Raw genomic sequence first — 56,209 nt, forward strand, 5'->3', positions numbered from 1 at the left:
AGTTCTCAAGGAACGGACGCTTCCTTCGTACTCGCCCTCGCGGGCTTTCCTCCGGGCGCTTCCCTTCGGTCCTGCGTTTCCGACTCTATCAGATCTTTCCGATCCGATTTCCTCGGGGTTTTCCGCCTTGACAGGTTCCTGCTTTTTGCGTTTCCCTTTCCGGCGGCTCCGACTCTATCAGATCTTTTTCTTCGATCTGACCCCCGGTCAGCGGGGTTTGTCTTTCCGGCCGTTGGGCCGTTCCGACGAGTGAGACTCTAGCGGATTCCCTGCTCCCGAGCTAATCGGGGGCCTGCGCCCTTTCGAACGCGGATTCCTCATTTCGCGAATACGCACACCAATGCCATGACGGCAGACAGAGGACTGCCGTCGGGCTGGTGCGGTACGTACGGAATGGCTGTCCGGGGCCGACCGGAGTCGGTACTCACGTCGGACAACTCGGAGAACAGTACGGTTGGCGCCGGGGTGTGTCAACTCTCTGCCGTAATCGCCGCCCGGTCCCCCTCTTCAGGGCGTAGCCTGGCCCGCATGACGACTGCGCGTACGTACAACCAGCTCTGGTGGGCCGCCTGACAGCGGCCGTCCGTACGTATGCGCTCAACGGCCGCCGCTCCGGTGGCCGTTTTCGTTTCTCCCTCCAGGGCTTCGGCCCTCAGGACTCCGGGGGCGGCCGGCCGGGGCGGCGGGCACGACCAGGAGACGGAGACAGGAAGCGATGACACGGGTCTTCAGTGGGATCAAACCGACCGGGCATCTGACGCTGGGCAACTATCTGGGGGCCATGCGGCGGTGGGCCGCGGTCGACCAGCACCGGGCTGACGCGTTGTTCTGCGTCGTCGATCTGCACGCGCTGACCGTGGACCACGATCCCGCACGGGTGCGCAGACTGAGCCGGCAGGCGGCGACGCTGCTGCTGGCCACCGGGGTGGATCCGAAGCTGTGCACCGTGTTCGTGCAGAGTCATGTGGACGAACACGCCCGTCTGTCGTACGTGCTGGAGTGCGTGGCGACCGACGGTGAGATGCGGCGGATGATCCAGTACAAGGAGAAGGCCGCGCGGGAGCAGCAGCGGGGCGGGAGTGTGCGGCTGTCGCTGCTGACGTATCCCGTGCTGATGGCGGCGGACATCCTGGCGTACGGAACGGACGAGGTGCCGGTGGGGGACGACCAGGCGCCGCACGTGGAACTCACACGGGATCTGGCCGTGCGGTTCAACCAGCGGTACGGGCACACCTTCGTGGTGCCCCGGGCCACGCATCCGGCCGTGGCGGCGCGGGTGATGAATCTGCAGGACCCCCTGTCGAAGATGGGGAAGAGCGACGACGTCGGACCGGGGATCGTCTACCTGCTGGACGAGCCTGACGTGGTGCGGAAGAAGGTCATGCGGGCGGTGACCGACAGCGGACGCGACGTCGTGTACGACAGGGAGGAGCGGCCCGGGGTGGCGAATCTGCTGGAGATTCTCGCGGCGTGCTCGGGCGGGGACCCGGAGACGCTGGGCGAGGCGTACGAGTCGTACGGGGCTTTGAAGAAGGACACCGCGGAGGCCGTGATCGAGGTGCTGAAGCCATTGCGGGAAAGGCACAAGGAGGTGTGCGCGGATCCCGGTTATGTGGAGGGGGTCCTGCGGGACGGGGCGGAAAGGGCTCGCGCTATGGCACGGCCGGTCGTGGATGCCGCCTATCGGGCCATCGGCCTGCTCCCCGCGTCCGGAGCCGGGGCAGGCGCCGGGGGGTAGTGCCGGTGCCGGTCCCCCTCTCCGTGCGGGTCCCCCTCTCCGTGCCGGTCCCGGTGTCCGTGCCGGGCGGCCGGCTCGCTTGGCAGTAAGTCGTCGGTCGTTGACCTCCGTACCTCTGGGAGCTGAGGTACGGAGGCGGCACGATCAGGGTCATGGACATTGCGGAGAACGCGGCGCTGGTGGTCGTCGACGTGCAGCAGGGTTTCGAGGACCTCGGTTTCTGGGGACGGCGGAACCATCCCGGGGCGGACGGGAACATCGCCGGGCTGATCGATGCGTGGCAGGCATCGGGGCGGCCGGTGGTGTTCGTGCGGCACGACTCGGTCGAGCCGGCGTCGCCCCTGCGTCCGGGGCAACCGGGCAACGGGTTCAAGGAGTACGTGGAGCAACGGCGCGGGAAGGGAGGCGGGGGCGCCGAGCTGCTGGTGACGAAGAGCGTGAACTCGGCGTTCCACGGCACCCCGGATCTCGGCGCCTGGCTGAAGGACGCGGGGATCTCCCAGGTGGTGCTGGCCGGGATCCAGACCAACATGTGTGTGGAGACGACGGCCCGGGTGGGCGGGAACCTCGGGTACGACGTGGTGGTCGTGTTCGACGCGACGTACACCTTCGACGTGGAGGGGCCGTTCGGCTGGCGGCACGGCGCGGACGAGGCGGCGCAGGCGTCGGCGGTGACGTTGCACGGGGGCGGGTTCGCGCGCGTGGTGATGTCGGCCGACGTGCTCGCCGGGGCGACGTGAGTGACGGGCCCCGCCCAGGGCGCCCGGTCGTGGGCACCCCGGGCGGGGCCCGTCCTCGGTCTCAGTCCTTGGTGCCGGAGGCCAGTTCGCGGCTGCGGTCGCGGGCGGCTTCGAGGGCGGCGATGAGGGCGGCCCGTACGCCGTGGTTCTCGAGTTCGCGGATGGCGTTGATGGTGGTGCCGGCGGGGGAGGTGACGTTCTCGCGGAGCCGTACGGGGTGCTCGCCGCTGTCGCGGAGCATGATCGCGGCGCCGATCGCGGACTGGACGATCAGGTCGTGGGCCTTGTCGCGGGGCAGGCCGAGCAGGATGCCGGCGTCCGTCATGGCTTCGACCAGGTAGAAGAAGTACGCCGGGCCGGAGCCGGACAGGGCGGTGCAGGCGTCCTGCTGCGACTCCGGGACGCGGAGCGTCTTGCCGACGGCGCCGAAGATCTCCTCGGTGTGGGCGAGGTGTTCCGGGGTGGCGTGACTGCCGGCGGAGATGACCGACATGGCCTCGTCGACCAGGGCGGGGGTGTTCGTCATGACGCGGACGACCGGGGTGCCGGCGGCGAGGCGGTCCTCGTAGAAGGAGGTGGGGATGCCTGCGGCGCCGCTGATGACCAGGCGGTCGACGGGGATGTGCGGGGCCAGCTCGTCGAGGAGGGTGCCCATGTCCTGCGGTTTGACCGTGAGGATCAGGATGTCGGCGATCTTGGCGGCTTCGAGGTTCGAGACCGGGGTGACTCCGTGGCGGGCGCGGAGTTCGTCGGCCCGCTCCTGGCGGCGGGTGGTGACCAGGAGGTCGGCGGGGTCCCAGCCGGCACGGATCATTCCGCTGAGCAGGGCTTCACCGATCTTGCCGGTGCCGAGGACTGCGACTTTCTGAGCCATGACTGGGGATGTCCTCCGGAGTGGGCGCGTCGTCCTGGTTCATCCTCGCATTCGGGGGGCGCGGGGGCGGGGTGGTGTCCGGTGGGCGGACGAGGGGTGGACGGTGGCGGACACCGGCGCCGAGGGCTCCGGAAGGGGCGGATCAGGCTGTCCTGCGGCGCAGGGTGGCCGCGCCGAGGGCGAGCACCAGCAGCGCGCAGCCGGCGACGATCAGGATGTCGCGTACGAAGGGGGCGGTCATGTCCGTGTGCCTGAGGACCTCGTTCATGCCGTCGACGGCGTAGGACATGGGCAGGACGTCGGAGATGCCCTCCAGGACGGGATGCATGTTCTCGCGCGCGGTGAAGAGTCCGCACAGGAGGAGCTGGGGGAAGATCACCGCCGGCATGAACTGGACCGCCTGGAATTCCGAGGCCGCGAAGGCCGAGACGAAGAGACCGAGGGCTGTGCCGAGCAGGGCGTCGAGCAAGGCCACCAGGAGCAGCAGCCACGGACTGCCGACGACGTCGAGCCCCAGGAACCAGACCGCCAGGGCGGTGGCCAGGGCGGACTGGACGATCGCGATCGCACCGAAGGCGAGGGCGTAGCCGGCGATCAGGTCGCCCTTGCCGAGCGGCATGGCGAGGAGGCGTTCCAGGGTGCCGGAAGTGCGCTCGCGCAGGGTGGCGATCGAGGTGACCAGGAACATCGTGATCAGCGGGAAGATCCCGAGGAGCGAGGCGCCGATGTTGTCGAAGGTGCGCGGGCTGCCGTCGAAGACGTAGCGGAGCAGGAGCAGCATCAGGCACGGGACGAGCAGCATCAGCGCGATCGTGCGCGGGTCGTGGCGGAGTTGACGCAGGACCCGGGCCGCGGTGGCGAGGGTGCGCGAGGCGTTCAGGGCGCCCGTCGGGACGGAGGGCCGTGTCGTCGTACGGGGGGTGCTCATCGCGAGGTCTCCTTCGTGCGGCTTGCCGCGACGGCCGCGTCCACCAGGTGCAGGAAGGCCGCCTCGACGGTGTCGGATCCGGTGCCGGTGCGCAGGGCGTCGGGGGTGTCGTCGGCGAGGATCTCGCCCGCGCGCATGAGCAGGAGGCGGTGACAGCGCTCGGCCTCGTCCATGACGTGGGAGGAGATCAGCAGGCTGGCGCCGCGTTCGGCGGCGATGGCGTGGAAGAGCTGCCAGAGGTCGCGGCGCAGGACGGGGTCGAGGCCGACCGTGGGCTCGTCGAGGACCAGCAGCTCGGGGGTGCCGAGGAGGGCGACGGCGAGGGAGACCCGGTTGCGCTGGCCGCCGGAGAGGTTGCCGGCGAGGGCGTCGGCGTGGGTGGTGAGGTCGACGTCGGTGATGGCCCGGGTGACGTTGTCCCGGCGGCGGTCGGTGGCCGCGCGTCCGGGGTCGAGGACCGAGGCGAAGTAGTCGAGGTTCTGCCGGACCGTGAGGTCGTCGTAGACCGAGGGGGCCTGGGTGACGTAGCCGATGCGGGTGCGCAGGGTGGGGTGGCCGGCGGGGAGACCGAGCACGTCCAGCGTGCCGGTGACCTTGGCCTGGGTGCCCACGATGGCTCGCATCAGGGTCGACTTGCCGCAGCCGGAAGGACCGAGGAGACCGGTGACCTGCCCGCGCGGGACGGTGAAGTCGAGGCCGCGCAGGACGGTGCGGGGACCCCGGACGACGGTGAGGTCCTGGGCCCGGACGGCGGGGGTTTCTCCCTCGCCGGTGTCCGGATGCGGAGCGCCGGAGGAGTAATTCATCATGTGATGAATAATCCTCTCGGGGGCAGGACACGTCAAGCGGTGGCGGGACGGTTCGCGCCGGGGCGGGAGGCGGCCATGCCGGGGCAGGGGCCGGCCGTGCGGGGGCAGGGGCCGGCCATGTGGGGCGAGCGGGCATGCCGAAGGAGACGCGGCGCGAGGCGCGGCGGGGGTGCGAGGCGGGAGGCACGGCGCGAGGCGCGGCGGAAAGCGCCTGCGAAGGGCGTCTCACGGAGGGGGAACAAGCGCGCGAACGGCAGCCCGAGGCGGACGGCGGGCCGAGGTGGACGGCGGGCCGAGGTGGACGGCGGGCCGAGGTGGACGGCGGGCCGAGGTGGACGGCGGGCCGAGGTGGACGGCGGGTCGGCGCGACGAATGCGGGGAAGCACCCGGTGGCGGAGGGAGGGAACCGTTCGGTGCAGGCCGGCGGTTCCCCTGCGGCGGTCAGGAGCGGCGGCGCTTCTTGGGGTTGCCGGAGCGGCGGGACGTCCGCTTCGCGTACTGGGTGCGGGCCGTTTCGTACTCCTCGCGGTGGAGCTTCTCTCCGGGGGCCTCGGCGAGGGAGCGGAAGAAGTAGGCGAGGAGGGAGCCGACGAAGCCGACGGTGAGCAGACCGCGGAGGGACCGCTGACGGTCGGGATCGGGGCGGCGCTTGAACGCCTCCCAGGTGTGCCCGAACGCGAGGGCACTGCAGACCGCGAACATCACGACCATGAGGAGCGTGACGAAACCGCCGACCTCGGCGATCCGGAGGCCCTGGTAGGCGATGCGCAGAACGAAACAGGCGGCGGCCGCGGCGGCGAGCGAGCCGACGGCGACGCCGGCACGGCGGACCGCGTAGCCGCTGTCGTGGTCGACCCAGGTCGTGCCGAAGAAGCGGATGGGCTCGGGGCGGGGACCGACGGGGGTCCCCGGGGAGCCCGCGGGATGGTCGTCCGGGGTGCCGTTCTCTGCGCTCACGCTTCGATTATGGCTCCGGCGCCCCCGCGGGCTCCGAGCGGGACCGGCCTCGGTCACCCGGGACCGGGCGGGATCAGCTGCAGCGCGGGGCCACGTAGCCGTCGCTGCCGGTCTTCACGTAGGTGTCCGAGACGTACTGGCCGCCGGCGATGTTGCACCAGATGTTCGACGTGCCGTACGGGCCGGTGACGGTCGTGCCCGGACTCTGGCAGAAGATCGGCACCTCCGCGCCCAGGGGCAGGGTGCGGACGATCGCGTAGTTCGTGCCCGGACCGCTGCGGACGTTGAGCCGGTAGCCCGGCGCGACCGGGTAGTACCGCACGACCGCCTCGACGGCCGCGGCGGCCGCGACGGCCGACTCCGCCGCACCGACGCCCTCTGCTTCTCCGACTTGTTCAACTGCCATGGAAAACCTCCCCCGTTGTGACCCCATGTCCGTCATGGGGCCCCGTTCATACCCCGAGATCCCGCCACGCACACATGTACGTTGTTTAAACACCAGTACCAGCATGCCTCCTCGGTCCCGTACGTCTCATCGACTAGGGTCTGTGCGGCGCGCACGTGGACGAACAGCACGGGGGTGGTCCCATGGCGCCACAACGGAACGCCGGAGCAGGTGCCGAAGCGGAACTTCCCGAGTACGCCGGTCACTACCGTCTCGAGTCATGCCTCGGCTCCGGCGGAATGGGCGTGGTGCATCTGGCCCGGAGTACGTCCGGGCTGAAGCTCGCGGTGAAGGTCGTGCACGCCGAGTTCGCGCGGGACCGCGAGTTCAGGGGACGTTTCCGGCAGGAGGTCGCGGCGGCGCGACGGGTGAGCGGTGCCTTCACCGCGCCGGTCGTCGACGCCGACCCGGAGGCCGAACGCCCCTGGATGGCCACGCTGTTCATTCCCGGACCGACACTCGCCCAGCATGTGAAGCGGAACGGGCCCATGCCGCCGCCTCAGTTGCGCAGGCTGATGGCCGGACTGGCGGAGGGGCTGCGGGACATCCACCGGGTCGGGGTCGTGCACCGCGACCTGAAGCCCAGCAACGTACTGCTCGCCGAGGACGGGCCGAAGGTCATCGATTTCGGCATTTCCCGGCCAAAGGACAGCGAACTACGGACCGAGACCGGCAAATTGATCGGCACCCCGCCCTTCATGGCGCCCGAGCAGTTCCGGCGTCCCCGTGAAGTGGGGCCCTCCGCCGACATCTTCGCGCTCGGCTCACTCCTGGTGCACGCCGCCACCGGGCGGGGGCCGTTCGACTCCGACAGCCCGTACGTCGTCGCCTACCAGGTGGTGCACGACGAGCCCGACCTGACCGGTGTACCGGACGGGCTCGCCCCGCTGGTGCTGAGCTGCCTGGCCAAGGAACCCGAGGACCGGCCCTCCCCCGACGAGCTGATGCGGGAACTGCGGTCCGTCTCGGCCTCGTACGACACCCAGTCCTTTATGTCGCAGGCCTTCCTTTCCCAGACCTTCATACCGGCACAGCGGACGGAGCCGGAGGCGGACCCGGCCTCGGACCTGGAGGCGGGAGCGAAGGCGGAGACGGACCCGGTTCCGGAGGTGGGAGCGGGAACGGACTCCGCAGGCCCCATACCCGGCCACCAGGGGACGCCCGACGCGGAGGGCGGGGCCGGCGCCGAATCCGGTCCCGGCCCCGAATCCGAACCCGGTCCCGGGCACCGCGCCGGTCCGACGGCGGCTCGGCGTTCCGCTCGGCCGCCTCTCAGCAAGCGGGCGCTGCTCGGGGGCGGGGCGCTCGCCCTCGCCGTGTTCGGCACGCTCTTCTCCGTCCAGTTGTTCGGCCACGAGCCCCCGACGCGGCAGGCCCCCGCCGGTACACGGACCACGCCGGACGCGTTCCGGGCGTGGGAGGCGGCGCCGTCGGGCAAGCCGGGCAGCCCGCAGTGCTCGTACGGGGCCGATCTGCTGGTGTGCGCCCGGGCGGAGTCGGTGTTCGCCCTCGACCCCGACGACGGCGACCTGCTGTGGCAGCACACCGCGGCAGGAACGGCGGCGAGTGGGCCGCCGGTCGTGTCGGGCGGACTCGTGCAGCCCGCGCCGGAGCCGGCCGGCGGCCTGGAGGCCCTCGACCCGGCCTCGGGGAAGCCGCGGTGGCGGCAGGAGAGCGCCGAGTACAACGGCCTGACCGGTGCCGGGGACGTGTTGCTGCTCAACGGCGCCGACGGCACGGTCACCGGTGTGGACAGCGCCTCCGGCGACACGTTGTGGAGCGGGCGGGTGCCGGGGCACGACGCCCTGTACTTCCGCACGTTCGCGGGGGATCCGCTGGCCTACGTGGCGAGCGCGTCGGGCGACGGTTCCAGCACGCAGGTCACGGCGGTCGATCCGCGGTCCGGCGCGGTGCGGTGGGACGCCCGGCTGGAGGGGATGCTGACTCCGGTCGGCAGCACGGGCGAAGCGCTCGTCCTCGCTTCCGCCGACCCGGTCTACGACACCACGCAGGCCCTGGTCCGCTACACACCGGACAGCGGGGAGACGCGCCGGGTGACGCTGCCCGTGCCACTGGCCCAGGCGCAGGGCACCGTGCGCGGGGACGTCGCCTATCTGACGGGCACCGGCGGCAGGCTGGTGGCCGTCGACATGGCCGCGCTGCGGCAGCGGTGGAGCCTGGAGACCGGGATCGCCCGCTCGTCCACGCCGGTCGCGGACGAGCGGCACGTCTACTTCACGGCGCCGGACGGCCGGCTGCTCGCCGTGGACGCGCGCGAGGGACGGCTGGCCGGGCAGACGGCGCCCCGGATGGGTGACAACCCCGACCGCGTGGCCGCCGGCCTGCCGCATCCGGTGATCGCCGACGGCCACGTCTACGCCACCGCCCCCGACGGCACGGTCTTCGCCGTGGACGGCCGCGACCCGGCCGACTGGTAGGACCCACGGAACCCCCCTGATTCCATGGGTCCTGCGGGTCCTGCGGGTCCTGCGGGTCCTGCGGGTCCTGCGGGTCCTGTGGAACCCAGGGGCCCAGGGGCCCAGGGGCCCCGTGATCCTGGTGGTCCCGCGGGCGTCGGGCGGTTCAGCCCAGCTTCGACACGTCCCGCACCGCGCCCTTGTCGGCACTCGTGGCCATCGCCGCGTACGCCTTCAGCGCCGCCGAGACCTTGCGCTCGCGGTTCTTCGGGGCGTACGCACCGTCCAGTGCCTGCTCGCGGCGGGCCAGCTCGGCGTCGTCGACCAGCAGCTCGACCGAACGGTTCGGGATGTCGATGCGGATGCGATCCCCGTCCTCGACCAGGGCGATGACGCCGCCCGAGGCCGCCTCCGGGGAGGCGTGGCCGATGGAGAGACCGGACGTGCCGCCGGAGAAGCGGCCGTCGGTGATCAGGGCGCAGGCCTTTCCGAGGCCCCGGCTCTTCAGGTACGACGTCGGGTAGAGCATCTCCTGCATGCCGGGACCGCCCTTGGGGCCCTCGTAGCGGATGACGACGACGTCGCCCTCCTCGACCTGCTTGGTGAGGATCTTCTCGACGGCCTCCTCCTGCGACTCGCAGACGACCGCCGGGCCCTCGAAGGTCCAGATGGACTCGTCGACGCCGGCCGTCTTGACCACGCAGCCGTCCACGGCGAGGTTGCCGCGCAGCACCGCCAGGCCGCCGTCCTTGGAGTAGGCGTGCTCGGCGGAGCGGATGCAGCCGCCCTCGGCGTCCTCGTCGAGGGTGTCCCAGCGCTCGGACTGGGAGAACGCCTCGGCGGAGCGCACGCAACCGGGGGCCGCGTGCCACATCTCCACGGCCTCCGGGGACGGGGAGCCGCCACGGATGTCCCAGGTCTTCAGCCAGTCGGCCAGGGTCGGGCTGTGGACGGAGTTCACGTCCTCGTTCAGCAGGCCCGCGCGGTGCAGCTCGCCGAGCAGGGCGGGGATGCCGCCCGCGCGGTGCACGTCCTCCATGTAGTACGTACGGCTCTTGGCGACGTTCGGCGCGACCTTCGCCAGGCAGGGCACGCGGCGCGAGAGGGCGTCGATCTCGGTCAGGCCGAAGGGGACCTCCGCCTCCTGGGCGGCGGCCAGCAGGTGCAGGATCGTGTTGGTGGAGCCGCCCATGGCGATGTCCAGCGCCATCGCGTTCTCGAAGGCGGCGACGGTGGCGATACTGCGGGGCAGGACCGTGTCGTCGTCCTGCTCGTAGTAGCGGCGGGTGATGTCCATGACCGTGTGGGCGGCGTTCTCGTAGAGCGCCTTGCGGGCCGTGTGGGTGGCGAGGACCGAGCCGTTGCCCGGGAGGGACAGGCCGATGGCCTCGGTGAGGCAGTTCATCGAGTTGGCGGTGAACATGCCGGAACAGGAGCCGCAGGTCGGACAGGCGTTCTCCTCGATGCGGAGGACGTCGGCGTCGGAGATCTTGTCGTTGGCGGCGTCCACCATCGCGTCGATCAGGTCCAGCGTGCGGACCGTGCCGTCGACCAGGGTCGCCCGGCCGGCCTCCATGGGACCGCCGGAGACGAAGACCGTCGGGATGTTCAGCCGCAGGGCGGCGTTGAGCATGCCCGGGGTGATCTTGTCGCAGTTGGAGATGCAGATCAGGGCGTCCGCGCAGTGGGCCTCGACCATGTACTCCACACTGTCCGCGATCAGGTCGCGGGAGGGCAGGGAGTACAGCATGCCGCCGTGGCCCATCGCGATGCCGTCGTCGACGGCGATGGTGTTGAACTCGCGCGGGATGCCGCCGGCCGCGACGACCGCCTCGCTGACGATCCGGCCGACCGGCGCGAGGTGGGTGTGGCCGGGGACGAACTCCGTGAAACTGTTGGCGACGGCGATGATGGGCTTCCGGCCGATGTCCGCACCCGGTACACCGGAGGCTCGCATCAGGGCGCGGGCGCCCGCCATGTTGCGGCCATGGGTGACTGTGCGGGACCTCAGCTCGGGCATCGTCGCTCGCTCCTTCAGACCTTCTCGGGTGCCGGGGTCAGAGATTCCTGACTGTCGTCGAGCGTACGCCGGTCATCCAGTGGGCGGGACGGGGTGTCCGGAATGCGGGATGCGTATCTCAGTGCGGGAGCGGTGCGGGGCAGCGTTACGGGGACAGCGGTACCCGCGGGGCGCGGCGCGTCAGCGGCCGGTGAGGTGCCCCTGGACCACCGGAGCCACCCGCTGGACGATCTGCTCGGCGTCCGCCGAGGCCAGCGGTTCGACCTTGATCACGTACCGGACCATCGCGATCCCGACCAGCTGGGCCGCGGCGAGCTCGGCACGCAGTTCGGCGTCCGGCAGGTCGAGCCGCCCCGCGATACGGCGCAGCAGCTGGCCGGCGACCAGGCGGCGGAAGACACCGGCGGCGGTCTCGTTGTTCACGGCGGACCGGATGATCGCGAGCAGCGGGGTCCGGGTCACCGGGTTCTCCCAGAGGCCGAGGATCATCCGGGTCATCCGCTCGCCGACCTCCTCCAACGGAGCGTCGAGGACGGCTTCCCGGCCCTTGAGCACCGGGGCGAAGGCGACCTCGACGGCCGCCTCGAACACCTGTTCCTTGGTGCCGAAGTAGTGGTGCACGAGCGCGGAGTCGACCCCGGCCGACTTGGCGATGCCCCGTACGGATGTCTTGTCGTACCCACGTTCGGAGAACTCCTCGCGGGCGGCGTCCAGGATGCGGTCCCGGGTGTCGGCCGACTCCGTGCGCGGGGGCCGGCCACGGCGCCGGGGGGCGGTGCCGGGGCCGTCGGGGGGCGTGCGCGGGGCGGTGGGGGGCGTGCGCGGGGCGGTGGCGGACGTGTCCGGGACCGACTCGTCCGGGCCGCCGGACGCCGCGCCCGGACCGCCGGGAGAGGAGCCCGGGCCGCCTGGGGCGATGACGCCGGTCATCGGCGGGGCGCCCGCAGCGCCGAGGCCGCCGCCGAGGACCCGGGGGCCCCGGGCCTCGCCGACGCCAGGTGCAGGCGGGTGAACGCCAGTGCCTCCGCCAGGTCGGCCTCGCGCTCGGCGCCGGACATGGCACGGCGGGTGTTGACCTCGATGACGACATGGCCGTCGAAGCCGTTGAGGGCCAGGCGCTCCAGCACCTCGGCGCAGGGCTGGTCGCCGCGACCGGGCACGAGATGCTCGTCCTTGGCCGAGCCCCGGCCGTCGGCGAGGTGGACGTGACCGAGGCGGTCGCCCATGCGGTCGAGCATCCCGAGGGCGTCGGTGCGGGCGGTCGAGGCGTGACTGAGATCGATCGTGAAGTGGCGGTAGTCGTCCTTGGTGACGTCCCAGTCGGGGGCGTAGGCGAGCATCTCGCGGTCGCGGTAGCGCCACGGATACATGTTCTCGACGGCGAACCGCACATCCGTCTCGTTCGCCATCCGCCAGATTCCGTCGACGAAGTCGCGGGCGTACTGGCGCTGCCAGCGGAACGGCGGATGGACGACGACCGTGGCGGCGCCGAGCTTCTCGGCGGCGGCACGGGCCCGCTGGAGCTTGGTCCAGGGGTCGGTGGACCACACGCGCTGCGTGATGAGCAGGCAGGGGGCGTGCACGGCCAGGACGGGGATGCGGTGGTAGTCGCTGAGGCGGCGCAGCGCCTCGATGTCCTGGCTGACCGGATCGGTCCACACCATGACCTCGACACCGTCGTACCCGAGGCGCGCGGCGATCTCGAAGGCCGTCGCCGTCGACTCCGGATAGACGGAGGCCGTCGACAGAGCGACCTTCGCATCCGGGATGCGCACCGCTGGATCTGCCACGAGGGACAGCGTACGGGGTGTGTTCGACGGGTGGGACGCGGACGACGGGCTTCGGCCGGAGGCGTTCGCCGCGACCGTGAGCACATGACCGCAGGACACGGGGCGCTTCGTCCGTCCGTCGGCCCCGCGGTCGAAGGCCGCCGTGTGAGCGAGCTGTGTGAGCGAGCTGTGTGAGCGAGCTAACCGGACACCGGCCGCACGGCCCGGCTCGTCGAAGCCCGCACGGCCCCGGCCCGCCGGCCCACGCGCGGCCCGGCTCGTCGATCCCCGCGCGGCGGGTGGTCGCGTCGCGCGCGGGAGGCGGTCGGCGGCGATGCCGAGGGCGACGCGGTCGCGTCGCGCGCGGGAGGCGGTCGCGTCGCGTGGTGCGCGGCTACGCGGGCCCCATGCGGTCCAGGCGGCGCAGGATGACGCCCTCGCGCAGTGCCCAGGGGCATATCTCCAGGGACTCCACCCCGAAGAGGTCCATCGCGGCCTCCGCGACCAGCGCCCCGGCGACCAGCTGGCCGGCGCGCGACTCGGAGACGCCGGGCAGCGCGGCGCGCTCGGTGGTGGTCATCGCGGACAGCCTCGCCACCCAGCCCTCCAGGGACTGGTACTTCAGCTCGCGCGGGACGTACGGGCCCTCGGTGGAGCGGGCGGCGCCCGCGATGCGGGCGAGCTGCTTGAAGGTCTTGGAGGTGGCCACCACGTGGTCGGGCGGACCGAGACGGCTGAACTCGCCGACCGTCCGGCCGATCTCCGCGCGGACGTGCCGGCGCAGGGCCCGCACGTCGTCCGGTGCCGGCGGGTCGCCGGGCAGCCGGGTGCCGGTGAGGCGGCCGGCGCCCAGCGGCAGCGACACCGCGGCGTCGGGCTCCTCGTCGATGCCGAAGGCTATCTCCAGTGAGCCGCCGCCGATGTCGATGACCAGCAGCTTTCCCGCCGACCAGCCGAACCAGCGGCGGGCGGCGAGGAAGGTCAGCCGGGCCTCCTCGGCGCCGGTGAGGACCTGGAGTTCGACTCCGGTCTCCACCCGTACGCGTTCGAGGACCTCGCCCGAGTTGCGGGCGTCGCGCACCGCCGAGGTCGCGAAGGGCAGCAATTCCTCGACGCCCTTGTCCTCGGCGGCCCGGAGCGCCTCGTGAATGACCCGGATCACCTGGTCCGTCCCGCCGGGTCCGATCGCTCCGTCGGCGTCCAGCAGCTCGGTCAGGCGCAGCTCCGCCTTGTGCGAGTGCGCGGGCAGCGGGCACGCCCCGGGGTGCGCGTCGACCACCAGCAGATGCACCGTGTTCGAACCCACGTCGAGGACACCGAGTCTCATGTACGGAACGCTACTGCGCGTGACACGGTCGAAAGCCCGTTCTGCAGCAGTCGGTCCGGTACAGGACAGCGATCCGGGCGACTTACCCTGGACGGGTGCCAAAGACGAAAAAGGCGAAGGCCGAAAAGGCGGACAAAATGACCAAGCAGGCCAAGAAGGCCAAGCCGGTCGACGGTCCGTCGCAGGTGCCGCCGAACGACGAGAAGGGCCTCGACTTCGCTCGGGCGTGGGTGGAGTTCCCCGATCCGGCGGACGAGGAGCAGGTGTTCCGCTGCGATCTGACATGGCTGACCTCTCGCTGGAACTGTGTCTTCGGCAGCGGTTGCCAGGGCATCCAGGCGGGCCGCGCGGACGACGGGTGCTGCACCCTGGGGGCGCATTTCTCGGACGAGGACGACGAGAAGCGGGTCGCGGGCCATGTGGCGAGGCTGACGCCGGACATCTGGCAGCACCACGACGAGGGCATCCGGGGCGGCTGGGTCTCCGAGGACGAGGACGGCGACCGCCAGACCCGCCCCTTCCAGGGCTCGTGCATCTTCCAGAACCGGCCGGGCTTCGCCGGCGGCATGGGCTGCTCGCTGCACATCCTCGCCGTGCGGGAGGGCCGCGAGCCGCTGGAGACCAAGCCGGACGTGTGCTGGCAGCTGCCGATCCGGCGGACCTACGACTGGATCGACCGGCCCGACGACACGCGCGTGCTGCAGGTGTCGATCGGTGAGTACGACCGCCGGGGCTGGGGTCCGGGCGGCCACGACCTGCACTGGTGGTGCACGTCGGCGACCTCGGCGCACGGCGCGGGCGACCCCGTGTACGTGTCCTACCGGGCGGAGCTGACCGAGCTGATGGGCAAGGCCGGTTACGGCCGGCTGGCCGAGCTGTGCGAGGAGCGGCTCGCCTCGCAGCTCCCGCTGCTGGCACCGCATCCGGCGGATCCCGCCTGATCCGTCCCCCTGTGCGGGACCCGGGTCACCGGTTTCGGGACACGGTGGTCGCGGCGGTCGCGGCGGTCGCGGCGGTCACGGCGGTCACGAAACGGACGGGCTCAGGGCGCTGCGGATCTCACCGCCGATGTCCCCGCCGCCGTCCTCGGCGGGCGGGGACGGCGAGTCCGTCGGGCTGCCGGGGGCCGCGTCCGTGGGCTCGGGATCGGGCGACTGGGGCGGGCCGCCCGGGGCGGGCTCCGACGGGGACGGGGGCGGCGACGTGGGCGTCGGGTCCGGGGCGGGGGACGACGGCGGGGGTCCGCCCGGGTCGCCGGAGCTCGGGGGCGGGGTGCCCGGGGGGCCGGGGTGCGAGGTTCCCGGGCTGCCCGGACGACCGGGGCCCCCGGAGTGACCGGGAAGGGGGGCGCCGGAGGAGGACGGGCCGGGGACGTGGCCGGGGACGTGGCCGTGGCCGTGGCCGTGGCCGTCGATGGCCACCACGGCACCGGTGGGCGAGACCGCCACCCGCGCGCTCCAGCGGCCGGACGGCTCGCGCAACTGGTCGACGTACACCTTGATCGTCAGCGACCGCCCCGGCCGGAGCGTCCCCGACGACTGGCTCAGGTAGAGCCAGGACGCCCCCGTCGACGCGGACCAGCGGACCGGTGCGGTGCCCCGCGCGGTGAGCGTGATCAGTGTGGTGTCGCCGCTGTGACCGGCGGTGACACCCAGCAGGGCGGCGCCCTTGTGGCCCGCGCCGGCGACCCCGACGACCTCCACGGACACGTCCGCCCTGCCGTCCTCGCCGTTCCCGCCGTCCTCGCCGGGGCGGCCTCCGGGCCGGGTGTCGGCGTTGCCGGTGTTCTCGTAGCCGCCCGTGCCGTCTCCGTAGAGGTCGAGGGGCAGGTCGGTCTCGCTCGCGGAGGCCGACCGGCCGTCCCGGGCCTCGCCGACGGGGGTGCCCCGGTAGGCGGCGTACAGCGCGAGCACGGGGGCGGCGACGACGGTGGCGACGACGGTCGTCGTGACCGCACGCGCGCGCAGCCGGTTCCGGCGGGCGACACGGTCCTTGGGGTCCATCGGGAAGCCCCGCCGGTCGAAGCGGGGCGCGCCGCCACGCGCGCGGGGGTGGTGCGCCAGGGCGGTGCGCAGGGCCGCTTCGGGAGCCGGAAGGACGGGCAGGGCGTCGGGGGCGACGCCGGTGCCGGGCCAGCGGCCGGGGAGGGCGCGCCCGGCGGTGCGGCGGCAGCGCGGGCAGTCGTCGACGTGCCGGACGAGTTCGCGGCGCAGTGCGCTGCTGAGCACGAGCCGGCTGTCCCCGGTGAGATGCGCCACTCCCCGGCAGGCGCCGGTCTCGACCACGGCGAGCGCCGCACGGGTGCGCTCGACCTCGCAGGCGGCGGAGGCGAGCAGTTCGCGGGCGGCGGCCGGTTCCATGCCGAGCACGGCGGCGACCTCGTGGGCTCCGAGGTGGTGCCGGACCGCGAGTTCGAGTGCCTCGCGCTGCTCCGGCGTGGTGCCCGCGGCCTCCGGCCAGGCCAGCAGGGCCAGTTCACGGCGGCGCTGCTCCCGCACCTCCTCGGAGACGGCCGCGGCAGTGGCGGTCCGCGCCGCCCGCTGCCGGACCGCCCGGCCCACCGCGTGGGTGACCTGGGGTTTCTGCCGGGCCTCGGCCAGCTTGCGCAGACAGGCCCAGCGGGCCAGCGCGTACAGCCAGGCCCTGTGGTCCCCGGAGGCGTCCGGGAGGTGCCGGCCGCGGCGCTCCGCGAGGGTGAGGACGTCGGCCAGGGCGGCGATCGCCGCGTCGTGGTCGCACAGCACCGACAGGCAGTAGGTGAAGAGGCCGTCCAGACACGGTTCGTGGCAGGTGGACGGCCGGTGTGCCGACGTGTGCGTGGCCCCGCGGTCGCGCACCTCCCGGTGCGCCCGGTGTGCGCCGGTCGTGCGGGTCGGGATCTCCGGGCCACTGCTCATCATTCGGCGACCGTAGGCGGCCGGAGCCGGACCCTCCCGGAGCCCTGCGCACTTTTAATCCGTACGGGTGAAACGATCCCTCAAACGGGGGCTGGAACCCTTCGCTCCACGGGCGGGACGGGGAAATAGGCCCGGTCCCGGCACTGACAGCCGGGCACCGTGCGCCCGGCTGTCAGTGCCGGGCGCTACCGTTCGGACCATGGCTGCCCGTACCAAGACCACCAAGGACCGACCGTCCTACCGCTGCACCGAGTGCGGGTGGCAGACGGCCAAGTGGCTCGGCCGCTGCCCCGAGTGCCAGGCCTGGGGGACGGTCGAGGAGTACGGCGTGCCCGCGGTCCGTACGACGGCGCCGGGGCGGGTCACCACCTCCGCCGTGCCCATCGGCCAGGTCGACGGCCGCCAGGCCACGGCCCGCTCCACCGGCGTTCCCGAGCTGGACCGGGTGCTCGGCGGCGGGCTCGTCCCCGGCGCGGTGGTGCTCGTCGCGGGCGAGCCGGGCGTCGGCAAGTCCACGCTCCTGCTGGACGTCGCGGCCAAGTCGGCGAGCGACGAGCACCGCACGCTCTATGTCACGGGCGAGGAGTCGGCGAGCCAGGTCCGGCTGCGCGCCGACCGGATCCGCGCCATCGACGACCACCTGTACCTCGCCGCCGAGACGGATCTGTCCGCCGTCCTCGGCCATCTGGACGCGGTGAAGCCGTCCCTGCTGATCCTCGACTCGGTGCAGACGATCGCCTCCCCGGAGCTCGACGGCGCGCCGGGCGGCACGGCCCAGGTGCGCGAGGTGGCGGGCGCCCTGATCCGCGCCTCCAAGGAGCGCGGGATGGCCACGCTGCTGGTGGGCCATGTCACCAAGGACGGCTCGATCGCGGGCCCGCGCCTGCTGGAACACCTGGTGGACGTCGTCCTGAGCTTCGAGGGCGACCGGCACGCGCGGCTGCGCCTGGTCCGGGGCGTGAAGAACCGCTACGGCACCACCGACGAGGTCGGCTGCTTCGAACTGCACGACGAGGGCATCACGGGCCTGGCCGACCCCAGCGGGCTGTTCCTGACCCGCCGTGCGGAGCCGGTGCCGGGCACCTGCCTGACGGTGACGCTGGAGGGCCGCCGCCCGCTGGTCGCCGAAGTGCAGGCGCTCACCGTCGACTCGCAGATCCCCTCCCCCCGCCGCACCACCTCCGGGCTGGAGACCTCGCGTGTCTCGATGATGCTCGCGGTGCTGGAACAGCGCGGACGCATCAGCGCCTTGGGCAAGCGGGACATCTACTCCGCGACGGTCGGCGGGGTGCGGCTCTCCGAGCCGGCGGCGGATCTGGCGATCGCGCTCGCCCTCGCGTCGGCGGCGAGCGACACCCCGTTGCCCAAGAACCTGGTCGCGATCGGCGAGGTCGGGCTCGCGGGCGAGGTCAGGCGGGTGACGGGGGTGCAGCGCCGGCTTTCCGAAGCACACCGCCTGGGCTTCACGCACGCGCTCGTGCCGGGCGATCCAGGCAAAATCCCGCCAGGAATGAAGGTTCTGGAAGTCGCGGACATAGGGGACGCTCTGCGCGTCCTTCCGCGCTCGCGTCGCCGGGACGCCCCACAGGACGAGGAGGACCGCCGGTAGACTTTGCCCTGGTCTCGCCCGTCCGTACGAACCGAGTGCGCGCAACGGGGGCGCCCCAGACATCGCGACCGGAGGAGTGCAGTGGCAGCCAACGACCGGGCAGCAGCTCCCGGAAAGTCCGGCGGGAGCGCCGGTTCCGATCGCCTGATGCGCGCCTCGCTGAGTGCCGTGGCACCCGGCACCGCCCTCCGTGACGGCCTGGAGCGCGTACTGAGGGGCAACACCGGCGGTCTCATCGTCCTCGGTTCCGACAAGACCGTCGAGACGCTGTGCAGCGGCGGTTTCGTCCTGGACGTCGAGTTCACCGCGACCCGGCTGCGCGAGCTGTGCAAGCTCGACGGCGGCATAGTCCTTTCGTCCGATCTGTCGAAGATCCTGCGGGCGGGTGTCCAGCTGGTGCCGGACCCGACGATCCCGACCGAGGAGACCGGCACCCGGCACCGCACCGCCGACCGGGTCTCCAAACAGGTCGGCTTCCCGGTGGTCTCGGTCTCCCAGTCGATGCGCCTGATCGCGCTCTACGTGGACGGGCACCGCCGCGTCCTGGAGGACTCGGCGGCGATCCTGTCCCGTGCCAACCAGGCGCTCGCGACACTGGAGCGCTACAAGCTCCGTCTCGACGAGGTGGCCGGCACGCTGTCGGCGCTGGAGATCGAGGACCTGGTGACGGTGCGGGACGTCTCGGCGGTCGCGCAGCGGCTGGAGATGGTGCGCCGCATCGCCACCGAAATCGCCGAGTACGTGGTGGAACTGGGCACCGACGGCCGTCTTCTCGCCCTTCAGCTGGACGAGTTGATCGCGGGCGTGGAGCCGGAGCGCGAGCTGGTCGTGCGCGACTACGTGCCCGAGCCCACCGCCAAGCGTTCCCGCACGGTCGACCAGGCCCTGCACGAGCTGAACGCCCTCACCCACGCGGAACTGCTGGAACTGCCCACGGTGGCCCGCGCCCTGGGCTACACCGGCTCCCCCGAGACGCTGGACTCGGCCGTGTCCCCGCGCGGCTTCCGGCTGCTCGCCAAGGTACCGAGGCTGCCCGGCGCGATCATCGACCGCCTGGTGGAGCACTTCGGCGGCCTGCAGAAGCTGCTGGCCGCCAGCGTGGACGACCTCCAGACGGTGGACGGCGTCGGCGAGGCCCGCGCCCGCAGCGTCCGGGAGGGCCTGTCCCGGCTGGCGGAGAGCTCGATCCTGGAGCGGTACGTCTAGGACTCCCGGTACGTCCAGGGCTCTTGGTACGCCCAGGAGTCCCGGTGCGTCCAAGGCCGGTGCGTCCAAGGCCGGTGCGTCCAAGGCCGGTGCGTGGGGGACGCGTTGCGCCCGGGGCGCGGTGCCCGCGGGGCGCGGCGCGTGTCAGGCGCTCTTGAGCACGAAGGACGTCTGCACCTTCGCGAACCCGGGTGCCTTCGCCTCGACCAGGTACGTGCCCGCCTTGGCCGACCCGGCCGGCGGTGTCGCGCACTGCGCGGCACTCGGCTTGCGGTCCCACTTCACGGTGTACGTGATGCTGTCGTCCGCGGGCACCCGGAACACCAGACTCCCCGCGTCCTCGGGGCAGTCGTCCGACGCCCAGTACGCGTCGTCGGCGGTCGCCTGAGTGATCGTCAGCACCGTGTTCTTCGGACCGAGATCGACCTTGCAGTCGCTTCCGGAGATGTTCCGCGCGGTCAGCCGGAAGGTGGGCGTCTCGTCGGGCTCGTAGGAGTTGCGGACGCTGCGCAGGCTGAACTTGACTGCGGTCGCGGTGCAGTTGGGGAGCCCGGACCCGGCCGGCAGCGCGTCACCCGCACCGACCCCCGCCGTCGTACCGCCCTCGGAGCCGCCGCCCGCGCTGCCCCCGGCACCGTCGCCGTCGCCGCCGCCGTCGCTGCCGCCCGAGCCACCACCGCCGCCGGAGTCACCGGGGTCGCCGTTCGCCCCGTCGTCCCCCGCGCCGCTGCCGCTCGAGGAGCCGCCCGAGTCCTCGTCACCGGACTCGTCCCGGCCGCCCGGTGCCTGACTGATCGCCGGCCCCGAACTCGACGGTCCCGGCGCGATGGTGGAGGGTGCGGGGTTCTTGCCGTTGGCCCCGTTGCCGTGCCCGCCGCCGTCCCCGCCGCGGAAGACGACGACCCAGGTGATGAGCAACGCCAACACGCCCAGCAGGGACAGCAGTACGGCCCTCCTACGCCAGTAGATGGAGGAGGGAAGCGGCCCGACCGGATTGCGCAGAGATCCCACGGCGCAAACTGTACGAGAGATCCGGGACTTCGCTGATCCCACCCGCCGCTGAGAGCTCAACTTTTCCGGATCATCATCCTGGAAACAGCTGCCCGTTGCCGCTCTTCGTCAGGCACGGCACGCACCAGTCGCGGAGTGTGATCATATGGGCACTCTCCTCACGGTCCGTGACCGGGGGTGCGGGGGTGGCCCTCGCTCGTGACAGCTCCGCGCTCCGGCCCTTCCGTGTTCGCAATCGCGTCCCTTGCAGCTCTGGCCATGGATCCATCCGGCTGCCACTGCGGCACGGCGGGGTGGCGGATTCCCCGTTCGTGCCGGTGGTCATGGCAGGATCGAGAGGCCATGACTGCTCTCACGAAGCCCCAGCCCGACGGCACCGCCGATCCCTCGTCCGAGCGCGCTCCCGGAGCGTCGCTCCACTTCCCCGTCATCGACTGGTTCGACGAGCACGCCCGGGATCTGCCGTGGCGACGCCCGGAGGCCGGCGCGTGGGGGGTGATGGTCAGCGAGTTCATGCTCCAGCAGACCCCGGTGAACCGGGTCCTGCCGGTCTACGAGCAGTGGCTGGCCCGCTGGCCACGCCCCGCCGACCTCGCCGCCGAGGCGCCCGGCGAGGCCGTCCGCGCCTGGGGCCGGCTCGGCTACCCGCGCCGTGCGCTGCGGCTGCACGGTGCCGCCGCCGCCATAACGGAACGGCACGGGGGCGACGTGCCCGCCGACCACGCGCAGCTGCTGGCGCTGCCCGGCATCGGCGAGTACACGGCCGCCGCGGTGGCGTCGTTCGCGTACGGGCAGCGGCACGCCGTGCTGGACACCAACGTGCGCCGGGTGTTCGCCCGTGCGGTGACCGGTGTCCAGTACCCGCCGAACGCCACCACGGCCGCCGAGCGCCGGCTCGCCCGCGCGCTGCTGCCCGAGGACGAGCGGACCGCCGCGCGGTGGGCGGCAGCCTCCATGGAGCTGGGGGCGCTGGTGTGCACGGCGAAGAACGAGTCGTGCCATCGCTGTCCGATCGCCGCGCAGTGCGCCTGGCGGCTCGCCGACAAGCCGGCGCACGACGGCCCGCCGCGCCGGGGGCAGACGTACGCGGGCACGGACCGCCAGGTCCGCGGGCGGCTGCTGGCCGTGCTCCGGGAGGCGCACAGTCCCGTACCGCAGGCGGTCCTGGACCGGGTGTGGCAGGAGCCGGTGCAGCGCGCCCGCGCGCTGGACGGCCTGGTCGCCGACGGCCTGGTCGAACCACTGCCCGGCGGCTTCTACCGGCTGCCGCTGACCTGACCCGGCGGCCGGGCCCGCCGACCGGCCCGGCCCACCGGCCCGGCGCCGGCCGGCTCACCTGCGGATACGGGCCGCGTCGTCACACCTGCCTGCGCATCCGCCACACCCGTGCACCTGCCCGCGCGGCACACATCACCCCATAGGATCCCCAACTCTCCCGCCTCTTTACCTCGTTCCTACTTCCGTTACACAACCGACGGACAGCCGAGGGAAGGCCGCAGGCTGCTCCGCACAGTGCCGTGACAACGCCTCCGTACCTTCATTCCCACGCCCCGCACGCAGTACACGGCACGCAGGGGCACGACCACCACGGATCACAGCAGGGGGACCGGACCGCACGGGCGGGCCGGTACGGGGAGCGGAAGGCGGTTCACCATGGCGCAGGGCGAGGTGCTCGGGTTCGAGGAGTACGTCCGTACCCGGCAGGACGCGCTGCTGCGCAGTGCCCGCCGTCTGGTGCCGGACCCTGTCGACGCGCAGGACCTGCTGCAGACCGCGCTGGCCCGGACGTACGGCCGCTGGGACGGGATCGCCGACAAGCGGCTGGCCGACGCCTACCTGCGCCGCGTCATGATCAACACCCGGACCGAGTGGTGGCGTGCCCGCAAGCTGGAGGAGGTGCCCACCGAGCAGCTCCCGGACGCCTGTGTGGACGACGCCACCGAGCAGCACGCCGACCGTGCCCTCCTGATGGACGTGCTGAAGGTGCTCGCCCCGAAGCAGCGCAGTGTGGTGGTGCTGCGACACTGGGAGCAGATGTCCACGGAGGAGACGGCCGCCGCACTCGGCATGTCGGCCGGAACGGTCAAGAGCACGCTGCACCGGGCCCTCACCCGGCTCCGCGAGGAGCTGGAGGCCCGCGAGCTGGACGCACGCGCGCTGGAGCGTGAGGAGCGGGAGCGTTGCGCGGCCTGACCGGCACGGGGCCCATGCGGGTCCGGAGAACCGCCCAGGCGGCGACCACGGCGACGTCCGTGCTCGTCACCCTCACCTTTTTCGTCGCCGCCTGCGGTACGGGCGGCACCGGCGCCCGCGACGAGGGTCCCGCGCACGCGGACTCGGTGGCGAGTCCCCCCGCGCCCACGGACACCGGCTCGAAGACGCCGGTCTCGGCCGCCCGCCGGGTGGACGCCGTACGGCTGATCAAGGACGATCCCCTGGTCTCGGCCGAGGTCAAGCGGCTGCTGAAGCCGTGCGTCGCCGACGAGTACCCCGTCGACGTGAGCTACGGCAGCCTCACCGGAGGAGCCGCGAACGACGTCGTCGTCAACGTGCTGACCTGCGGAGACGCGGTGGGCGTCGGTTCGTACGTGTACCGCGACCAGGACGGTGCGTACGTGAACGTGTTCAAGGCCGAGGAGCCCCCCGTGTACGCGGAGATCGACCGCGGGGACCTGGTGGTGACGATGCAGGTGTACGACCGGGGCGATCCGGTGTCGAGTCCGTCGGGCGAGAACGTGATCACCTATCGCTGGACCGCGGGCCGGTTCACCGAGGAGTTCCGCACCCACAACGACTACGGCAAGGTGTCCGGCACGGAGCCGACCCCTGTGCCCGACAGCTGAGATCAGGGACCCGGGTCCCGGGGTCCCGAAGAGTGGGGCCCGCACCGCGTTTCGTGGCGCGTGGCGTGAACCGCCGGGGCGCGCGGTCCGATGAAGGGGATGAACCCTCCGCGCGGTCCCCGCGTCCGTCCGGTGGGCGGGGTGAAACGCTCCCACCGGCCCGAGAGCGCACGAGAACGAGAACCGAAAGCCGAGAGCTGAGAGACCGGGATGGCAGACCAGAACCACGTCCTGTTCGTCGAGGACGACGACGTCATCCGTGAGGCCACCCAACTCGCCCTGGAGCGGGACGGCTTCATGGTCACCGCGAAGCCCGACGGGCTGTCGGGCCTGGAGGCGTTCCGCGCCGACCGGCCGGACATCGCCCTCCTCGACGTCATGGTGCCCGGCCTCGACGGCGTCAGCCTGTGCCGGAGCATCCGCGACGAGTCGATGGTGCCGGTGATCATGCTGTCGGCGCGCGCGGACGCCATCGACGTGGTCCTGGGGCTGGAGGCGGGCGCCGACGACTACGTGACCAAGCCGTTCGACGGGGCCGTCCTGGTCGCCCGCATCCGCGCGGTCCTGCGCCGCTTCGACCGGGCGAACGGCGGCCGGGAGGGAGCGGAGGCCGGGGTTCCCGCCGGCGCGCTGGCCTTCGGCGAACTGGAGATCGACACCGTGGGCATGGAGGTGCGGCGGGCCGGGGCGCCGGTGGCGCTGACACCGACCGAGATGCGGCTGCTGCTGGAGTTCTCCTCGGCGCCGGGCACCGTCCTCTCCCGCGACCGGCTGCTCGAACGGGTGTGGGAGTACGGGTGGGGCGGCGACACCCGCGTCGTCGACGTCCACGTGCAGCGGCTGCGCGGGAAGATCGGCCAGGACCGCATCGAGACGGTCCGCGGCTTCGGCTACAAACTGAAGGCCTGAGCACGGACATGCGGCGGTACTTCGGGCGCCCGGTGGGCGCGGGGACACGAGGGGATTCCGGGGCGCCGGCGAGCGCCGGCGCCCGGGAGGGATTCGGGCCGCCGGCGGACTCCGGCGTGCCGGGCAGGCTCGGGCGGCTGGTGGGCGCGGGGCTCGAGCGGGCGGGTGTGCTCACCGGGCTGAGATGGAAGCTCAGCGCCGCCATCGCCCTGGTCGGCGCGCTGGTGGCGGTCGCGCTGAGTCTGGTCGTGCACAACGCGGCCCGGGTGTCGATGCTGGACAACGCACGCGACCTCGCCGACGAACGCATCATGATCGCCCAGCGCAACTACGAGCTGTCGGGGCGGCTGAACTTCCCCAACACCAAGGTCGACGACCCCGACCTGCCGGCGGAACTGCGGGCGAAGGTCGAGGAGGGCAGGCGGGCGACCTACGTGGCGAACCGGCCGGGCGGGCCGCCGGACATCTGGGCGGCCGTACCGCTGAAGAACGGCCACGTCATGTCCCTGCACTCGGGCTTCACGGACCGCAGCTCGAACATCCTCAAGGACCTCGACCAGGCCCTGGTGATCGGCTCCATCGCCGTCGTCCTGGGCGGCAGCGCGCTCGGGGTGCTGATCGGCGGGCATCTGTCCCGCCGGCTGCGCAAGGCGGCGATCGCGGCCAACCGGGTCGCCAAGGGGGAGACGGAGGTCCGGGTGCGGGAGGCCATCGGCGGGGTCGTCCGGGACGAGACCGACGACCTGGCCAGCGCGGTGGACGCGATGGCGGACGCGCTGCGCCAGCGGCTGGAAGCCGAACGCCGGGTGACCGCCGACATCGCGCACGAACTGCGCACCCCGGTCACCGGTCTGCTGACCGCCGCCGAACTGCTGCCGCCGGGCCGGCCGACCGAGCTGGTGCTGGACCGGGCGAAGGCCATGCGCACCCTGGTCGAGGACGTCCTGGAGGTGGCCCGGCTGGACGGTGCCTCGGAGCGGGCCGAGCTGCAGGACATCCTGCTGGGCGAGTTCGTCGCCCGTCGGGTCGCGGCGAAAGGCCCGGACGTCGCGGTGCGCGTGGTGCGCGAGTCGGAGGTCACCACCGATCCGCGGCGTCTGGAACGTGTGCTGTTCAACCTGCTGGCCAACGCCGCCCGGCACGGCAGGCCGCCCATCGAGGTCTCCGTCGAGGGGCGGGTCGTCCGGGTCCGCGACCACGGGCCCGGCTTCCCCGCGGACCTGCTCGCCGAGGGGCCGAGCCGGTTCCGCACCGGCAGCGCGGACCGGGCCGGACGCGGTCACGGCCTGGGCCTGACCATCGCGGCCGGGCAGGCCCGGGTCCTGGGGGCGCGGCTGACCTTCCGCAACGTACGGCCGGCCGGCGCGTCCGAGGACTCGCCGGCCGAGGGTGCGGTCGCCGTGCTGTGGCTGCCGGAGCACGCACCGACGAACACGGGAAGTCATCCGATGCTGCCGTAGGGCGGCCGGCCGAGGAGATCCGGGACCGGGATGTTCACCCGGACCGGAGTCCTCAGAACTGCACGCCCTTGCCGCGCAGGAACTTGACCGGGTCGATCGCGGAACCGTAGTGGGCGCCGGTCCGGATCTCGAAGTGCAGGTGGGGACCGCTGGAGTTGCCGGTGTTGCCGGACAGGGCGATCTTCTGGCCGGTCTTGACGACCTGGCCGGGCTGCACGTTCACCTGGGAGAGGTGGGCGTACTGGGAGTACGTCCCGTTGCCGTGGTTGATGACCACGGCGTTGCCGTAGGCCGGGCCGTCGCCGGCGCCGTTGCCGCCCGCCTTGACGACCGTGCCGCCGTGCGTGGCCATGACCTTGGTGCCGTTCGGCACCGCGAAGTCCTGCCCGCTGTGGGCGGACTGCCACATGCCGCCGGCCTGGGCGTAGGTCGCGGAGATCGTGTACTTCTTCACCGGGTCGACCCAGGACGCCTTCTTCTTGACGGGCTGAACCTGCTTCTGGACCTTCTGGACCTTCTGGGCCTTCTGGGCCTTCTTCGCCTCGGCGGGCTTCTGAACCTCGGCGGTCTTGGTCTTCGCAGCCTCGGCCTGGGCGTCCGCCTGAGCCTGCACGGCCTTGGCGGTGTTGCCGGTGGCGGCCGTGGTGTCGGCGGCGGCCGCGATCCCGGCTCCCACGACGGCCGTGACTCCCATGCCGGCGGCCAGAACGGCCGCACGGGTGCGGAGGTGGGACGTGAGGAAGGAACGGGGCGTGACGCGCTGGGACATCGGAACCTCGTGGGGAAGGGAGCGGAGGAAAGCCACCGGGCGAGTTGGTCCCCGCCGCAGTGGCTATCCCTTGGTAACCCCTTCGCCCACAAAGCCCCAAAAAGGGTGATCTACGACGTAAGTTCGTACTTGTGGAGTGAGATGGACGTCTCTTGACACAGCACCCGTAACGGATGAAAGCCCCATATGAGGCTGATCGATCAGAGCTTTACGTTAAATGTCCGTTTTGCGTTCAGCGTTTCGCTACTATTCCGGCTCGTAACGGACAAAACGGCTGTGCAGCATGTCACTGGGGGCGGGTTCAGACATTCCATAAATGTGGCGTGCGCCTCTCTGGCCGCCTGCCGCGCGGCAACCCTACGGTTCACCTCGCGTCACCCTCGAAGACGAACATGCACACGACACATCGGCAGCGTCACGAGCCCGAGAGGACCCCCCGCCCCATGAGAAGCCGACGCCCCTGGCTGCGCCGCGCATCGGTCACCGCCGTCTCCGCCACGGCCCTGGTGGCCCTGGCCGTCCCCGCCCAGGCAGCGACCGCCCCCGGTACCTCCGCAACGGCCACGACGACCGCTGTGACGGCTACGGCAGTCGCCGCAGCGGTCGACTACGACACCTGGCAGCGGGACTGCCAGGTGGTCATGGACCAGGCCCTGCCGCAGCTGACGCAGCGGATCGCGAACCCGCGGCCGGGCGAGAAGCAGGCGATCGTCCTCGACATCGACAACACCGCCCTGGAGTCCGACTTCGGGTTCAACTTCCCGGCGCCGGCCAACGAGCCGGTCCTGGAGGTCGCGCGGTACGCCCAGGAGCGCGGGGTCTCGGTGTTCTTCGTGACCGCCCGGCCGGGCATCGTCGGGGCCTTCACCGAGTACAACCTCGACCACGCCGGATACGAGTCCGCCGGGCTGTACGTCCGCGGCTTCCTCGACCTGTTCCGGAACGTGGCCGAGTACAAGACGGCCCAGCGCGTCGACATCGAGTCGAAGGGCTACACGATCATCGCCAACATCGGCAACAACACCACCGACCTGTCGGGCGGGCACGCCGAGAGGGCCTACAAGCTGCCGGACTACGACGGGCAGCTCTCCTGATCCGGCCCCGGGCAGCCGAAAGGGGCCGGAGCCCTTCCGGGCTCCGGCCCCTTTCGGCTGCCGTGACGCTTACGCGTCCTTGCTGAGGTTCGGGCCGGCTCCGCCGGCCGCCTGCTCGATCGGCGGGACGTCGGGCAGGGCCGACTTCTCCTCACCGCGGAAGGTGAAGGTCGTGCTCTCGCCCTCGCCCTCGATGTCCACGACCACGATGTGGCCGGGGCGCAGCTCGCCGAAGAGGATCTTCTCCGACAGCGAGTCCTCGATCTCGCGCTGGATGGTCCGGCGCAGCGGCCGGGCGCCCAGCACGGGGTCGTAGCCCCTCTTGGACAGCAGCTCCTTGGCGGGCTGGGAGAGCTCGATGCCCATGTCCCGGTCCTTGAGGCGCTCGTCCACCTTCTCGATCATCAGGTCGACGATCTGGAGGATGTCCTCCTGGGACAGCTGCGGGAACACGACCACGTCGTCGACGCGGTTGAGGAACTCGGGACGGAAGTGCTGCTTGAGCTCGTCCGACACCTTGTTCTTCATGCGCTCGTAGTTGGACTTCTTGTCGCCCGCGGCGGCGAAGCCCAGGTTGAAGCCCTTGGAGATGTCCCGGGTGCCGAGGTTGGTCGTCATGATGATGACCGTGTTCTTGAAGTCCACGACCCGGCCCTGGGAGTCGGTCAGGCGACCGTCCTCCAGGATCTGCAGCAGCGAGTTGAAGATGTCCGGGTGGGCCTTCTCGACCTCGTCGAAGAGGACGACCGAGAACGGCTTGCGGCGCACCTTCTCCGTCAGCTGACCGCCCTCCTCGTAGCCCACGTAGCCGGGGGGCGAACCGAAGAGACGCGAGACCGTGTGCTTCTCGCTGAACTCCGACATGTCGAGGGAGATCAGCGCGTCCTCGTCACCGAACAGGAACTCGGCGAGGGCCTTGGACAGCTCGGTCTTACCGACACCGGACGGGCCGGCGAAGATGAACGAACCACCGGGACGCTTCGGGTCCTTCAGACCGGCGCGCGTACGGCGGATGGCCTTCGACAGCGCCTTGACGGCGTCCGTCTGGCCGATGACCCGCTTGTGGAGCTCGTCCTCCATGCGCAGCAGACGCGAGGACTCCTCCTCGGTCAGCTTGAAGACCGGGATGCCGGTGGCCGTGGCGAGGACCTCGGCGATCAGGTCGCCGTCGACCTCGGCGACGACGTCCATGTCGCCGGCCTTCCACTCCTTCTCGCGCTTGGCCTTGGCGGCGAGGAGCTGCTTCTCCTTGTCGCGCAGGGAGGCGGCCTTCTCGAAGTCCTGCGAGTCGATCGCGGACTCCTTGTCCCGGCGGACACCGGCGATCTTCTCGTCGAACTCGCGCAGGTCCGGCGGCGCGGTCATCCGGCGGATGCGCATCCTCGAGCCGGCCTCGTCGATCAGGTCGATCGCCTTGTCCGGGAGGAAGCGGTCCGAGATGTACCGGTCGGCCAGGGTGGCGGCCTGCACCAGCGCCTCGTCGGTGATCGAGACACGGTGGTGCGCCTCGTACCGGTCGCGCAGACCCTTGAGGATCTCGATGGTGTGCGGCAGGGACGGCTCGGCGACCTGGATCGGCTGGAAACGGCGCTCGAGGGCCGCGTCCTTCTCCAGGTGCTTGCGGTACTCGTCCAGCGTGGTCGCGCCGATGGTCTGCAGCTCACCGCGGGCCAGCATCGGCTTCAGGATGGAGGCCGCGTCGATGGCGCCCTCGGCGGCACCCGCACCGACCAGCGTGTGCAGCTCGTCGATGAACAGGATGATGTCGCCGCGGGTGCGGATCTCCTTGAGCACCTTCTTCAGGCGCTCCTCGAAGTCACCGCGGTAGCGGGAGCCGGCGACCAGGGCACCGAGGTCCAGGGTGTAGAGGTGCTTGTCCTTGAGGGTCTCGGGCACCTCGCCCTTGACGATGGCCTGGGCGAGGCCCTCGACGACGGCGGTCTTGCCGACGCCGGGCTCACCGATCAGCACCGGGTTGTTCTTGGTGCGGCGGGACAGCACCTGCATGACCCGCTCGATCTCCTTCTCGCGCCCGATGACCGGGTCGAGCTTGGACTCACGAGCGGCCTGGGTGAGGTTCCGGCCGAACTGGTCGAGGACCAGGGACGTGGAGGGGGTGCCCTCGGCAGGACCGCCGGCGGTGGCGGTCTCCTTGCCCTGGTAACCGGAGAGCAGCTGGATGACCTGCTGCCGCACCCGGTTCAGATCTGCGCCCAGCTTGACCAGGACCTGGGCGGCGACGCCCTCGCCCTCGCGGATCAGGCCGAGCAGGATGTGCTCCGTACCGATGTAGTTGTGACCCAGCTGCAGCGCCTCGCGGAGCGACAGCTCGAGCACCTTCTTGGCACGGGGGGTGAAGGGGATGTGACCCGACGGGGCCTGCTGGCCCTGCCCGATGATCTCCTCCACCTGCTGACGGACCGCCTCGAGCGAAATCCCGAGGCTCTCAAGGGCCTTGGCGGCGACACCCTCACCCTCGTGGATCAGGCCCAGGAGAATGTGCTCGGTGCCGATGTAGTTGTGGTTGAGCATCCGGGCTTCTTCCTGAGCCAGGACGACAACCCGCCGCGCGCGGTCGGTGAACCTCTCGAACATCGTTAATCGCTCCTCAGAGCGGTCAGGCAGTGGGGGGAACTTCCCCTCCCTGTCCTTCCGCAGCTTAGTCCCGCAAGCGGGGACCGCTCATTCCAACTGCCGACACCGTCGATGGCCTCCTGACCCCGAACGCCGACATCTGCTCCAACCCGATGGTGCGAGACGATGTTCCCGCAGGCCAGGCAGTTACCCCCATCTCCAGTACGCCGATGGCGAACGCGAGATGCGCCGTCCTGCGTGTCGCCCCCTCCCACTAGGGATGTCTTACCCGCTGCGACCGACAGTCCATGCCAAGGGCAGGGGTTCCCTCCGCTACGGGCGAACAACCTTGCGCCTCCCCCGGCTCCCTCACGCCCCCCCTGTTCGACACCCTGTGCATGCACATGCGCACCCAGCGTAACCCGAACGGCCTTCCGGCGGTTGCGCTTGCATGGCCGGCACCGTCCCCTCCGTCACCGCGGGCCTCTCGGTCCCCGCACACCGTTCCGTCGGCACGGCCGACGGGGTCCCGGGCCTTCACGGGCCCCTCGGTCCGCTCGGGCCGCCCGGGGCGGACGCCCCGGGCGCTCCGGACGACCCGGTCCGGCACTGGTACGAGAACGAACAGGGGTGGCCGACGGTGCCCGGTTCCCCGGTACGCCTGCCGGTGGGGGTGCGCTTCGACGTCCTGGACGTCCCCGCCGAGGCGGGCCGTGCGGCGCTGGGGCGTCCGGAACGCCCGGGGCGCCCGGTGTCCGCGGAGTGCTCGAACGGCCCTCGGCGGGCCGGATCCGCCGCCGGGAGATTTCCGGTGGCCCTGCAGGGCGGACGAATGCTGCTGCTGGTGGCCGCGGGCAGCGCGGAGGAACTGCCGGGGCTGCTCGCCTGGCTGGAGTGGGGCACGCTGACCCTCGATCTGGCCGCGATCGGCACGGGCGGTCTCATCGATGCTCCGCCGCCCCCTGCGGCCGCCGGCCACGGTGCCGTCCGGCCGCTCTCCCCGGGAGGCGTCGGTTCGCAGGGGGCCGCCGTGTGGCTGCGGCCCCCCGAGCCGGGGCGCGAGGTCGAGGCCTCGCTGCCGGCACTGTCGGCGACGAGGGCCCGTGGGGACGCCCCCGATCTCGTACGGCTGGTGAACACGGTGGCCACGCAGTGCCACCGGCTCCGGCTCCTGCGCGCCTGCGACCGGCCGCCGGCCGGGGTGCGCGAGGCGGGACGGGCCGACGGTCAGCCGTTGGCCTGCTCGTAGGCCTCGCGAATGGCAGCGGGGACACGGCCGCGGTCGTTGACCTCGTGGCCGTTCTCCTTCGCCCAGGCGCGGATCGCCGCGGTGTCCTGGTTGCCGCCGGAAGTGACACGCGCCTTTCCACGCCCGCCCGAAGCACGGCCTCCCGTACGACGGCCGCCCTTCACGTAAGGCTCGAGAAGGCCACGGAGCTTGTCCGCATTGGCGGTGGTGAGATCGATCTCGTATGTCTTGCCGTCCAACGCGAACGTCACGGTCTCGTCCGCCTCGCCGCCGTCGAGGTCGTCGACAAGAAGGACCTGAACCTTCTGTGCCACCGGATTTCCTTTCATCGATAACGTCAGGGCCTGGGTGTACCGGCGTTCGCCGTATCGCCGTCCCCTGTTATATGCACTACTGCAGTACGTCGGAAAGCAAACCGCTTTTGCCGGAAAAACACAAACCCCGGGGACGGACCCACTGCCGCACACCGCCCGGAAACGTGCGCGTTTCGGACATAGGGAACCGGGCAAGGCCCACGGCACGGAAGCAGTACGGAATATGTCTTGATGCGGCGCACCGAGACCTCCGCCGCAAGACGTCGGGTACGGAACGCCGACGATCACAGATGCAGAAGCATCCGGCTGTTGCCCAGAGTGTTCGGTTTCACGCGTTCGAGACCGAGGAACTCCGCGACACCCTCGTCATAGGAACGCAGCAGCTCGGCGTACACATCGGTGTCGACGGGTGTCTCACCGATCTCCACGAAGCCGTGCTTGCCGAAGAACTCGACTTCGAAGGTCAGACAGAAAACACGGCGAACACCGAGCCGGCGGGCGGTCTGCAGCAACTTCTCCATCAAGCGATGCCCCACACCGGCGCCCTTCAGTCCGGGCTTCACCGCGAGAGTACGGACTTCCGCGAGATCTTCCCACATCACATGCAGCGCACCGCAGCCGACGACCTCCCCGTTGTCGTCCCGTTCCGCGATCCAGAACTCCTGGATGGCCTCGTAAAGAGTCACTGTTGCTTTGTCGAGCAGGATGCCCTTGCGGACGTAGGCGTCAAGGAGGCGGCGCACGGCGGGGACATCGCCGGTGCGGGCCCGCCGGACGGTGATGGCTTTTGCGGTGACATCCGGGCTGTCTGCTGACATGAGCGGACGTTATCGCCCGCGCGGTCCCTCGTCCGCGGCGGGGTTCTCGACAGAGGGTTCCGCGGGCGGGGGCTGTTCGGGCGATCCCGCTTGTTCGGGCGATGCCGCTTGTTCCGCCGGCCGGCGCTGTTCCCCGGTTTCCGGAAGCCGCACAACGCGTACGGCGTCCGTGAGGGCCTGACGCTGTTCCTCGCTCATCATGCCGAAGAAGGCGACGAGTGCGGCGGCGGCGTTGTCGCTCTGCGACCATGCCTCGTTCATCAGCGCGGCGGCGTACGCGGCGCGGGTGGAGACCGCCTCATATCGATAGGCCCGGCCTTCCGCCTGACGGCGCACCCAGCCCTTCTGATGGAGATTGTCCAGAACGGTCATCACCGTGGTGTACGCGATGGACCGTTCCTTCTGCAGATCTTCGAGGACTTCCCTGACGGTCACCGGGCGGTTCCACTTCCACACCCGCGTCATGACCGCGTCTTCGAGTTCTCCCAGGGGGCGAGGCACATATCAGACGATAGTGCGCAATCACACACGTGGCGTGCCGAGCATGGACGAAGATCTTCAATCGTGAACAAAAAGGGCGTACGACTCGCACTCGAGTCGTACGCCGGGTCCGTCTCCCGTGCCGCCCGGGGTCGGCCGGGCGGCGGGCGGGTCAGGTGTCGGTCTTGGCGGTGGCCTGGTGGGGGGCCTCCGCGCGGGCGAGGGCCGCGTCCACGGCGGCATCCTCCTTGGCCTTGTTGGCGCCGCCCTGGGTCTTCACGATCACCCGGATCACGCCGATGAAGAGGGCGGCCATGACGGCCGGGGGCAGGAGCGCGGAGACATAGTCCATGGGTCCAGGGTAGCCAGGGTGGCCCGGCGGACGGCCGAGCGGGGCGGGCGCACGGCCGGCGTGCGGGCGTACGCGGGGGTGGGGCGTACCGCGGGGGCTTTCAGCCCGCGGCGAGTCGCCGGCTCTGCGGGGGCTGGGTGGGCTTGCGGCGGGGGAAGACCTCGCCCGGGGTGGGAACGGGGCGGCCCGGCTTCGGGGTGCCGGGAGCGGGGGCGGGGGTGGCGGGTTCGGGCCGGGGGGTGGACGGCTTGCGCTCCGGCTCCTTCTCGGAGCCCTCGGCGGCCTGGCCGCCCGGCAGGGCGAGGAGGTGGGGGCGGGAGGCGGGGACGACGGACAGGGGGCCTTTGGACAGCGGGGCGGCGGACGGGACGCCGGGCAGGGGGTCGACGACGGCCGCGCGGACCGTGCGGCCGGCGAGACGGGCCCGTACGTCCTGCTCGGCCAGGAGCCGGCAGCGGTCCAGGAGTGCGGCGGCGGTGGGGTTTCCGCGCAGCGCCCGGAGGGCGGCGAGGTCGTCGGCGTCGGGGCGGTAACCGGCCCCCAGCGCCTCCTCCAGGAGCGTGAGGTAGCCGGTGACGGTGCCGGGGAGGGCGGCGCGGTAGCGGCCGAGGTCGGCCACCAGGAAGGCGCGCAGGCGGGCGCTCTCCCGCGTCGCCTCGTCGAGGGAGTCGGCGAGGCGAAGGCAGTCCTGGACGTCTTCGGCCGAGGCGGACGTGGGGTGCAGGGCGAGGGCGAGGGCGCGGCGGAGCACACGCAGCTCCTCCGTGCCGAACGCCATGCCGCCGCGGGATCCGTAGGGCGTGGGCATGCGGCGACGATACGCGCTAATCAGACAAACAACTCATAGCGCACGGGTGTGGCGTGCGGGTACGACGCACGGGTCCACCCGGGTGGGGGTCTGCTCGGCCGGGGCTCCGCCCGGGCGGAGCCCCGGCGAGGAGCGGGTGCCGTTCGGCGAGGGCCGCCCGGTGCCCCGGGGTGCGGGCTCGCGGGGCCCGGACCCGCCGGAGAACCGCCGGAGAACCGCCCGACGGCATCCGCACTCCGCGAGGGGCCCGGCCCGTTCCACGAGGCGTGCGGGCCGGGCAGCCCCCGTACGGCTCGGGACCGGCCGCTCGTGGCGCGGGCCGGCCCGGATGCAGCGCTCCGGGGCCGGTCCCGGAGCACCGCTTCGGGGCCGGTCCCGGAGCACCGCTTCGGGGCCGGTCCCGGGGGCGGTGCTCCGGGATGCGCTACATCCGCGACACGTTCCGTTCGTAGACCAGGCGCAGGCCCACCAGGGTCAGCCAGGGCTCGTGCTCGTCGATGACCGTGCTCTCGCCCAGGACCGTCGGCGCGAGTCCGCCGGTCGCGATGACGGTCACTTCCTCGGGGTCGTCGGAGAGTTCGCGGGCCATCCGGCGGACGACTCCGTCGACCTGGCCGGCGAAGCCGTAGACGATGCCGGACTGCATCGCCTCGACCGTGTTCTTGCCGATCACGCTCCGGGGCCGGGCCACCTCGATCTTGCGGAGCTGCGCGCCGCGGACGCCGAGCGCCTCGACGGAGATCTCGATGCCGGGGGCGATGACGCCGCCGACGTACTCCCCGCGCGCGCTGACCGCGTCGAAGGTGGTGGCGGTGCCGAAGTCGACGACGACGGCCGGCCCGCCGTAGAGGTCGACGGCGGCGACCGCGTTGATGATGCGGTCCGCGCCGACCTCCTTGGGGTTGTCGGTGAGGATCGGCACGCCGGTCTTGACGCCCGGCTCGACCAGGACCGCGGGGACGTCGCCGTAGTAGCGGCGGGTCACCTCACGGAGTTCGTGCAGGACGGAGGGAACGGTCGCGCAGATGGCGATGCCGTCGATGCCGTCGCCCAGTTCGTCACCGAGCAGGGGGTGCATGCCCATCAGGCCCTGGAGGAGAACGGCGAGCTCGTCGGCGGTGCGGCGCGCGTCCGTGGAGATCCGCCAGTGTTCGACGATGTCCTCGCCGTCGAACAGGCCCAGGGTGGTGTGCGTGTTGCCCACGTCGATCGTCAGCAGCATGGCCGGCCCCTACTCAGCCGCTCGCAGGTCCAGGCCGATGTCCAGGATCGGCGAGGAGTGGGTGAGGGCGCCCACGGCGAGGTAGTCGACCCCCGTGTCGGCGTACGCCTTGGCGTTGTCGAGGGTGAGCCGGCCGGACGCCTCCAGGGTGGCGCGGCCGGCGACGAGAGCCACCGCCTCCTCGCACTCGCCGGGGGTGAAGTTGTCCAGCAGGATCAGGTCGGCGCCCGCGTCCACGACCTCGCGGAGCTGGTGCAGGGTGTCGACCTCGACCTCGATCGGTACGTCGGGGAAGCGCTCCCGGACGGCCTGGAAGGCCTGGGCGACGCCCCCCGCGGCGACGACGTGGTTGTCCTTGACCAGGGCGGCGTCGGAGAGCGACATGCGGTGGTTGACGCCGCCGCCGCAGCGCACGGCGAACTTCTCCAGGGAGCGCAGGCCCGGAGTGGTCTTGCGGGTGTCGCGGACCTCGGCCTTCGTACCGTCCAGAAGGTCGGCCCACGCGCGCGTGGCCGTCGCGACGCCCGAGAGGCGGCACAGGATGTTCAGGGCGCTGCGTTCCGCCGTGAGGAGGTCGCGGGTGCGGGCGGTGACGGAGAGGAGCTTGTCGCCGGCTTCCACCCGGTCGCCGTCCTCCACGTGCCGTTCGACCTCGAACTCCGCCGTGCAGACCACCGAGACGACCGCCTCGGCGATCCTGAGGCCCGCCACGACGCCGGCTTCCCGCGCGGTGAAGTCGGCGGTGGCGACGGCGTCCTCGGGGATGGTCGCGACCGTCGTCACGTCCACGCCGTGGGCGAGGTCCTCCTGGATGGCGACGTTGGCGATGTCCTCGACCTCCACCGGGTCCAGACCGGCGTCGGTCAGGAGCTGGGCGAGCGCGGGGTCGAGGCCGCACTCCGGATAGGTCTCGTCGTAGCTCTCGTCGCTGTCCGCGCCGCAGGCGCAGCCGTCGCCGCAGCCACCGGAGGGGGCGAGGGGAAGGTCTGGGGTGGTCACTGCTGTCACTGCTCCTGGGGCCTGGTGCGGGAAGGTCGGGGGTCCGGGACGTCAGGGAAGCTCGACGTCGGGGAGGGCCGGGACATCGGGGAGGGTCGGGGGAAAGTCTGTGGTGTCGGTGGTGTGCGTCGCCAGCGTGCGGTCCGGATTCAGCCGTACGACGATGTGGCGGCGCCAGGCGGTGTCGTCGCGCCCGGGCCGGTCCTCGCGCCAGTGGCAGCCCCGGGTCTCCTCGCGCCGCAGCGCGGCGGCGACCAGGACGCGGGCGACGCACAGGAGGTTGGTCGTCTCCCAGGTGTCGACGCCGGGCTCGGCGGTCTTGCCCTGCTCGTCGAGGGCGTCGCGGGCGGCGGCGTGCAGCCGCTGGAGCGCGTCGGCGGCCTGCTCGAGGGAGGCGGCGGAGCGCAGGACGCCGGCTCCCCTGGCCATGATCCGCTGGATGGTGAAGCGGGCCTCCGCGGGAAGGAGGGGGTGCCCGGGGCGCTCGGCGGGCGGGAGGGGCTGCGGCGTACGCGCGTGGAGGGCGTCCCCGGTCCGGTTCCCGGCGATGTCGGCGGCGATGCGCTCGGCATAGACCAGACCCTCCAGGAGCGAGTTGGAGGCGAGCCGGTTGGCTCCGTGCACGCCGGTGCAGGCGACCTCCCCGCAGGCGTAGAGGCCGGGGACGGTGGTGCGGCCGTGGAAGTCGGTGCGGACGCCACCGGAGGCGTAGTGGGCGGCGGGGGCGACCGGGACGGGCTCGGTGACCGGGTCGATGCCGTGGGCGCGGCAGGCGGCGAGGATCGTCGGGAAGCGGTGCTCCCACATGTCGGCGCCGAAGTGCCGGGCGTCGAGGTACATGTGCTCGGCGTCCAGCTCGCGCATCCGGCGCATGATGCCCTTGGCGACGATGTCCCGCGGGGCGAGCTCGGCGAGCTCGTGCTGTCCCACCATGAAGCGCACCCCGTCGGCGTCGACCAGGTGGGCGCCCTCGCCGCGGACCGCCTCGGAGACCAGGGGCTGCTGGCCCTCCGCGTCGGGGCCGAGGAACAGGACGGTCGGGTGGAACTGCACGAACTCGAGGTCACTGACCTCGGCGCCCGCGCGCAGGGCCAGCGCCACCCCGTCGCCGGTCGAGACGGAGGGGTTCGTGGTCGCGCTGAAGACCTGGCCCATGCCACCGGTCGCCAGCACCACCGCGGGGGCGTGCACGGCCCCCACGCCGTCGTGCTGGCCCTCGCCCATGACGTGCAGGGTCACACCCGCGCTGCGCCCCTCGGCGTCCGTGAGCAGATCCAGGACGAGCGCGTTCTCGATCGTGCGCAGTCCCGCCCGTCGCACACCACCGCTCTTGCCCGAGAGCGCTTCGCGCTCACCCCTCCTGACTGCACGTACGGCCTCCACAAGTGCGCGGGAGATCTCCGCGCCGGTGGCGTCCCCGCCCGCGTGCGCGATGCGCCGGCGGTGGTGGCCGCCCTCGCGGGTGAGTTCCAGGCTGCCCTCTTCGGACTCGTCGAAGTGGGCGCCGGTGGCGATGAGACGGCGTACGGCGTCGGGCCCCTCGGTGACGAGGATGCGGACCGCCTCCTCGTCGCACAGGCCCGCGCCGGCGACCAGGGTGTCGTCCCGGTGCTGCTCGGGGGTGTCGCCCTCACCGAGGGCCGCGGCGATGCCGCCCTGGGCCCAGCGGGTGGAGCCGTCGTCGAGCCGGGCCTTGGTGACGACGACGGTGGCCAGTCCGGCGGCCTCGCAGCGCAGCGCGGCGGTCAGTCCGGCCACGCCGGAGCCGACGACCACGACGTCCGCGTCGATGGACCACCCGGGCGCGGGAGCGTGCAGTCGTATGCCGGTGCTGGTCACGAGGCGGCTCCGAGGGTGCCGAAGGTCAGGGGGACGTTGTCGATCAGGCGGGTCGTGCCGACCCGGGCGGCCACGGCGAGCACGGCCTCGCCGGTGAAGTCGTCGCCGATCTCGGTGAAGTCCGAGGGGTCGACCAGGGCCAGGTAGTCCAGCGTGAGCGGCGGGGTGAAGCGGGCGGCCCCGTCGAGGACCTGGCGGGCGGCGGCGCGGACGGCCTCGGGCCCGCCCGCCGTGGCGACGGCGTGCGCGTCGGCCGCCGCGCGGGACTCCCCGAGCGCGTTCAGCGCCTCGGCACGCGCGCGCGTGGCGGGCACTTCGCGGGCCCGCGCGCGCAGCGCCTCCTGCGCGGCGTGCCGGTCCCGGCCGGCGAACAGGGCGCCGGACAGGGCGAGGGCGGTGCTCCGCTCCGCGGTGGAGAGGTAGCGGTTGCGGCTGGACAGGGCCAGTCCGTCGGCCTCGCGGACGGTGGGGACGCCGACGATCTCGATGCCGAAGTTCAGGTCGCGGACCATGCGGCGGATCAGGGCGAGCTGCTGGGCGTCCTTCTGGCCGTACAGGGCGAAGTCGGGGCGGGTGAGGTGCAGCAGTTTGGCGACGACGGTGAGCACACCGTCGAAGTGGCCGGGGCGGGCGGCGCCCTCCAGGCGTTCGCCCATGGGTCCGGCGCTGACGCGGACCTGGGGCTCGCCGCCCGGGTAGACCTCGTCGACCGACGGGGCGAAGACCACGTCGGCGCCCGCCTGCCCGGCGAGCCCGAGGTCGGCGTCCAGGGTGCGCGGGTACCGGTCGAGGTCCTCGCCCTCGCCGAACTGCAGCGGGTTGACGAAGACGGTGACCACGACCTCGCCCTCGGCGCCCGCGAGGTCGCGCGCGGCGCGGATCAGGGTGGCGTGGCCCTCGTGCAGGGCCCCCATGGTCATCACGACGGCTCGGCGGCCCGTACGCGCGCGTGCGTGCAGGTCGGCCGCGGTGCGCAGCAGGGTGGTGGTCATCGGGGGTCCCCTTCGCCTTCGCCGCCTTGATCGCCCTGGTCGCCGGAGCCACCGGGGGCTCCGGGGTCTCCGGGGGTGCCCCGGTCGTCCCGGGTGCCCCGGTCGTCCCGGTTTCCCGGACCGCCGGGGCTCGTCGTCCCGTCGGCGAGTACCCCGAGGAGGTCCTCGGCGAGCTCCGGCTTCAGCAGGCCGTGGGCGAGGGCGCGGTCGGCGGTCGCGCGGGCCATCGCCAGATAGCCGGCGACGGTCTGCGGGGCGTGCCGGCGCAGCTCGGTGACATGGGCGGAGACGGTGCCGGCGTCACCGCGCGCGACGGGGCCCGTGAGGGCCGCGTCACCGGAGCGCAGGGCGTTGTCCAGGGCGGCGCCGAGCAGCGGGCCGAGCATCCGGTCGGGGGCCTCGACCCCGGCGGCGCGCAGCAGCTCCATGGACTGGGCGACCAGGGTGACCAGATGGTTGGCGCCCAGGGCGAGGGCCGCGTGGTAGAGCGGGCGGTTCTCCTCGGCGATCCACTCCGGTTCGCCGCCCATCTCGATCACGAGGGCCTCGGCGGCCAGCCGCAGCTCCTCGGGCGCGGTGACGCCGAAGGAGCATCCGGCGAGCCGCTGCACGTCCACGGGGGTACCGGTGAACGTCATCGCCGGGTGCAGGGCCAGCGGCAGCGCGCCGGCTCGCAGAGCGGGGTCCAGCACCTTCGCGCCGTACCGCCCGGAGGTGTGCGCGAGGAGCTGTCCCGGCCGTACCGCGCCCGTCTCGGCGAGCCCGGCCACCAGCTCGGGCAGCGCGTCGTCCGGGACGGTCAGCAGCACCAGTTCGGCCCGCTCCAGCACCTCGGCGGGCGTGACCACCGGCACGTCGGGGAGCAGCTGCTCGGCGCGCCTGAGGGAGGCGGCGGAGACGGCGGACACGGCCACCGGACGGTGCCCGGCGAGCTGCAGGGACGCGGCCAGGGCCGGCCCGACGCGCCCGGCGCCGACCACACCGACGCTGAGCCGCGCGGGGCGGTCCCTGGGATCTGGCTGTGGGCTTGTGTTCACGCGACGACGGCCTTCCCGTTCCAGTCCGCTCGGGGTACCGGACGATTTTTCGTCATGTTAACGCGAAACGAGGCCGGTTCCCCGGCGCGCGGGGGTCCGCAGGGTGTGGGTCCCGCAGCGAAAACCCGGGTGCCCGCGCGTGTCCGTACGCGGGATGATCCCGGGCATGGGTGATACGGCGGAGAACGGCACTGCGGCACAGGACGGGGACGAGCGGCAGACCGGGGCGGACCCGGGCCCGGCCCGGGAGCCGGCTCAAGGGACGGGGCAAGGCACGGCTCAAGGGACGGGGCAAGGGGCGGATCAGGAACGGGGGCAAAAGCTCCGCGAGCGGCGGATCGCCGCCTGCCGCAGCGCCCCGCGCGCGCTCGCGCGCCTCGGTTTCCTCGGCCCTCTCCGGGAGCGGCTGGCCCTGCTGGACGCGGCGGCGGACGTGTACGACCTGGACGAGACGGCCGACCTCTACGGCAACGGCGTCGTCGAGGCGCTGGAGGAACGGGTCGCCGGACTCCTGGGCACCGAGGCCGCCGCGTTCTTCCCGACCGGGACGATGGCCCAGCAGGTGGCCCTGCGCTGCTGGGCGGGCCGTACCGGCAGCCCGGTGGTCGCGCTGCACGGGCTCAGCCACCCCGAGGTGCACGAGCGGAACGCGTTCAGCCGGGTCAGCGGCCTGCGTCCGGTGCGGGTGACCGGTGAACCCCGGATGCCGACCGCCGCCGAGGTGCGGGACTTCGACGAGCCCTTCGGCGCGCTGATGCTGGAACTCCCCCTCCGGGACGCCGGTTTCGTGCTGCCCACCTGGGAGGAGCTGACCGAGGTGGTGGACGCCGCGCGGGAACGCGAGGCCGTGGTCCACTTCGACGGGGCCCGGCTGTGGGAGTGCACGGTGCACTTCGGCCGTCCGCTGGAGGAGATCGCCGCCCTGGCGGACAGCGTCTACGTGTCGTTCTACAAGTCCCTCGACGGCTTCGGCGGCGCGGCGCTCGCCGGCCCGGCGACGCTGGTGGACGAGGCGAAGGCCTGGCGGCACCGGTACGGGGGCAATGTCTTCCAGCAGTTCCCGACCGCCCTGTCGGCGCTGATCGGTCTGGAGCGGGAGCTGCCCCGGCTGCCCGAGTACGTCACCCACGCGCGCGTGGTGGCCGCCGCCCTGCGCGAGGGGCTGGCGGAGGCCGGGGTGCCGTGGGCGCGCGTCCACCCCGAGGTGCCGCACACCCACGACTTCCAGGTGTGGCTGCCGTACGAGGCCGACGTCCTGGCCGAGGCGGCCGTCCGGGCGGCCGAGGAGACGGGGGCCGCGCTGTTCGCCAACCACTGGGATCCGAAGGGACCGGGTCTGGCCCTCACCGAGGTGTACGTGCGGGCGGCGGGCCTGGAGTGGACGGCCGACGACGTACGGGCCGCGGCCGCGGACTTCGTACGGCGGCTGCCGGGAGCGAAGGCGTAGGGGCGTGGAGGCCGGCACGGGGGTGCGAGGGCCGGCGCAGGGCTGAGGGGCGTCGAAGGGGCGGGGGCTTCCGATCGCCGCCCCGATTGACGGCGGCCGTCAATCGGGGCGGCCCTGTCGGCGGCGGAGTGCACCATGAGGGCATGAGTGTGCGCATCGACATCTCGGGGCTGTGGGCGACGGGGATGTCCCCTGCGCGAGCGGAGTCGGGGGCCTGGAAGCGGATCGCCGCCGTGCCGTCCCCGCTGGCCGAGCTCGGCATGGCGCTGCACGCACTGTCCGAGCCGGCCCACCATCCCGGGCTCCAGAGCTGGGTGACGGGCGTGACCGCGCGCCTGGACCCGCATCTGGCGGACCGGATGTGCGAGGCCGACTTCCTGTGGCGTATGACGTTCTCGGACCTGTTCCTGGCGTGCGCGGGCGTCCCCGGCGGTGCGCTCCCCGGCACGGACCTCGCCGAGGAGCTGGAGCTGCTGGACAAACTGTCGGACGAGCAGTTCGTGGCCGCCGCGCTGGAGTTCACCTGCGCGTTCCCCTACGACAAGCCGGGCCCCGGCCCGCTCACCGACGCGAGGATGCGCCACCGGGCGCTGGAGCTGGCCGCCGCGCGGGGGCCCCGGCAGGTGCGGTTCACGGAAGGGCTGCTGGCCGATCCGCCCCGGATCCGGGCCTGGCTGCGGGAGTTCTTCCAGGACTGCGACGAGGCGTTCTTCGCCGAGGCCTGGGCCCGGCTGCGTCATCAGCTCGCCGCCGACACCCGGCTCAAGACGGACCTGCTGCGGCGCAAAGGGCTGGCCGAAGCACTGGCCGCGGTGTCCCCGGCGGTCACCGTCGACCTGGACGCCGGCCTGATCACGGTCGACAAACTCGGTGACGGCCGTACGGCCACGGCCGACGGCGGTCTGCTGCTGATCCCGACGAGTCTGGGCCGGCCGCACCTGATGGTCCTGCACCGGTACGGCTGGCGGCCGGTGCTGCACTACCCCGTCGGCTCCCCCGAGCTCGCCGCGCCGCCGACGGTCGATCAGCTGGCCCTGCGGATGACGGCGTTGTCCCATCCCGTCCGTATGCGGCTGTGCCGTCACCTCGCGCGCAGCGCGTACACCACCGGTGAGCTGGCCCAGGTGCACGGCATGACGGCCCCGGAGATATCCCGGCACCTGGGCGTGCTGAAGAAGGCGGGCCTGCTCACCACGCGCCGCCGCGGCCGGTACGTACTGCACCAGCTGGACGTGACGGTCGTGGCCCGGCTCGGCAGCGACTTCCTGGAGGGCATTCTGCGCTGACGGCGGCCCCGGACACGGGCCGGCCGGTGCCGACCGCCCGTGCGGACCGGTCGAAGCGGACCGGCCGTGCGGACCGGGTGTGCGGGCCGGTCGAAGCGGAGGTGGCGACGCGGGCCGGTCGAAGCGGAGGTGGCGACGCGGGTCAGTCGAAGCGGATGTGGCGGATGCCGACGCCCGCCTGCCGCAGCCGGGTCCGCAGCGGGCCCTCGTTGTTGGGGCGCAGGGTCAGTCCGGCCAGGACGGCGATGCGGTCCGCCGTCTTCGGGACGGTCGTGTGGTCGGTCCACAGATGCTCGGCGAACTCCGGCTCGCCCAGCCGCTCCAGGCAGTGGTCGAGCCGCCGCACGGCCCAGCTCTCCCGGCGCAGGCCCGCGTTCTTCCCGCCGACGTACTTCAGGAGGCGTCCGAGGCCGCGTTCGCGCAACCGCCGCAGCACCGTCTCCCGTTCGGCGAGAAGGGTGAAATGGCGTACGTCGTGGCCGAGTTCGCCCAGCCGGCCGACGGTCTCGGCGAAGCAGTCCGGGTCCGTGACCGTCATGGGCACGATCACGACGCCGTCGTGCCGGGTCAGGGTGAGGTCGAGGACCTCGACGACACCCTGCCGCCAGGAGGCCAGGTCCTGGAAGTCCTCCCGGAGTTCCGGCGGGAGCATCCGGTGCAGGCCGAAGCCGAGGTGCTCGGGGTCGCAGATGACGCTGCCGGGCAGCCGGCGCCGTATCTCGTGTGCGGTCTGCGTCTTGCCGCCCCCGAAGGGACCGTTGATCCACAGCAGCATGCGCAGACCCTACCGACGCGGGGGCGCCCGGTCAGCCCTGTGCGCAAGGTCAGCCCTGTCCGCCGGCCCGTACCAGTCCCGTCTCGTAGGCGAGGACCACCACCTGCACCCGGTCCCGCAGCCCCAGCTTGGTCAGGATGCGGCCCACATGTGTCTTCACGGTCGCTTCCGACAGCACCAGACGGGCTGCGATCTCGCCGTTGGACAGGCCCTGCGCGACCAGCACCATGACCTCCCGCTCCCGCCCGGTGAGCCGCTCCAGTTCCTTGTGCTGGGGCTGCGCGGTGGTGCTCGGCAGCATGGGTGCGAAGCGGTCCAGGAGCCGGCGGGTGGTGGACGGGGCGACCACGGCGTCGCCGCTGTGCACCGCGCGGATCGCGGCGAGCAGTTCGCCGGGCGGCACGTCCTTGAGCATGAAGCCGGAGGCGCCCGCCTTCAGCCCGGAGAAGGCGTACTCGTCGAGGTCGAACGTGGTCAGGATCAGCACCTTCGGCGGGTCGGTGTCCGCGCAGATCCTGCGGGTCGTCTCCACTCCGTCCAGCTTCGGCATCCGGACGTCCATGAGCACCACGTCGACGGCGGTGGACCGCAGCACCTGGAGGGCCTCCACGCCGTCGCCCGCCTCCGCCACGACCTCCATGTCCGGCTGTGCGGCGAGCACCATCCGGAATCCGGTGCGCAGCAGCACCTGGTCGTCGACGAGCATCACGCGGATCGCCATCGGGGCCTCTTCCCTCTTCCAGAAGGTGTTACAGGTGTCAATGAAGGGCGTGCGCAAGCGTGGGGACGTCAAGCGGGTTTGAGGGGCAACAGGACGCTGATGCGGAACCCTCCGCCCGGCCTCGGGCCCGCGTCCAGGGTGCCGCCGACCATACCGACCCGCTCGCGCATCCCGATCAGACCGTGCCCCTGGCCGTCGAACCCGCCCTCCTCGTACAGCTCGTGCGGGGCGCCCTTGCCGTCGTCCTCGACGAGCAGGCCGAGACCGTCGTCGAAATACACCAGGCGCACGCTGGCGCCCGTGTTGGGCCCGCCGTGCTTGCGGGTGTTGGTGAGCGCCTCCTGCACGATGCGGTACGCGGTGAGTTCGAGGCCGCTGGGCAGGGGACGCGGGGTGCCCTCGATCTTGAAGTCCACCGGCAGCCCGGACTCCCGGCACTGTTCGACGAGGTCCTCGATCTGCCGCACGTCGGGCTGCGGCACGTACTCCCCGGCCTCCTGGTGCTCGCCGGTGCGCAGCACGCCGAGCAGGCGGCGCATCTCGGCGAGCGCCTGACGGCCGGTGGAGGAGATCGTCTCCAGGGCGTTCTTCGCCTGGTCGGGCGCCGCGTCGAGGACGTAGGCGGCGCCGTCGGCCTGCACCACCATCACCGACACGTTGTGCGCGACGACGTCGTGCAGTTCGCGCGCGATGCGGGCGCGCTCGGCGGCGACCGCGACCTTCGACTGTGCCTCGCGCTCCTTCTCGAGCCGCGCGGCGCGCTCCTCGAGCTGGGCGAAGTAGGCACGCCGGGTGCGGATGGAGTCTCCGAGCACCCAGGCGAGGACGAAGGGCACGGTCAGGAATATCACCATGGCGATGTTGCCCGCCGCGCTCACGTCCTCCAGCGGCCAGCGCGCCTGCGCCACCGGTGCCGCGCACAGCCCGGCGCCGAGCGCGAGGCGGGAGGCCCAGCGGGCGCCGACGGCGGCGACCGTGTAGACGATCACCAGCAGGGCGAAGTCGGCGGGCAGGACCGCCACGTCGAGGACCACCTGGAGCAGGCCCACCACGACGGCCAGGACCAGCATCCGCTCCGGCATCCGGCGGCGCAGCGCGACGACCAGGGAGAGCAGCAGCATGACCGGCACGGCCACGGCCGTCGGCGGGGTCCCGTGGCCCTCCTCGACGGGCGCTCTGCCGATCACCGAAATCCCGAACAGGACCACGGCCCAGAAGCCGTCGACCCATGCCGGGTGTCTGCGGAGAAAATCGTAGAGGCGCTGCACGTGACCCAGCGTAGGGAAGCGAAATGCGTGCAGGGGTCAACCGGAGGGCCGATCCCCGGTCCGCACGTGTACTCCGCAAGGTGGAGGCCCGGCACGTCCCCGCACGTAACCTGGGCCGATGACGGTGGCAGCGGCAGCGGCGACGAGCCGGTGGCACCGGTGACATGGGCGACAACGAGCGGGTGGAACCGGTGGCGGCAGGGGCGGAAGGCGGACCGCGCGGATGGCGGGCGGCGACCCGGGCGGCTCTGTACGGGCCGGACGGTTTCTACCGCGGGCCGGAGGGCCCCGCCGGGCACTTCCGTACGTCGGTGCACGCCTCGCCGCTGTTCGCGAAGGCCGTGGCCCGCCTGCTGTGCCGGGTCGACGAGACGCTGGGCCGGCCCGCGGTGCTCGACTTCGTGGACATGGCGGCGGGACGGGGCGAACTGGCCGCCGGGGTGCTCGCCGCGCTGCCCGCCGACGTGGCGGCACGCACGCGTGCGTACGCCGTCGAACTCGCCGGCCGTCCCGGCGGCCTCGACCGACGGATCGAGTGGCGGGCCGAGCCCCCGGAGCGGACCACGGGGCTGCTGTTCGCCAACGAGTGGCTGGACAACGTGCCCCTGGAGGTCGCCGAGGTCGACCCGGAGGGCGTCCCCCGGCTGGTCCTGGTGGACGACGACGGAACGGAACGGCTCGGGCCGCCGGTCACCGGCCCGGAGGCGGAGTGGCTGGCACGGTGGTGGCCCCTCACGGGCGGGCGACCCGTGACGGACGGCGGGGAGGCCGCAGCGGGGGAGGCCGCGGAGGAGACCGCCACGGAGGGGGAGGCCATGGAGGGGGAGGCCGCTTCGGGAGCCACGAGCGGGGCGGGACTGCGGGCGGAGATCGGGCTGCCCCGGGATCTGGCCTGGGCGTCAGCGGTCGGGACGCTCGCGCGGGGGCTCGCGGTCGCCGTGGACTACGCGCACACGGCGGGCGCGCGCCCGCCGTTCGGGACGCTCACGGGCTTCCGGAAGGGGCGCGGGACCCCGCCCGTACCGGACGGGTCGTGCGACATCACCGCGCACGTCGCCCTGGACGCCTGCGCGGCGGCCTGCCCGCTGCCCGGCGCCCGTCTGCTCCCCCAGCGGGCCGCCCTGCGCGCCCTGGGCCTCACCGGCTCGCGCCCCCCGCTCACCCTCGCGTCCACCGACCCCGCCGGCTACGTACGGGCCCTGGCGGCCGCCTCGGAGGCCGCCGAGCTCGTCGCGCCGGGCGGGCTCGGCGGCTTCGGGTGGCTGCTGCAGCCGGTCGGGATCCCGGACGTGCTCGCGGACGCCGGCTGAGACGGACGACAGCTCCCCCGGCCTCGCGCCCCATCGCCCCGCCGCCCTACTTGTCGATGTCCCCCACCACGAAGAACAGCGACCCCAGGATCGCCACCATGTCCGAGACCAGCGTCCCCGGCAGCAGTTCGGTGAGCGCCTGGATGTTGTTGTACGAGGCCGAGCGCAGCTTCAGCCGGTACGGCGTCTTCTCGCCCTTGCTGACCAGGTAGTACCCGTTGATGCCGAGCGGGTTCTCGGTCCACGCGTACGTGTGCCCCTCGGGCGCCTTGAGCACCTTCGGGAGCCGCTGGTTGACGGGGCCCGGGGGCAGGTCGGCGAGCCGGTCGAGGCAGGCCTCGGCGAGGTCGAGGGCGTGGTACGTCTGCTCCAGGAGGCATTCGAAGCGGGCGAGGCAGTCGCCCTCCTCGCGGGTCACGACCTTCAGGACGTCCGCGAGCTCGCCGTACGCGAGATACGGCTCGTCGCGGCGCAGGTCGAAATCGACGCCCGAGGCCCGGGCGATCGGCCCGCTCACCCCGTACGCGTGCACGGCCGCCGGGGAGAGGACGCCGACACCGCGCGTGCGGCCGCGGAAGATCTCGTTGCCGAGCACCAGGTCGTCGAAGCGGTCCATGCGGGAGCGCACGTCGGCGACGGCGCCGCGCGCGCGTGTGGTCCATCCGGCCGGAAGGTCCTCCTTGAGGCCGCCCACGCGGTTGAACATGTAGTGCATGCGGCCGCCGGAGACCTCCTCCATGACGTGCTGGAGCTCCTCGCGCTCGGTGAAGGCGTAGAACATCGGTGTGATGCCGCCGAGTTCCAGCGGATAGGAGCCGAGGAACATCAGGTGGTTGAGCACCCGGTTCAGCTCCGCGAGCAGCGTGCGCAGCCACACCGCGCGCTCGGGGACCTCCATGCCGAGCATCCGCTCCACGGCGAGGACCACGCCCAGTTCGTTGGAGAACGCCGACAGCCAGTCGTGGCGGTTGGCCAGCATGATGATCTGCCGGTAGTCCCGCGCCTCGAACAGCTTCTCCGCGCCCCGGTGCATGTAGCCGATCACGGGCTCCGCGCTGGTGATGAGCTCGCCGTCCAGGACGAGCTTCAGCCGCAGCACCCCGTGCGTGGACGGATGCTGGGGCCCGATGTTGAGCACCATGTCGGTGCTCTCCGCGGCGCCGCCGATGCCGACCATGGTCTCCGTCGTAGGAGTCATGAACACAGTCTCCCCTACGTACGCTGGGGCCATGGAGACGGGCAACCCGCACGACGCGGGTACAGCGGGACCGGAACAGCCCGCTGGGGCGACGGCGGCCACGGCGACCACCGGGACGACGACGGGGCCGGCGGGACCGGCGGGACCGGCGGCGGGACCGGCCGCGACGACGGGAGCGGCGGAACCGGTGGTCCTTTCCGGCGCGCCGGCGGCCCCCGGTGGTGAGCCGAAGTGGATCGCGCTGCCGCCGGGGCTGCTGAAGGTGCGCCGGCTGATGCTGGTGGTGTGGCTGGGGCTGCTCACGCTGGCCGCCGGGCTGGTCCCGGGCCTGCTGGCCGGGCCCGCCTGGGCCGCGTTCGCCCTGCTGCCGCTGGCCCTGCTGGTCTGGGGCTGGGTGATGCTGGAGCGCAACTGGCGCTCCTGGCGGTATGCCGAGCGCTCCGACGACCTCCTGATCAGCCGGGGCGTCCTGTGGCGTCAGGAGACGGTCGTGCCGTACGGGCGGATGCAGCTGGTCGAGGTGACGTCCGGGCCCCTCGAACGGCACTTCGGGCTGGCCAGCGTGCAACTGCACACGGCGGCCGCGGCGTCCGACGCCACCATCCCCGGTCTCGTCCCGACCGAGGCGGAACGACTGCGCGACCGGCTCACCGAGCTGGGCGAAGCCCGATCGGCGGGGTTGTGACCGCCTCACAGGCCTCCGAGGCCGTACGCGAGCGGCGGCCCGTGATCGAGCGCCGGCTGCATCCCGTCACGCCGCTCAGGCGGGCGTGGGCGCCCGTCGCGGTCATCATCGGGTGGGCGCTGCACGACCCGGACCAGGCGCAGCGCCAGCTGACCCGGCTGACGACGACCACCCTGCTGATCGGTCTCGGCGTCCTCATCCCGGCCGCCGCCCTCTACGGCTTCCTGACCTGGTGGTTCACCCACTTCGCGGTGACCGACAGCGAACTGCGCATCCGCACCGGGCTGTTGTTCCGGCGTACCGCGCACATCCGGCTGGAGCGGATCCAGGCCATCGACGTCACCCAGCCGCTGCTCGCGCGGGTCGCGGGCGTGTCCAAGCTCAAACTCGACGTCATCGGGACCGACAAGAAGGACGAGCTGGCCTTCCTGGGCGCCGACGACGCCCGCGCGCTGCGTGCCGAACTGCTCGCACGGGCGGCCGGTTTCGCACCCGAGACGGCGCACGAGGTGGGTGAGGCTCCGTCCCGGCAGCTGCTGCGCGTGCCGCCCGGCGTCCTCGCCCTCTCCCTCGTGCTCACCGGCGCGACCTGGATCTGGCTGATCGTCGCCGCCGTCGCGCTGCCGCTGCTGTGGATGGCCACCCACAGCCTGTGGACACTCCTCGCCGCCGCCGTCCCGGTGATCGGCGCGGCGGGCGCGAGCAGCGTCGGCCGGTTCGTCACCGAGTACGACTGGACCCTGGGCGAGTCGCCCGACGGGCTGCGGATCGACCACGGGCTCCTCGACCGGGTGCACGAGACGGTGCCACCGGGGCGGGTGCAGACCGTGCGGATCGTGGAGCCGCTGCTGTGGCGGCGCCGGGGCTGGGTGCGGGTGGAGCTCGACGTGGCGGGCTCGTCCAACTCCCTGCTGCTGCCGGTCGCTCCGCGCGAGATCGCCGAATCCGTCGTCGCGCGGGTACTGCCCGGCGTCGGCGTGCCGTCGCACACGGAACTGTCCCGGCCGCCGCGGCGCGCGCGGTGGTGCATGCCGGTGTGGTGGCGCGGCTACGGACTCGCCGTCACCGGCACCGTGTTCGCCGCGCGGCACGGCCGGCTGACCCGGACCGTCGCGCTGGTGCCGCACGCCAAGGTGCAGAGCGTACGGCTGTCCCAGGGGCCCTGGGAGCGCGCCCGGGGTGTCGCGGACGTCCATGTGGACACCGGGGCCAACAAGTCCGTGACGGCCCGGTTCCGGGACGCCGACGAGGCGGCGGAGCTGCTGCGGGCCCAGGCGGAACGGTCCCGGACCGGCCGCCGGGACGCCCGCCCGGACCGGTGGATGGCCTGACCCGGGTGCCGGGCGTCCGGCGTCCGGGCCGGCCACGCGAGCGGGGTCCCGCACGTCTCCCGTGCGGGACCCCGCTCGCGTGGCTCCGTTCGCGTGGCCCCGTTCGCCGTGTGACTGACCTGCCGTGCGGCCGGGCCTGCCGTGTGTTCTCCCGGGCCTCAGGAGACCGCGCTGCGCAGTCCCTTCGTGCCGTTCTCTGTCCCGGCCTCTGCCTCCTCGTCGGCCGGCTCCGGCTCGTCGTGCGCCGTCAGGTCGATGACCTGGCCGACGCCCCGCGCGTCCTCGGCCGGCCCGAACTCCGGATCGGCCCCGGCCCCGTGCGGGGCCGGTCCCTCCTCCTCGGCCTCGTCGGCGGCCTCCGCCTCGTTCTGCGTACCGAAGAAGTCGAAGGTGCCGTCGGACACCGGGCGCCGCACGGGCTCGGTGGGCGGTACCACCGCGACCGCGGTCGGCACGGTGAAGTGCCCGGCGGGCCGCCGCACGGAACTGCCGGGCGAGGCCGACGGAGCGGGCAGGGTGGACTGGGTCGGCTGCTCGGGCGTGGTGTCGGTCTCCGAGCCGGAGGAGGCGGTCGTGCGCCCGTGCTCGGCAACCGCCCGGGACCGCCCCTCCGCCCCGCCCTCCTGCGGCGGCTGCGGCTTCCTCGCCCTGGGGGGCTCGGGGCCGTCGTCCTCGGGAGTGCCGCCGCTCCGGGGGGACCCTGCGGTGTTCCCGGGCCGGGTGTCCTCCCCCGCGGACGCGGAGTCACCTCCCTTTGCCGGGTGGCCGCCCTGAGGGGTGCCGGCGTCGGTCGGCACATCGTCGGCCGTCGTCTCCGCGGCCTCCATGGCCTCCGCGTCGGACACCTCGGTCGTGTCGGCTGCGTCCGTCGTGGCGGCGGCCTCGGTGACGTCCCGCGCGGGGCGGTCGTCCCCCTTGCCGTCGGCGGCGAGCCGTGCCAGTGCCGCGTCGGCCCGCAGGAACAGCGCGGACCCCGCCGGCGAGAAGACCTGGGGAGCCGCGGGCCGCCCGGCCTTCTTCCCGCCGTCCGCGGATGTCTCGGACCCGGGCGCCCCGGGCTCGGACGCGGTCGTCGTCCCGTCCTCGGGTCCGCCCTCGGTCCTGGCCGCCGGCACGGTCGCCTCGTCGGCGGGCACGGCACCGGACCCGGGGGCCGACGGTCCCGCCGTCAACGCGCGGGCCGGGACCGCCGCCTCGATCTCGAGCACCCGGCGTTCCTCCAGGACCGTCGCCCGGTCGGCCTCCGCCGCGGCGTACCGCCTGAGCAGTGCCGCGTGCTCGTTGCGCAGCCCGGCCAGCTCCGTGCGCTTGGCGCGCAGCCGGTGCTCCAGCTTGAGGCGCAGTTCGCGCGACTCCTCGAGGTCGGATTCCAGTTCGGCGACCCGTTCCTCGAAACGCCACTCGTCACTGGCACGCGCGCGCGTGAGGTCGGCGACCTGTTTGCCGGCCTGGGCGTCCCAGTGCCGCATGACGACCGCGCCGAGGACCGCCACGGCCGCCGCGGCAGCGGCCAGGAGGCGAAGCGTCATCGGTTGTGTGAACACCCAGGGCCCCAGGGCGCAGACGAGCGAGACGCCTGCGATCGCCGACGGGGGCAACATCCTGTGCAGGGGCGGGGAATGACGGTGACGTCCACGTGGCATGGCCAGAAACTTACCGCGCGTAGGCGAATGTTGGAGCCCCGCCCCGTAAAAACAAAGCCGCACCGGGGCTTTCACAGGGCATCGGGGAACTCCGCCGAACCGTGAATAGACCCACGCCGCAATTATCAAGATCATTTTCTGGGCGGGAAACCGGTTCGGTTACCTCCCCGCCTCTCACCGGACCGCCTCCCGCACCGGCAGCGAGCCCGCCCCGAGCCGGGCCCGGGCCCGTCCCGCACCGCCCTTCCGGCATCCACCGATCCACTCGGGCTTCCGCCCGAAAAAACCTACTCCTGGGTAAGGAAGTCGTACCCGAGACGTACCCGAGTCGCGTCCCAAGACGTCCCCGTCCCGCCCCGCCGCTTTCCGGGATGTCCGGCGAGATCCGGATACGCCCACCGGTCATCTCGCGCCCGCCGGAAATACCGGGTCGCAGTCCGGCTCCGGGACTCCGGTCTCCCGGGCCCGGGTCACGAGATCCCGGAGCAGGCTTCCGGCCGCGCCCCCGCGCGTCCCCCCGGATCCAAGTGCTTCCGGGCCCCGTCCTGGGCCTACGCTGAACATATGAGCAATAGGAGCGGACACCTTCACGTCTCGGGCCTTCCCCACTGGGGCCGCTGCGCGGTCATGGGCGTCGTGAACGTGACGCCCGACTCCTTCTCCGACGGCGGCCGCTGGTTCGACACGACGACCGCCGTCAAGCGCGGCCTCGACCTGGTCGCCCAGGGCGCCGACCTGATCGACGTCGGCGGCGAGTCCACCCGCCCCGGCGCCACGCGGGTGGACGAGGCCGAGGAACTCAAGCGCGTCATCCCCGTGGTCCGGGGGCTCGCCTCCGAGGGCGTCACGATCTCCGTCGACACCATGCGCGCCTCCGTCGCCGAGCAGTCCCTCGCGGCGGGCGCCGCGCTCGTCAACGACGTCAGCGGCGGTCTCTCCGACCCCGGCATGATCCCCGTGGTCGCCGACGCCGGCGCCCCCTTCGTCGTCATGCACTGGCGCGGCCTGCTGAAGGGCGACAACGTGAAAGGCACGTACGACGACGTCGTCACCGAGGTCGTCGACGAACTCCGCGCGCGCGTGGACGTCGTACTGGAGGGCGGTATCGCCGCCGACCGCGTGATCGTCGACCCCGGGCTCGGCTTCTCCAAGGGAGCCGACCACGACCTCGCCCTCCTGGCCCGTCTCGACCGGCTCCGGGCGCTCGGTCACCCGCTGCTCGTGGCCGCGTCCCGCAAGAGGTTCCTCGGCCACGTCCTGGCCGGCCCGGACGGCGCGCCCCCACCCGCCCGGGAGCGTGACGCGGCGACCGCCGCCGTCTCCGCCCTCGCCGCCCAGGGCGGCGCCTGGGCGGTCCGCGTGCACGAGGTGCGCGCCACCGCGGACGCCGTACGGGTCGCCCATGCCGTCGAGAGGGCGCGTATCCCGGACGGCACGCCCCCCGCGTCCGGCGCGCGCGGTGCCGAGGGGACCCGGTGAGCGCCCCGCACACCGATGTCGAGCAGGTCGAAGCCACCAACGCCGCCTTCTACGAGGCGCTCGAGCAGGGCGATTTCGAAGAGGTCGCGTCGCTCTGGCTGACCCCGGCCGACCTGGGCGTCGACGAGACCTACCACGACCCGGCGGACGCCGGCGTGATCTCCTGCGTGCACCCCGGCTGGCCGGTGCTCACGGGACGCGGCGAGGTGCTCCGGTCGTACGCCCTGATCATGGCGAACACCGACTACATCCAGTTCTTCCTCACCGACGTGCACGTCTCCGTCACGGGCGACACCGCCGTCGTGACCTGCACCGAGAACATCCTCAGCGGCGGCCCCGCCCCGGAGGCCGGCGAGGAGCTCGGCCCCCTGCTCGGCCAGCTGGTCGTCGCCACCAACGTGTACCGCCGCACCCCCGCGGGCTGGAAGCTCTGGTCCCACCACGCCTCCCCCGTCCTCGCCGAGAACGACGAGAGCGAGGACTCCGAGGCCCCCGACGACGCCGAACCCCCCTCCTGAGCGGACAGGCCGACCGCCGGACCGGTCCGCTCCGGTCACGGGACCGGCCGGACCCGCCTGATCACAGCACCCGGCCGGACCCCGTCGTTCCCCTTCCCCGTCCGGGAAGTGATTGGCGCCACCCCCGTGCGGGTAGGGGTCGCTACCTGTCCGTGAGCCCCGGGCCTTCCCGGGGAAAACGCACGGTGAAACCTCCCGGCACGAATCGGACCCGCCCCCCTCGGGGTCCGCCCGGTCGGTACCCGCGGGTAAATTCGACTCAGGCAAGGGTGCCGTCCGCACACGGCGCCGACCGGCCGGACCGACGACTGCAGGAGTGGATTCATGTGGATCGTGTCGCGCTGCACGGCCTGAGGGCCCGCGGGCACCACGGTGTGTTCCCCAAGGAACGCGAAGAGGGCCAGACCTTCATCGTGGACCTGGTCCTCGGCCTGGACATCCGGCCGGCCGCGGCCCACGACGACCTGACGAGGACCGTGCACTACGGCATCGTGGCGGAGGAGGTCGTGGCGGTCGTCCAGGGCGAGCCCGTCAACCTCATCGAGACGCTCGCCGAGCGCATCGCACAGGTCTGCCTCAAGCACGACGTGGTCCAGGAGGTCGAGGTCCGCGTCCACAAGCCGGACGCGCCGATCACCGTGCCCTTCGACGACGTGACCATCACCATCATCCGGAGCCGCGCATGACCAGGCCGTCCACCCAGGGCCACACCGACCCGACCGTTCAGCCCGTTCCCGCCTCCGTGGTCGAACGGGTGGACGCCGCCGACGCCACCCTGCACAACCCGAAGCGGGCCGTCGTGTCCCTGGGCGCCAACCTCGGCAACCGGCTGGAGACCCTCCAGGGGGCCGTCGACGCCCTGGAGGACACCCCCGGCATCCGGGTCAAGGCGGTTTCGCCCGTGTACGAGACGGAGCCGTGGGGCGTCGAGCCCGGCAGCCAGCCCTCGTACTTCAACGCGGTCGTGGTCCTGAGGACCACCCTGCCCCCGTCCTCCCTGCTGGAGCGGGCCCACGCGGTCGAGGAGGCCTTTCACCGGGTGCGCGACGAGCGCTGGGGCCCGCGCACCCTGGACGTGGACATCGTCTCCTACGCGGACCTTCTCTCCGACGACCCGCAGCTGACCCTCCCCCACCCCCGCGCCCACGAACGCGCCTTCGTGCTGATCCCCTGGCACGACGCCGACCCCGAGGCCGAACTTCCCGGACACGGACCCGTCGCCGCCCTGCTGGACACGGTCGCCCGGGAGGGCGTCACGCCCCGCGACGACCTGGAACTCCGGCTGCCCGAGTAGCCGTTAAGGTCGACAGGACCGCACACCGGGGCACCGGGGGAACCGAAGGGACACCGAGGACACCGTGAGAGAGCTGCGCATCAGGGTGCTGGTCGGCGTCTTCGTCGTGGCCGGCATCCTGTCCTGGGCCGGCGCCCGCCTCTGGAACTCCCTCGGCACCCTGCCGAGCGTTCCGCTGGCCGCACCCGTCGTCCTCGCCCTGATCGCCGTGGTCCTCACGGCCACGGCTCTGTCCCTGCGCGCCCGCCTCAAGGACCAGCGCGAGCGCCGCCCCGGGGCCAAGGGCGTCGACCCGATGATGGCGGCCCGCGCGGTCGTCTTCGGCCAGGCCAGCGCCCTGGTCGCCGCCCTCGTCGCCGGGATGTACGGCGGCACCGGCGTCTTCCTCCTGGAGTCCCTCGACATCCCCGCCCGCCGCGACCAGGCCATCTACGCGGGAGCCTCGGTCGTGGCGGGGATCGCCGTCATAGCGGCGGCCCTCTTCCTGGAGCGCGTCTGCAAGCTCCCGGAGGACGACGAGGACCACCACGGCAGAGGCACGGCCCCGGCCGCCTGACGCCCGCTCAGCGCGCCATGATCAGGCTCATCGCCTCGTTGCGCGTCGTCGCGTCCCGCAGTTGCCCGCGCACGGCCGACGTGAGGGTCTTCGCGCCGGGCTTGCGGATGCCCCGCATCGACATGCACATGTGCTCGCACTCGATCACCACGATCACCCCGCGCGGCTCCAGGATCTCCATCAGGGAGTCCG

Annotated in this window: 53 protein-coding genes (1 of these 53 cut by a window edge); 24 read left to right on the plus strand and 29 right to left on the minus strand. The window is 72.5% G+C overall.

Annotated elements, in window-relative coordinates:
• From ACIF80_RS17260 to ACIF80_RS17270, 3 genes are all read left to right on the plus strand, one after another.
• Positions 1–253: hypothetical protein (locus ACIF80_RS17260; RefSeq protein WP_399805326.1), on the plus strand; the 253-nt coding region annotated here is incomplete at its 5' end.
• A gap of 462 nt (positions 254–715) precedes the next feature.
• Complete coding sequence (gene trpS / locus ACIF80_RS17265; protein ID WP_399805328.1) at positions 716–1,738, plus strand: tryptophan--tRNA ligase; 1,023 nt, start codon at positions 716–718, stop codon at positions 1,736–1,738.
• A gap of 152 nt (positions 1,739–1,890) precedes the next feature.
• Complete coding sequence (locus tag ACIF80_RS17270) at positions 1,891–2,478, plus strand: cysteine hydrolase family protein (RefSeq protein ID WP_399805331.1); 588 nt, start codon at positions 1,891–1,893, stop codon at positions 2,476–2,478.
• Positions 2,479–2,539: 61 nt separating this feature from the next.
• Here the strand turns inward: ACIF80_RS17270 and proC are convergent, their stop codons facing one another.
• The 5 genes from proC to ACIF80_RS17295 form a co-directional block, all read right to left on the minus strand.
• A complete protein-coding gene (gene proC, locus ACIF80_RS17275) occupies positions 2,540–3,352 on the minus strand; it encodes a pyrroline-5-carboxylate reductase (RefSeq protein ID WP_399805334.1) in 813 nt (270 codons plus the stop codon).
• Between the two features lie 142 nt (positions 3,353–3,494).
• Positions 3,495–4,280: an ABC transporter permease gene (locus ACIF80_RS17280; RefSeq protein WP_399805336.1), complete on the minus strand. Its 786-nt coding sequence runs from the start codon at positions 4,278–4,280 to the stop codon at positions 3,495–3,497.
• Positions 4,277–5,089: an ABC transporter ATP-binding protein gene (locus ACIF80_RS17285; RefSeq protein WP_399805339.1), complete on the minus strand. Its 813-nt coding sequence runs from the start codon at positions 5,087–5,089 to the stop codon at positions 4,277–4,279. Before ACIF80_RS17285 ends, ACIF80_RS17280 begins: the two co-directional genes overlap by 4 nt.
• Positions 5,090–5,530: 441 nt before the next feature.
• Positions 5,531–6,046, minus strand: a complete 516-nt coding sequence (locus tag ACIF80_RS17290) for an EamA/RhaT family transporter (protein WP_399805342.1) — start codon at positions 6,044–6,046, stop codon at positions 5,531–5,533.
• A gap of 73 nt (positions 6,047–6,119) precedes the next feature.
• A complete protein-coding gene (locus ACIF80_RS17295) occupies positions 6,120–6,452 on the minus strand; it encodes an SH3 domain-containing protein (RefSeq protein WP_399805345.1) in 333 nt (110 codons plus the stop codon).
• 182 nt (positions 6,453–6,634) lie between these two features.
• Here ACIF80_RS17295 and ACIF80_RS17300 point away from each other — a divergent pair, with 182 nt between their 5' ends.
• Positions 6,635–8,929 (plus strand): PQQ-binding-like beta-propeller repeat protein, encoded by a 2,295-nt coding sequence (locus tag ACIF80_RS17300; RefSeq protein WP_399805348.1) that lies wholly within the window; start codon positions 6,635–6,637, stop codon positions 8,927–8,929.
• 145 nt (positions 8,930–9,074) lie between these two features.
• Here ACIF80_RS17300 and ilvD read toward each other — a convergent pair whose 3' ends face one another.
• The 4 genes from ilvD to ACIF80_RS17320 form a co-directional block, all read right to left on the minus strand.
• Positions 9,075–10,928 carry a dihydroxy-acid dehydratase gene (ilvD, locus tag ACIF80_RS17305; protein WP_399805351.1) on the minus strand — a complete coding sequence of 618 codons (1,854 nt, stop codon included), beginning with the start codon at positions 10,926–10,928 and terminating at the stop codon, positions 9,075–9,077.
• 180 nt (positions 10,929–11,108) lie between these two features.
• Entirely contained in the window at positions 11,109–11,858 is a 750-nt protein-coding gene (locus ACIF80_RS17310) for a TetR family transcriptional regulator (RefSeq protein ID WP_399805353.1), read from the minus strand.
• On the minus strand, positions 11,855–12,718 hold the full coding sequence (locus tag ACIF80_RS17315) for a sugar phosphate isomerase/epimerase family protein (protein ID WP_399805355.1): 864 nt from the start codon (positions 12,716–12,718) through the stop codon (positions 11,855–11,857). The genes ACIF80_RS17310 and ACIF80_RS17315 overlap by 4 nt, the downstream gene beginning before the upstream one ends.
• A gap of 373 nt (positions 12,719–13,091) precedes the next feature.
• Positions 13,092–14,024, minus strand: coding sequence for a Ppx/GppA family phosphatase (locus ACIF80_RS17320; protein ID WP_399805357.1), 933 nt, complete (start codon positions 14,022–14,024; stop codon positions 13,092–13,094).
• A 95-nt stretch (positions 14,025–14,119) separates the two neighbouring features.
• Here ACIF80_RS17320 and ACIF80_RS17325 point away from each other — a divergent pair, with 95 nt between their 5' ends.
• Entirely contained in the window at positions 14,120–14,965 is an 846-nt protein-coding gene (locus ACIF80_RS17325) for a hypothetical protein (RefSeq protein WP_399805359.1), read from the plus strand.
• Between the two features lie 84 nt (positions 14,966–15,049).
• Here the strand turns inward: ACIF80_RS17325 and ACIF80_RS17330 are convergent, their stop codons facing one another.
• Positions 15,050–16,924, minus strand: a complete 1,875-nt coding sequence (locus tag ACIF80_RS17330) for a hypothetical protein (protein ID WP_399805361.1) — start codon at positions 16,922–16,924, stop codon at positions 15,050–15,052.
• Positions 16,925–17,120: 196 nt separating this feature from the next.
• Between ACIF80_RS17330 and radA the strand changes: the two genes are divergently transcribed.
• The gene (radA, locus tag ACIF80_RS17335) at positions 17,121–18,530 is read left to right on the plus strand and encodes a DNA repair protein RadA (protein WP_399805363.1); all 1,410 of its coding nucleotides are present in this window, start codon (positions 17,121–17,123) and stop codon (positions 18,528–18,530) included.
• A gap of 81 nt (positions 18,531–18,611) precedes the next feature.
• Positions 18,612–19,736 carry a DNA integrity scanning diadenylate cyclase DisA gene (disA, locus tag ACIF80_RS17340; protein WP_055595408.1) on the plus strand — a complete coding sequence of 375 codons (1,125 nt, stop codon included), beginning with the start codon at positions 18,612–18,614 and terminating at the stop codon, positions 19,734–19,736.
• A 144-nt stretch (positions 19,737–19,880) separates the two neighbouring features.
• Here disA and ACIF80_RS17345 read toward each other — a convergent pair whose 3' ends face one another.
• Positions 19,881–20,747 carry a hypothetical protein gene (locus ACIF80_RS17345; protein ID WP_399805365.1) on the minus strand — a complete coding sequence of 289 codons (867 nt, stop codon included), beginning with the start codon at positions 20,745–20,747 and terminating at the stop codon, positions 19,881–19,883.
• Between the two features lie 342 nt (positions 20,748–21,089).
• Here ACIF80_RS17345 and ACIF80_RS17350 point away from each other — a divergent pair, with 342 nt between their 5' ends.
• The 5 genes from ACIF80_RS17350 (at position 21,090) to cseC (ending at position 25,959) form a co-directional block, all read left to right on the plus strand.
• Positions 21,090–22,025: an A/G-specific adenine glycosylase gene (locus ACIF80_RS17350; RefSeq protein WP_399805367.1), complete on the plus strand. Its 936-nt coding sequence runs from the start codon at positions 21,090–21,092 to the stop codon at positions 22,023–22,025.
• A gap of 375 nt (positions 22,026–22,400) precedes the next feature.
• Positions 22,401–22,940: a SigE family RNA polymerase sigma factor gene (locus tag ACIF80_RS17355; protein ID WP_381174545.1), complete on the plus strand. Its 540-nt coding sequence runs from the start codon at positions 22,401–22,403 to the stop codon at positions 22,938–22,940.
• Positions 22,928–23,590 (plus strand): hypothetical protein, encoded by a 663-nt coding sequence (locus ACIF80_RS17360; protein ID WP_399805370.1) that lies wholly within the window; start codon positions 22,928–22,930, stop codon positions 23,588–23,590. The genes ACIF80_RS17355 and ACIF80_RS17360 overlap by 13 nt, the downstream gene beginning before the upstream one ends.
• A 210-nt stretch (positions 23,591–23,800) precedes the next feature.
• Entirely contained in the window at positions 23,801–24,499 is a 699-nt protein-coding gene (gene cseB / locus ACIF80_RS17365; RefSeq protein ID WP_399805372.1) for a two-component system response regulator CseB, read from the plus strand.
• Positions 24,500–24,507: 8 nt separating this feature from the next.
• Positions 24,508–25,959, plus strand: a complete 1,452-nt coding sequence (cseC, locus tag ACIF80_RS17370; RefSeq protein ID WP_399805374.1) for a two-component system sensor histidine kinase CseC — start codon at positions 24,508–24,510, stop codon at positions 25,957–25,959.
• Between the two features lie 52 nt (positions 25,960–26,011).
• On the opposite strand, the gene ACIF80_RS17375 is transcribed toward cseC, so the two are convergent.
• Entirely contained in the window at positions 26,012–26,728 is a 717-nt protein-coding gene (locus ACIF80_RS17375; protein ID WP_399805376.1) for a M23 family metallopeptidase, read from the minus strand.
• Positions 26,729–27,171: 443 nt separating this feature from the next.
• On the opposite strand from ACIF80_RS17375, the gene ACIF80_RS17380 reads away from it, so the two are divergent.
• Positions 27,172–27,822 (plus strand): HAD family acid phosphatase, encoded by a 651-nt coding sequence (locus ACIF80_RS17380; protein ID WP_399805378.1) that lies wholly within the window; start codon positions 27,172–27,174, stop codon positions 27,820–27,822.
• A gap of 69 nt (positions 27,823–27,891) precedes the next feature.
• Here the strand turns inward: ACIF80_RS17380 and ACIF80_RS17385 are convergent, their stop codons facing one another.
• Positions 27,892–30,417: an ATP-dependent Clp protease ATP-binding subunit gene (locus tag ACIF80_RS17385; RefSeq protein WP_399805380.1), complete on the minus strand. Its 2,526-nt coding sequence runs from the start codon at positions 30,415–30,417 to the stop codon at positions 27,892–27,894.
• A 430-nt stretch (positions 30,418–30,847) separates the two neighbouring features.
• On the opposite strand from ACIF80_RS17385, the gene ACIF80_RS17390 reads away from it, so the two are divergent.
• Positions 30,848–31,645 carry an SCO3374 family protein gene (locus tag ACIF80_RS17390; RefSeq protein ID WP_399805382.1) on the plus strand — a complete coding sequence of 266 codons (798 nt, stop codon included), beginning with the start codon at positions 30,848–30,850 and terminating at the stop codon, positions 31,643–31,645.
• Here the strand turns inward: ACIF80_RS17390 and ACIF80_RS17395 are convergent.
• From ACIF80_RS17395 to ACIF80_RS17440, 10 genes are all read right to left on the minus strand, one after another.
• On the minus strand, positions 31,624–31,959 hold the full coding sequence (locus ACIF80_RS17395; RefSeq protein ID WP_399805384.1) for an Lsr2 family protein: 336 nt from the start codon (positions 31,957–31,959) through the stop codon (positions 31,624–31,626). The genes ACIF80_RS17390 and ACIF80_RS17395 overlap by 22 nt on opposite strands.
• A gap of 284 nt (positions 31,960–32,243) precedes the next feature.
• On the minus strand, positions 32,244–32,777 hold the full coding sequence (locus ACIF80_RS17400) for an amino-acid N-acetyltransferase (RefSeq protein WP_399805385.1): 534 nt from the start codon (positions 32,775–32,777) through the stop codon (positions 32,244–32,246).
• A gap of 9 nt (positions 32,778–32,786) precedes the next feature.
• Entirely contained in the window at positions 32,787–33,278 is a 492-nt protein-coding gene (locus ACIF80_RS17405) for a BlaI/MecI/CopY family transcriptional regulator (RefSeq protein ID WP_399805387.1), read from the minus strand.
• Between the two features lie 151 nt (positions 33,279–33,429).
• Entirely contained in the window at positions 33,430–33,609 is a 180-nt protein-coding gene (locus ACIF80_RS17410; protein ID WP_399805389.1) for a hypothetical protein, read from the minus strand.
• Positions 33,610–33,709: 100 nt separating this feature from the next.
• Positions 33,710–34,387, minus strand: coding sequence for a hypothetical protein (locus ACIF80_RS17415; protein WP_399806110.1), 678 nt, complete (start codon positions 34,385–34,387; stop codon positions 33,710–33,712).
• A gap of 454 nt (positions 34,388–34,841) precedes the next feature.
• Positions 34,842–35,639, minus strand: coding sequence for a type III pantothenate kinase (locus tag ACIF80_RS17420; protein WP_399805391.1), 798 nt, complete (start codon positions 35,637–35,639; stop codon positions 34,842–34,844).
• Positions 35,640–35,648: 9 nt separating this feature from the next.
• Positions 35,649–36,638, minus strand: a complete 990-nt coding sequence (gene nadC, locus ACIF80_RS17425; protein WP_399805393.1) for a carboxylating nicotinate-nucleotide diphosphorylase — start codon at positions 36,636–36,638, stop codon at positions 35,649–35,651.
• Between the two features lie 51 nt (positions 36,639–36,689).
• Positions 36,690–38,477 (minus strand): L-aspartate oxidase, encoded by a 1,788-nt coding sequence (locus ACIF80_RS17430; RefSeq protein ID WP_399805395.1) that lies wholly within the window; start codon positions 38,475–38,477, stop codon positions 36,690–36,692.
• Entirely contained in the window at positions 38,474–39,469 is a 996-nt protein-coding gene (gene panC / locus ACIF80_RS17435) for a pantoate--beta-alanine ligase (protein ID WP_399805397.1), read from the minus strand. The genes ACIF80_RS17430 and panC overlap by 4 nt, the downstream gene beginning before the upstream one ends.
• Positions 39,466–40,506 (minus strand): Rossmann-like and DUF2520 domain-containing protein, encoded by a 1,041-nt coding sequence (locus tag ACIF80_RS17440; RefSeq protein WP_399805399.1) that lies wholly within the window; start codon positions 40,504–40,506, stop codon positions 39,466–39,468. Before ACIF80_RS17440 ends, panC begins: the two co-directional genes overlap by 4 nt.
• A gap of 166 nt (positions 40,507–40,672) precedes the next feature.
• Here ACIF80_RS17440 and ACIF80_RS17445 point away from each other — a divergent pair, with 166 nt between their 5' ends.
• Entirely contained in the window at positions 40,673–41,953 is a 1,281-nt protein-coding gene (locus ACIF80_RS17445) for a threonine aldolase family protein (protein WP_399805401.1), read from the plus strand.
• 143 nt (positions 41,954–42,096) lie between these two features.
• A complete protein-coding gene (locus ACIF80_RS17450) occupies positions 42,097–43,239 on the plus strand; it encodes a DUF5937 family protein (protein WP_399805403.1) in 1,143 nt (380 codons plus the stop codon).
• A gap of 142 nt (positions 43,240–43,381) precedes the next feature.
• On the opposite strand, the gene ACIF80_RS17455 is transcribed toward ACIF80_RS17450, so the two are convergent.
• From ACIF80_RS17455 to ACIF80_RS17465, 3 genes are all read right to left on the minus strand, one after another.
• Positions 43,382–44,014 (minus strand): AAA family ATPase, encoded by a 633-nt coding sequence (locus ACIF80_RS17455; protein WP_399805405.1) that lies wholly within the window; start codon positions 44,012–44,014, stop codon positions 43,382–43,384.
• A gap of 49 nt (positions 44,015–44,063) precedes the next feature.
• Entirely contained in the window at positions 44,064–44,735 is a 672-nt protein-coding gene (locus tag ACIF80_RS17460; RefSeq protein WP_332432934.1) for a response regulator transcription factor, read from the minus strand.
• 68 nt (positions 44,736–44,803) lie between these two features.
• Positions 44,804–46,003, minus strand: a complete 1,200-nt coding sequence (locus ACIF80_RS17465) for a sensor histidine kinase (RefSeq protein ID WP_399805408.1) — start codon at positions 46,001–46,003, stop codon at positions 44,804–44,806.
• Between the two features lie 164 nt (positions 46,004–46,167).
• Between ACIF80_RS17465 and ACIF80_RS17470 the strand changes: the two genes are divergently transcribed.
• Positions 46,168–47,313, plus strand: coding sequence for an SAM-dependent methyltransferase (locus ACIF80_RS17470; RefSeq protein ID WP_399805410.1), 1,146 nt, complete (start codon positions 46,168–46,170; stop codon positions 47,311–47,313).
• Positions 47,314–47,359: 46 nt separating this feature from the next.
• Here ACIF80_RS17470 and ACIF80_RS17475 read toward each other — a convergent pair whose 3' ends face one another.
• Positions 47,360–48,511 (minus strand): NADH-quinone oxidoreductase subunit D, encoded by a 1,152-nt coding sequence (locus tag ACIF80_RS17475; protein ID WP_399805412.1) that lies wholly within the window; start codon positions 48,509–48,511, stop codon positions 47,360–47,362.
• 274 nt (positions 48,512–48,785) lie between these two features.
• On the opposite strand from ACIF80_RS17475, the gene ACIF80_RS17480 reads away from it, so the two are divergent.
• A complete protein-coding gene (locus ACIF80_RS17480) occupies positions 48,786–49,196 on the plus strand; it encodes a PH domain-containing protein (RefSeq protein ID WP_399806112.1) in 411 nt (136 codons plus the stop codon).
• Complete coding sequence (locus tag ACIF80_RS17485; protein WP_399805414.1) at positions 49,193–50,527, plus strand: PH domain-containing protein; 1,335 nt, start codon at positions 49,193–49,195, stop codon at positions 50,525–50,527. The genes ACIF80_RS17480 and ACIF80_RS17485 overlap by 4 nt, the downstream gene beginning before the upstream one ends.
• 158 nt (positions 50,528–50,685) lie before the next feature.
• On the opposite strand, the gene ACIF80_RS17490 is transcribed toward ACIF80_RS17485, so the two are convergent.
• A complete protein-coding gene (locus tag ACIF80_RS17490; RefSeq protein WP_399805416.1) occupies positions 50,686–52,056 on the minus strand; it encodes a hypothetical protein in 1,371 nt (456 codons plus the stop codon).
• Positions 52,057–52,734: 678 nt separating this feature from the next.
• Here ACIF80_RS17490 and folP point away from each other — a divergent pair.
• The 5 genes from folP (at position 52,735) to ACIF80_RS17515 (ending at position 56,017) form a co-directional block, all read left to right on the plus strand.
• Entirely contained in the window at positions 52,735–53,649 is a 915-nt protein-coding gene (folP, locus tag ACIF80_RS17495; protein WP_399805418.1) for a dihydropteroate synthase, read from the plus strand.
• Positions 53,646–54,167 carry a nuclear transport factor 2 family protein gene (locus tag ACIF80_RS17500; RefSeq protein ID WP_399805420.1) on the plus strand — a complete coding sequence of 174 codons (522 nt, stop codon included), beginning with the start codon at positions 53,646–53,648 and terminating at the stop codon, positions 54,165–54,167. The genes folP and ACIF80_RS17500 overlap by 4 nt, the downstream gene beginning before the upstream one ends.
• 326 nt (positions 54,168–54,493) lie before the next feature.
• Positions 54,494–54,853 (plus strand): dihydroneopterin aldolase, encoded by a 360-nt coding sequence (folB, locus tag ACIF80_RS17505; RefSeq protein ID WP_399805422.1) that lies wholly within the window; start codon positions 54,494–54,496, stop codon positions 54,851–54,853.
• Positions 54,850–55,461: a 2-amino-4-hydroxy-6-hydroxymethyldihydropteridine diphosphokinase gene (gene folK, locus ACIF80_RS17510; RefSeq protein WP_399805424.1), complete on the plus strand. Its 612-nt coding sequence runs from the start codon at positions 54,850–54,852 to the stop codon at positions 55,459–55,461. The genes folB and folK overlap by 4 nt, the downstream gene beginning before the upstream one ends.
• Before the next feature lie 64 nt (positions 55,462–55,525).
• Positions 55,526–56,017 carry a DUF3180 domain-containing protein gene (locus ACIF80_RS17515; RefSeq protein ID WP_399805425.1) on the plus strand — a complete coding sequence of 164 codons (492 nt, stop codon included), beginning with the start codon at positions 55,526–55,528 and terminating at the stop codon, positions 56,015–56,017.
• A gap of 7 nt (positions 56,018–56,024) precedes the next feature.
• Here ACIF80_RS17515 and folE read toward each other — a convergent pair whose 3' ends face one another.
• Positions 56,025–56,209, minus strand: partial view of a GTP cyclohydrolase I FolE gene (gene folE / locus ACIF80_RS17520; protein ID WP_399805427.1) — the end only. Its footprint extends 421 nt past the window's final position; 185 of the gene's 606 nt are visible here — the last part of the coding sequence; the start codon falls outside the window, past its right edge; its stop codon occupies positions 56,025–56,027.

The sequence above is a fragment of the Streptomyces sp. NPDC085927 genome, from assembly GCF_044540975.1.
GTDB classification, from domain to species: domain Bacteria; phylum Actinomycetota; class Actinomycetes; order Streptomycetales; family Streptomycetaceae; genus Streptomyces; species Streptomyces hirsutus.

Coding starts and splice junctions, on each gene's coding strand:
- ACIF80_RS17460 (WP_332432934.1), bottom strand. CDS start 44,735: ATGGCGATCCGCGTGATGCTCGTCGACGACCAGGTGCTGCTGCGCACC.
- cseB (WP_399805372.1), top strand. CDS start 23,801: ATGGCAGACCAGAACCACGTCCTGTTCGTCGAGGACGACGACGTCATC.
- ACIF80_RS17470 (WP_399805410.1), top strand. CDS start 46,168: ATGGGCGACAACGAGCGGGTGGAACCGGTGGCGGCAGGGGCGGAAGGC.
- ACIF80_RS17480 (WP_399806112.1), top strand. CDS start 48,786: ATGCTGGTGGTGTGGCTGGGGCTGCTCACGCTGGCCGCCGGGCTGGTC.
- cseC (WP_399805374.1), top strand. CDS start 24,508: ATGCGGCGGTACTTCGGGCGCCCGGTGGGCGCGGGGACACGAGGGGAT.
- ACIF80_RS17400 (WP_399805385.1), bottom strand. CDS start 32,777: ATGTCAGCAGACAGCCCGGATGTCACCGCAAAAGCCATCACCGTCCGG.
- ilvD (WP_399805351.1), bottom strand. CDS start 10,928: ATGCCCGAGCTGAGGTCCCGCACAGTCACCCATGGCCGCAACATGGCG.
- ACIF80_RS17475 (WP_399805412.1), bottom strand. CDS start 48,511: ATGACTCCTACGACGGAGACCATGGTCGGCATCGGCGGCGCCGCGGAG.
- ACIF80_RS17380 (WP_399805378.1), top strand. CDS start 27,172: ATGAGAAGCCGACGCCCCTGGCTGCGCCGCGCATCGGTCACCGCCGTC.
- ACIF80_RS17280 (WP_399805336.1), bottom strand. CDS start 4,280: ATGAGCACCCCCCGTACGACGACACGGCCCTCCGTCCCGACGGGCGCC.
- folK (WP_399805424.1), top strand. CDS start 54,850: ATGACCAGGCCGTCCACCCAGGGCCACACCGACCCGACCGTTCAGCCC.
- ACIF80_RS17455 (WP_399805405.1), bottom strand. CDS start 44,014: ATGCTGCTGTGGATCAACGGTCCCTTCGGGGGCGGCAAGACGCAGACC.
- ACIF80_RS17375 (WP_399805376.1), bottom strand. CDS start 26,728: ATGTCCCAGCGCGTCACGCCCCGTTCCTTCCTCACGTCCCACCTCCGC.
- ACIF80_RS17355 (WP_381174545.1), top strand. CDS start 22,401: ATGGCGCAGGGCGAGGTGCTCGGGTTCGAGGAGTACGTCCGTACCCGG.
- ACIF80_RS17350 (WP_399805367.1), top strand. CDS start 21,090: ATGACTGCTCTCACGAAGCCCCAGCCCGACGGCACCGCCGATCCCTCG.
- ACIF80_RS17445 (WP_399805401.1), top strand. CDS start 40,673: ATGGGTGATACGGCGGAGAACGGCACTGCGGCACAGGACGGGGACGAG.
- ACIF80_RS17330 (WP_399805361.1), bottom strand. CDS start 16,924: ATGATGAGCAGTGGCCCGGAGATCCCGACCCGCACGACCGGCGCACAC.
- ACIF80_RS17450 (WP_399805403.1), top strand. CDS start 42,097: ATGAGTGTGCGCATCGACATCTCGGGGCTGTGGGCGACGGGGATGTCC.
- ACIF80_RS17410 (WP_399805389.1), bottom strand. CDS start 33,609: ATGGACTATGTCTCCGCGCTCCTGCCCCCGGCCGTCATGGCCGCCCTC.
- ACIF80_RS17300 (WP_399805348.1), top strand. CDS start 6,635: ATGGCGCCACAACGGAACGCCGGAGCAGGTGCCGAAGCGGAACTTCCC.
- proC (WP_399805334.1), bottom strand. CDS start 3,352: ATGGCTCAGAAAGTCGCAGTCCTCGGCACCGGCAAGATCGGTGAAGCC.
- ACIF80_RS17295 (WP_399805345.1), bottom strand. CDS start 6,452: ATGGCAGTTGAACAAGTCGGAGAAGCAGAGGGCGTCGGTGCGGCGGAG.
- ACIF80_RS17490 (WP_399805416.1), bottom strand. CDS start 52,056: ATGACGCTTCGCCTCCTGGCCGCTGCCGCGGCGGCCGTGGCGGTCCTC.
- ACIF80_RS17310 (WP_399805353.1), bottom strand. CDS start 11,858: ATGACCGGCGTCATCGCCCCAGGCGGCCCGGGCTCCTCTCCCGGCGGT.
- ACIF80_RS17390 (WP_399805382.1), top strand. CDS start 30,848: ATGGCCGGCACCGTCCCCTCCGTCACCGCGGGCCTCTCGGTCCCCGCA.
- ACIF80_RS17270 (WP_399805331.1), top strand. CDS start 1,891: ATGGACATTGCGGAGAACGCGGCGCTGGTGGTCGTCGACGTGCAGCAG.
- ACIF80_RS17320 (WP_399805357.1), bottom strand. CDS start 14,024: ATGAGACTCGGTGTCCTCGACGTGGGTTCGAACACGGTGCATCTGCTG.
- ACIF80_RS17285 (WP_399805339.1), bottom strand. CDS start 5,089: ATGATGAATTACTCCTCCGGCGCTCCGCATCCGGACACCGGCGAGGGA.
- radA (WP_399805363.1), top strand. CDS start 17,121: ATGGCTGCCCGTACCAAGACCACCAAGGACCGACCGTCCTACCGCTGC.
- ACIF80_RS17420 (WP_399805391.1), bottom strand. CDS start 35,639: ATGCTGCTGACGATCGACGTGGGCAACACGCACACCACCCTGGGCCTG.
- trpS (WP_399805328.1), top strand. CDS start 716: ATGACACGGGTCTTCAGTGGGATCAAACCGACCGGGCATCTGACGCTG.
- folP (WP_399805418.1), top strand. CDS start 52,735: ATGAGCAATAGGAGCGGACACCTTCACGTCTCGGGCCTTCCCCACTGG.
- panC (WP_399805397.1), bottom strand. CDS start 39,469: ATGACCACCACCCTGCTGCGCACCGCGGCCGACCTGCACGCACGCGCG.
- ACIF80_RS17415 (WP_399806110.1), bottom strand. CDS start 34,387: ATGGCGTTCGGCACGGAGGAGCTGCGTGTGCTCCGCCGCGCCCTCGCC.
- ACIF80_RS17385 (WP_399805380.1), bottom strand. CDS start 30,417: ATGTTCGAGAGGTTCACCGACCGCGCGCGGCGGGTTGTCGTCCTGGCT.